Below are 57,671 nucleotides of genomic sequence, written 5' to 3'. Positions count from 1 at the left end.
TCTGCCAAGAACGGCATCGACGTATTCCGTATTTTCGACAGCCTGAACAGCCTGGACAATATGTATGAAACGGTGCAGGCCGTCCGGGAAACGGGCAAGATTGCCGAAGTCGCCCTCTGCTATACCGGCGATATCCTCGATCCGTCCCGTCCGAAATATAATCTCGATTACTATGTCCGCATGGCAAAAGAACTGCAGAATGCCGGTGCCAATATCATCGCTATCAAGGATATGGCAGGGCTTCTTAAGCCGGAAGCGGCATATCAGCTCGTTTCGGCCCTCAAAGATGCCGTCGATCTGCCTATCCATCTCCATACCCACGATGGTTCGGGCAATGCCGTGACGACCCTCTGCCGGGCTGCCGATGCCGGTGTCGATATCGTCGATGCTGCTTATTCTGCCTTTGCCGGCGGTACGAGCCAGCCGAGCATGAACACCTTCTACTATGCTATGAGCGGCAAAGACCGTCAGCCGGACCTCAACGTCGATGCCATGGAAGAAATGTCCCGCTACTGGGCAACGGTTCGTCCATACTACAAAGGCGTCGATAAAGCCGAACCGTATCCCAATACGGAAACCTATTATTGTGAAATGCCTGGCGGCCAGTTCTCCAACCTCCGTCAGCAGGCGAAAGCCGTCGGTCTCGGCGACCGCTGGAACGACATCAAGAAGATGTATCACGATGTCAACCTCATGTTTGGCGATATCGTCAAGGTTACGCCGTCGTCCAAAGTCGTCGGTGATATGACCCTGTATATGGTACAGAACGACCTGACGGAAAAAGATATTTATGAAAAGGGCGATACCCTCGATTTCCCCCAGTCTGTCGTAGAATTCTTCGAAGGCCGTCTTGGCTTCCCGTACCAGGGCTTCCCGGAAAAACTCCAGAAGATCATCCTGAAAGGTAAGAAGCCGCTGACACAGCGTCCGGGCAAGATGCTTGAACCGGCTGATTTCGAAGCCATCCGCAAGAAACTGGAAGATGCCGGTTACAGTCATACCGATGAAGATATCAACGCTTACTGCCAGTATCCGAAGGTATTTACCGATTACAATGACCGCTATAAGAAATATGGCGATGTCAGTGTCCTCGATACACCGACGTTCTTCTTCGGCATGAAGCAGAATGAAGAAATAACGGTAGAACTGGAAGAAGGCGTAGACCTGGTCATCAAGCTGATCAATATCAGCGATCCCGATGACAGCGGTATGCGTACCATCACGTTTATGTTCAACGGAGCAGAACGTGAAATCCAGGTACAGGACAAGAATGTGGACCAGACCAGCGTTACCAGCAAGAAGGCTGATCCCGACAAGATCGGCGACATCGGTGCTACCCTTTCCGGTTCCGTCGTCAACGTCCTCGTCACCAAGGGCCAGAAAGTCAAGAAAGGCGATCCGCTGGTCGTAACGGAAGCCATGAAGATGGAAACGACCATTACCTCGCCGATTGATGGTACAGTCGGAGAAATCTACGCCGTCAAAGGCAAACCGATCATCAGTGGTGACTGCCTCCTGGAAGTACTGGAAGGCTGATCCCGATAGAAGTTATATACAAATCCGTGGCATGAACCAGCTGTCATGCCACGGATTTTTCTTTTTGCGTTCAGCCGCACCGGTCCCTTACAAACTGCCATCTTCAAACTCAAAAAGGAGCTGTCTTTATGCGACAGCTCCTTTTGGCATACAGGACTTGAATCTGTTTTTTAGTGATTGTACCGGGTGCGTTTGCGGCGCACAGTCCAGCTGATGGCCAGCAGGATGAAGCCGGCAGCGAAGAATACGTATTTCATGCCGATGAAGGTAGCGATGGCACCGCCCAGGATAGGACCGGTCATGGCGCCAATCTGCTGGGCCGAGAATAACAGGCCGAAGACCCGCCCTTTGGTGCGAGCGTCGGTGTGTTCTGCCAGGATGGCGTTGATGGAAGGGAATATGCCGGAAAAGAACAGGCCTACGGCAAACTGACTGGCAGCAAACCCATAGAGTGTCGTCGGCAGGGCCTGAAGGAAGAAGAAGACACCGGCCAGAATCAGGGCATAGCGCATGGATCTGAAGAAGCCGTGATGCTGTCCGAAGCGGCCCCAGAGCGGAGCCGTAATGGCGCTGGCAAATCCTCCGAGAGAAAAGACGAGGCCTGAGACGAAGACCAGATTATCCATGTCCTGGGCCATTTGAGAAATATACGTCGTAAGGATGGGCTGGACGATAAGGATGACGACCTGTACCAGGGCAGAGCAGACCAGCATATGAAAGATGATAGGGACTTTCCAGAGACTCCTGGTTTCTGCCGGTATATCTTCTTCATCAGGCTGTGCCTGTCTGGCCGGTACCCGGCTGAGGTCCGGTTCTTTAATGAAAAAGACGAGGACGATAAAGTTCAGGAAAAGAGCGCCTGAAGCGAGGAAGAAGGACATGCGCATGCCAAACAATTCTGCCAGGACGCCGCCAAATAACGGGCCGATGATGCCGCCTGCCGTCAGGGCGCCCTGCATGATGCCCAGGCAGATACCCAGTTTCTGGGGCGGTGCATAAATGGTCATGATGGCCAGTTCCATGGGCCAAAGGCCGGCAGCAAATCCCTGGAACATGCGCATGAACGTCAGCTGCAGCGGCGTCGTGACGATGCCTCCGAGAAAATAACTGACAGACAGGAGCAGGCTGGCACGGATAGCCATGAGCCGCTTGCCTTTGCGGTCGGCCATTTTCCCCCAGATGGGAGCCATGATAGCACTGACCAGAAAGGTGGAAGAAAAAACAATCCCCGACCAGATATTGACCGAGGCAGCGGAAACACCCAGCTCATGGGTGAGATACATAGGCAGAAAAGGGATGAGCATGGTATAGCTTGAAGACATAAATACGACGTTGCACGTCAGAATAGCAAGACAGACTTTCCAGTTCACATGACCGCCCCTTTCACGTAATGGTAAGACAAGTAAGAACCGGAGCCATGACGCAGGAAAGAAGCGTCACGGCTCCGGCGTATAGTTCTAATATCTTACTATTATAATACGGCAGTTTTGTAATTTCAACATTATCCGTTGAAAATTCATACCTATACTTCTATAATAGAAACAGTGTCATCATGAAAAGAAAAGAGGATAGGACCATGTTTTTGTATATGATCAAGCGCATATGCGGCGCCATCGTTGTCCTGTGGGCAGTCATTACCATTACCTTCGGGCTCATGCATGCCATTCCTGGTGGTCCGTTTACGGAGGAAAAGAAACTGCCGCCGGCCGTCCTTGCCAATATAGAGGAACGGTATCATCTCAACGACCCGCTGCTGACGCAGTATGGCGATTATCTGAAACACGCGGCGGTACTGGATCTGGGGCCGTCTTTTAAATACCCCGGGCAGACGGTCAATGAAATCATAGCGGAAAGCATGCCCGTATCGGCCCAGCTGGGGCTGATCAGTCTCGTACTGGCCCTGGGGACCGGTGTGACAGCGGGCCTTTTGGCGGCGTGGCGCAAGAATACATGGATGGACTATGCCCTGATGCTCGGCGCGACCCTTGGCGTCTCGGTGCCGAGCTTTATCCTGGCAGCCGTCCTCATCCAGCTCTTTGCCTTTACCTGGCCGGTCCTGCCGGCGGCCATGTGGAAGGGACCGGCGTATGCCGTCCTGCCGGCGCTGGCCCTGGCCGCCCATCCTACGGCATTCATCATGCGCCTGACCCGGTCCAGTGTCCTCGATGCCCTGTCCCAGGATTATATCAAGACGGCCCGGTCCCGCGGCGTCAGTACGTGGCGCCTTCTCGTGCATCATGCCCTCCGCAACGCCCTGCTGCCGGTGGTCAGTTATATCGGTCCGCTGGCGGCGGCACTGCTTACGGGGAGTTTCATCGTCGAATCGATTTTTGCCATTCCCGGGCTGGGACGTCATTTCGTGACCAGCATCTATAACCGTGACTATACGGTCATACTGGGCATTACCATATTTTACAGCTTTCTCATTATTTTTATGAATCTTATCATCGATCTCATCTATCCGCTGCTGGATCCCCGTATCCGGCTGCAGAACCACAAGGAGGGATGACTATGACGCCAGATGATTTTGCGCCCCTTCAGGACAGGGATAAAGAAGTTCTGTACGTGCCGCCCCAGAAACTGCGGGAGCGGGGATGGCAGCAGATGAAACATAATAAACTGGCCCTCTGGGGGCTGGGCATCGTCATTGTCATGACTTTGCTGGCCCTGTTCGGACCACTCCTTGCGCCGTATTCATACGCCGACCAGGACCTTTCCATGGCCAACGCCTGGCCCGGGCCGGAACACTGGTTCGGGACCGATTCCCTGGGCCGGGATCTCTTTGTCCGCGTCCTCTACGGGGCCCGCATTTCCCTTTCCATCGGCCTCGTGGCCAGCCTGATCAATGTCTTCATCGGTGTGCTCTACGGCGGGTTTGCCGCTCTTTCCGGCGGCAGGACTGACCGGATCATGATGCACATCGTCGATGTCCTCTATTCGATTCCCATGCTGCTGTACGTCATCCTCCTCATGGTCGTCTTTAAGCCGGGACTGATCAATATTTATCTGGCCCTGGGCATTGCCTACTGGCTCAATATGGCCCGTATCGTCCGTGGTCAGATCCTGAGCCTCAGGCAGCAGGATTACGTCATGGCGGCCCGGTCCTGCGGGGCTTCTACGTGGCAGATCCTGCGCCGCCATATGATCCCCAACTGCGTGGGGCCCATCATCGTGACGCTGACCTTGTCCATTCCCGATGCGATTTTTACGGAAGCGTTCCTGAGTTTCATCGGACTCGGCGTCTCGGCGCCTATGGCCAGCTGGGGCGTCCTGGCCTCGGAAGGCATCAACAGCATGCGTTCCTTTCCGTTCCAGCTCCTGTTTCCGGCGATTGCCTTATGCCTGACTATGCTGGGGTTTATGTTTCTCGGCGACGGTCTGCGCGATGCTCTGGATCCGCAAAATGAAAAGGAGGGCGGACGATGAACGACCATCTTCTTTCTATAGACAACCTGTCCATTTCCTTCCGTACCTACCGGGGCATACTGGAAGCGACCCACAAGGTATCGCTTTTTGTCGATGCCGGCGAAACCGTCGGTATTGTCGGCGAATCGGGCTGCGGGAAATCCGTTACGGCCCATGCGGTCATGAAGCTGCTGCCCCGCGACAGTGCCATCTATTCGTCGGGCCGCATCTCCTGGGACGGCCGGGATATTATTTCCCTGGACGAAGGAGAAATGAACCGCCTCCGCGGCCGCGATATGGCCATGATATTCCAGGACCCCATGACGGCTCTCAACCCGGTCCTGACCATCGGCAATCAGATAGAAGAGGGGCTTCGCTATCATGCTATGAGCCGGCAGGAAGCAGAGCAGAAGGCCCTTTCCTTATTGCAGGAGGTGGGAATTACCTCACCGGAACGGAGACTGCATCAATATCCCCACGAACTGTCAGGCGGGATGCGCCAGCGCTGTCTCATCGCCATGGCTCTTTCCTGTGAGCCGCGCCTCCTCTTTGCCGACGAACCGACGACGGCTCTCGACGTGACGACCGAAGCCCAGGTACTGCAGCTCCTGAGAACCTTGCAACAGAAGCACCAGATGGCTGTCGTCCTCATTTCCCACAACCTCGGCGTCATCGCCCAGATGTGCCGGCGCGTTTATGTCATGTATGCCGGTGTCGTCGTGGAAACGGGACGGGTAGAGGATATTTTTGATCATCCCGCCCATCCCTATACGAAAGGGCTGCTGGCTTCCCTGCCGGATCCGGCCCACAAAGACAAAGTCCTTACAGGCATTGCCGGTCAGGCGCCGGACTTATTCCATATGCCGAGGGGCTGCCGGTTTTACCCGCGCTGTTCTCATGCCATGCGCATATGCGCCCGTACGGTGCCACCGGCGTATGAACAGGAAACGGGACATACAGCGGCCTGCTGGTTGCTCTGTCCGGAACGGGAGGTGTGCCATGGCTCTCATTGATGTCCATCATCTGACAAAACAGTTTATCGTACGCACCGACTGGCTCGGCCGTCCCCGGACCGTACTGACTGCTGTCCATGACGTGTCCCTTACGATTCATTCCGGGGAGACCGTCGGCCTGGTCGGGGAATCGGGCTGCGGCAAATCGACCTTTGCCCGTACGGTCCTGGGCTTGTACAAAAAAACATCGGGCACGGTCCTGTTCAAGGGAAAGGATGTAGAAAACCCCGATACGGCAGATGCATTTCACCGCCAGGTGCAGATGATATTCCAGGACCCGTACGCCTCGCTGGATCCCCGCATGACCGTCGAAGATATCATAGGCGAACCGCTGCGCAACTATGGCATCTGTTCGTCTCCAAGCCAGCTGCGCCAGCGTGTAGCACAACTCCTCGACGAGGTGGATCTTACCCGGGAAGCGGCACAGCGCTATCCCCACGAATTTTCCGGCGGTCAGCGGCAGCGCGTCGGCATTGCACGGGCACTGGCACTGGAACCGGACTGCATATTCTGTGACGAACCGATTTCGGCTCTCGATGTGTCTGTCCAGGTTCAGATCGTCAATATGCTGCAGCGGCTGCAGAAAGAACGCAATCTGGCCTATCTGTTCATTGCCCATGATCTGGCCATGGTCCATCATCTCAGCAGGCGCATTGGCGTCATGTATCTGGGGCGGCTCGTCGAACTGGGCGATGGCGATGCCGTGTATCACAGGCCGCTCCATCCCTATACACAGGCCCTGATTGCCGCCGTACCTGTCCCGGACCCGCACTGCCGCCGCCAGGTATGCCTGTCCGGTGAAGTCCCGAGTCCTCTGGATCCCCCGGCGGGATGCGTATTCCATCCCCGCTGTCCCCTGGCCGACGAACGGTGCCGCAGCGAAGTGCCGGTCCTGCGCGACATGGGGGCGGGACGGATGGCAGCCTGCCATCATGCCGGGAAGGAGGCCTTGTGATGAAGAAGATATGGATACTCCTTATGTGTCTGCTGATGCTGGTCCTGTCCGGCTGCGGCACAGAAAAAAATGATACGGTCAGTTATGCTCTGGAAGCAGAACCGGCCAGTCTTGACCCGGCCATGACGACGGGCCTTGCCGAAGCCAATGTACAGGCTGAGCTGTTCGAGGGACTGACCCGGCTGGACAGGGATAATCAGCCTCAGCCGGCGCTGGCAGAACGCTGGGACATTTCACCCGATGGAAAGACTTACACCTTTCACCTGCGGCCGGGAATCACCTGGAGCGACGGTACGCCCATTACGGCCCATGATTTCGTCTATTCCTGGATGAGAGTCATAGATCCGGCTGTGGCATCTCCCAATGCCTACATGATGTTTATCATCGACGGGGCAGAAGCGTTCAGCAAGAAACAGGGGTCGGCAGAGGATGTAGGCATAAAGGCTCCTGACGACCGGACACTGCAGGTACGGCTGAAAAATCCGACAGCCTATTTCCTCAATCTGACATCATTTCATTGCTATTATCCCGTTCCCGAAGCCCTCGTCCGGGCCAAGCCCGATACATGGGCGGCCAACGCCGGCGGGTTTGTCGGCTGCGGTCCCTTTACGTTGGAAAAATGGATTCATTCCAGCGAAATTACCGTAAAGAAAAATCCGGCCTACTGGGATGCTGGTCATGTGCGGTCGGATTATCTCGATTTTCCCATCAGTGAATCCCAGTCTACGCGGCTGACCCTTGTCGAAAGCGGTCAGGCCAATATGATGGTAGAACCGCCACCGGCAGAACAGCAGCGTCTGGAATCGCTGGGATTATATCAGGTGGCACCCTATCTGGGGACATACTACTATGTCTTTAATACGCAGAAAGCTCCCTTTGATGACGTCCGGGTCCGCAAAGCCTTCGCTCTGGCCATGGAACGGGAAGGTCTGGTGAAGCATATCGTGCGGGGACGCAAAGAAGCGGCTTATGCCTGGGTGCCGCCGGGAATGAAGAATCCGGCTACGGGTCAGGATTTCCGCAAAGAGGGCGGAAACCTTCAGGAAGAAAATGCCGAACAAGCGCAACAGCTCCTGAAGGAAGCGGGATACGATGAATCCCATCAGCCGGAAGTGACCATTTTATTCAATACCAATGAAATGCACAAGGCTGTCGCCGAAGCCGTGCAGGCCATGTGGAAGAAAAACCTCGGTGTCCAGGCGGAACTGACCAATCAGGAAGCCAAAGTATATCTGGCCTCCCGGACCCAGGGAAATTATCAGGTAGCCCGGGCATCGTGGGTAGCCGACTATGCCGATCCCATGACATTCCTCGATGTATTCGCCGATGAAGACAATGACGCCCAGTATCATAATGAGGCCTATCTGGACCGGGTCCGTAAAGCGAAGGAAGAAAAAGATCCGGGTCTGCGTATGCAGTACATGCATCAGGCAGAGCAGATACTCTTCGACGATTGCGTACTCATACCGATTTATTATACGACACAGCCTTTTGTGGTACAGCCCTATGTCAAAGGCTATCATTGGAGTCCTCTGGGACTGATCGATTTGAAAGAAGCGTATATTGAAAAATAAAAAGTCAGAAAGGACTGGTTCGTTTGCAGCAGTATACATTAGGCCGGGCCTTGCAGGCTGGCGATACACTGGGAATCGTCGCCCCGTCGGCACCACTCGATGAAACACGTTTTCAGGCGGGACTGTCTTTCCTCCATTCTCTGGGCCTCCGGACACGGTGCGGCCGTTCGGTGCAGGAACGCTGGGGATACCTGGCCGGGACCGACGACGTGCGGGCACAGGATATCAACGAATTTTTTGCAGATCCCGCCATAGACGGGATTCTCTGCATGCGTGGCGGCTATGGGGCGGCCCGGCTGCTGCCGCTCCTTGATTTCGATGACATTGCCCGCCATCCCAAGCTGTTTATCGGATTCAGCGATATTACGGCCCTCCACACGGCCCTCCGCCAACGGTCCCATCTGGCGACCATCCACGGGGCTATGCTCACCGGACTCGGCGGAAAAGCGACACGCTATACGTATGAACAGTTTGCAGAAGGACTCGCCAATCCCGCTATGGCCGGTCCGGTCCGGATGCCACGGGGACACCATCTGGAAACTCTCGTCGAAGGAGAGGTGCAGGGCATCCTTGCCGGCGGCAATATGATGCTCATTTCATCGCTCATAGGGACGCCGTATGAACTGGATGGACAGGGACAGATTCTGTTCCTGGAAGAAATCGGTGAAGAAGCCTATTCCATCGACCGCATGCTCTGCCAGTTTGAACAGTCCGGACTCATCGACCGCATAGCCGGTCTTGCCTTTGGTGAATTCACCCGCTGTCACCCTGTAAAACCGGCAGAAGGCGAATGGACCGTACGGGAAGTCATCGGACAATACGTCCGGCGCTGGGGTAAACCGGCCATCTGGGGCCTGCCCTATGGACACGACCGCCATAACGGCTGGCTGCCCCTGGGAATGCCGGCTCATCTCATAGCCGGCAAAGAAGCTGCCAGCCTGGTACTGGGGTAAGGACGGATCAGCAGAATAGTTCCAAAGAAAGAAGGACAGGATATGGATGGAAAGACGATGAAAGCGGTCAGTGACCGTAAAGTTGATGAAATAGAGTCGTGTATCTGGGGGATAGCAGAGTATCTGCACAGTCATCCTGAGCTGGGGACCCACGAAGTCCTGGCATCGGCTTATTTGCGCCGTGTGCTGGAAGAAGCGGGCTTTACGGTGAACGATTGCGTACCCGAAGCTTTTCCGACGGCTTTCGAGGCCGTCTGTGGCAGCGGTCCCGTCCATATCGGGTTCCTTGCCGAATATGATGCCCTGCCCGGTATCGGACACGGCTGCGGTCACAATCTGATTGCTGCCATGAGTGTGGGAGCGGCCATTGCCTTTGCGGCCGCAGCGGCCAGTGAGGCGACGATTCATGTCTATGGCTGTCCCGCTGAAGAAACGGCGGCCAGCAAGGCATATATGAGTGCCCATCATGTATTTGACAATCTTACGGCGGCGCTCATCATCCATCCCGGGGAAGATAAGACGACCCTGGGCGGAACGTCGTATGCGACTCATCCGCTGGAATTCACCTTTATGGGAAAGCCGGCCCATGTAGCCGACCCGGCCTATCATGGCATCAATGCACTCGATGCCCTTGTCGATTTTTACGGCCAGCTGAAACAACTGGAACAGACATTTACGGAACGCCATATCATCGGGGCTATCATTACCGAAGGCGGTACGGCGCCCAATATTATTCCTGACCGGGCGGTGATGCGGGCGACTATCCGGGCCTTGAAGACGGAGTATCTGGAACAGACCATGCTGCCTCAGATCAAGGCTTTGGCACAGCGTGTTTCCGATGCTCATGGAACGAAGCTCACTATGCGTCACTATGAACCGCTGCTCATGGATATGGTCAATGATCCCCGCCTCGATGTCGATTTTGCCGATGCTTTCAGTGAGCTCGGGGAAGAATTTGATATTAAAGACGACGACTTTGCCGAAGGCTCTACAGATGTAGGTAACGTGAGCTATATCACCCGGGTCAGCCAGCCCAGTCTCTGTATCGGCTACGATATATCGGCCCATACGCCGGAATTTGCCGCCGCTGCCGGGAGCCGCTATGCCAGAATACAGGCTCTTGTCGGGGCCAAGGCTATGGCCCGTGTAGCTATCGATGTGCTGCATGAAAAACCGGTGCGGGAAAATCCGGCAGATGAACGGGAAGCGGCATGGCGGCAGGCTTTCGGCGGATAGAATGACTATAGTCCCAGGGACATGCATAGAAGAAGAATAGGAGAAAACTAAAAAACGGCAGCAACATGGCTTTGAAAGTCCATGTTGCTGCCGTTTTTTGTCAGGGAAATATATTTCCTTATAGCAGGATATATTTTAGTACAAAGATAACAGCCAGAATGTACATGAGAGGACTGATTTTCTTTTGTCCCCCTGTCAGGACGTTGACGACGACATAGGAAATGACGCCGAAGGAAATGCCTTCGGAAATGCTGTAACAGAAGGGCATGGCGATGATGGTAATGTAGGCAGGAATGGATTCGGAAAAATCATTGAAATCAATTCCGGCTACGGAGGTGAGCATGAGGAAGCCGACGATGACCAGGGCCGGAGCCGTTGCAAAGGCCGGGATAGCCATGAAAATCGGCGAGAGGAACAACGAAAGCAGGAAGAGGACGGCAACCGTCATGGCGGTCAGGCCTGTACGTCCGCCTTCACTGACGCCGGTAGCACTTTCGACGAAGGTCGTCGTCGTACTCGTGCCGAGGACGGCGCCGATAGTGGTAGCACAGGCATCGGCCATGAGGGCCCCTTTGATGCGGGGCAGCTTGCCATTGGCATCGAGCATATTGGCTTTGGACGATACCCCGATGAGTGTACCCAGCGTATCAAAGATATCGACAAAGAGGAAAGCAAACATGACGACCAGGAAATCGAGACTGAATATATTGCTGAAATCGAGCTGTCCCAGAATCGGCGTCAGGCTGGCCGGGGCAAACGATGCGGCACCGGCAGAGAGGTTGGGGATGACACTGAACATTTTCAGTTCCGGATTCGGCACGTAGAGCCCGGTCAGTTCGCAGATGACGGCCAGAATCCATGTGCCCAGAATGCCCCAGAGGATATTGCCGCGCACCTTTTTGACCATCAGGATGCCTGTAAAGAGAATCCCAATCATAGCGATGAGGACCGTAATGCCGACGGTGTGGAATGTACCCGTTGCCATAGACTGCTTAAAGGAAAAAAGAGAAATCTTGGTAGCCGGATTGGCGACGATGATCTGGGCGTTCAAAAGCCCGATAAGGGCGATGAACAGGCCGATGCCGGCGGAGACGGCTTTTTTCAGCGTCATAGGAATGGCATTGAAGATGGCTTCGCGGACGTTCGTAAGGGATAAGATGATGAAAATAATGCCTTCAATAAAGACAGCGGCCAGTGCCATTTGCCAGGAATAGCCCATCTGGAGGACAACCGTAAAGGCAAAAAAGGCATTGAGGCCCATGCCGGGAGCCAGCGCGAAGGGGTAATTGGCAAAGGCTGCCATAAAGACTGTACCCAGACAGGAGGCCAGAGCAGTTGCCGTGAGGACGGCCCCTTTATCCATGCCGGTGACACTTAAAATTGCCGGATTGACGGCCAGGATATAAGCCATGGTCATAAAGGTCGTGATACCGGCCAGCATTTCTGTCCGGGCTGTCGTGCCATTGGCCGACAGGTGGAATATCCGGTCCAGAAAACCAGTTTCCGTTTGCATAGTATGTCTCCTTTCAATACAAACATAATGAATATAAAACACATACTTTATTATAAATTGATTGCCGTAAATGAGCAACAAAAAACTGATAAATATACGATGAAAGGTGGATAAAACCCGGCCCTGAAAAAAAGAGACTGCCCGTACAGACAGTCTCTTTGCTCTATTCTTTTATGGCTTCATTCAGACGGACCCCGTTGAGAAAAGGAAGGGTCGGTTTTTCTTTGGGATCAACCGGTTCGCGGATGTTTTCAAATGTCGTAGTGAGCATCAGCTTCAGGCGGTTGGTCTGATTGACCGAGCTGGCACTGGGATCGTAGTCGATGGCGACTATATTCGTTTCCGGGAATGCCGCTTTCAGCGTCTTGATCATGCCCTTGCCGGTCACGTGGTTGGGCAGGCAGGCCCAGGGCTGGAGGCAGACGATATCTTTGGCTCCCCGTTTGATCAGATCGATCATATCACCGGTCAGGAACCAGCCTTCGCCGGCTTCATGGCCGAGAGACAGGAATTTCTTTGCGTCTTCGGCAATGTCATAAATCGACGTAATGGGGTCAAAATGGCGGCTCCGGGCTACAGCTTCTCTGTAGGGCTTGCGGTACCATTCCAGCAGCTTTACAAAGGATTTGCTCTTGAAGTTGTTCCACCAGCTGCCGGAGAGATGGCTGTAGCGGAACTGGTCATCGAGGAGACCGTAGAAGAAGAAATCAGCCAGTCCGGAGACGATGATTTCACCGCCTTCTTCTTCGATCATGCGCACGATATGATTGTTGGCGATAGGATGGAACTTGACGTAAATTTCACCGACAAGGCCGATACGGGGTTTCTTTTCGTCACTCATATCGATGTTATCGAATTCCTGGACCATGGCGCGGATGTTCTTCACGAAGGTGGAACGGTCGGCCTTCTTCAGGTCGGCCATGCATTTATCCTGCCACTTCTTGAACAGTGCTTCCGCCGTGCCCTTTACCTTTTCATAAGGGCGGGTCCGGTACAGGACCTGCTGCAGGGTATCACCGTAAATCATGCCCATGACCAGGCGGTGCCAGAATCCGATATGGGGCTGGAAGCCCGGTTGTTTGTTCAGCCCTTTGAGATTGAGGGACAGGATGGGGACGTCACCGAGATTGGCATCGGCTAGTGCCTTGCGTATCATGCCTATGTAGTTGGTGGCACGGCAGCAGCCCCCGGTCTGGGATATCATGACAGACGTATGTTTCAGGTCGTATTTGCCTGATTTGAGCGCCGTAATAATCTGGCCAAGGGACATGATGGCCGGATAGCAGGCATCGTTATGGATATAAGCCAGACCGGTGTCGATTGCCTTCTGTCCCTGGTGATGAATCATTTCTACCCGGTATCCTTCATAGTCAAAGGCCGGTTTGAATAAGGGGAAATGAATCGGCGTCATAGACGGTGCGAGGATGACATCCTTTTCCTTGTCTTCTTTGGTAAAGATGGCCTTTTCATAGGTATACGGTTCCGGTTTGTCCGAAACGGGTTTGCGGTGATTCATGACGAACAGGAGGGACCGGAGACGGATGCGGATAGCGCCCAGATTGGATCCCTCATCGATTTTCAGCAGCGTATGGATCTTGTGACCATGGGCCAGGATTTCCTGTACCTGGTCGGCGACGATGGCATCGAGGCCGCAGCCGAAGGAATTCAGTTCTACCAGTTCCAGGTTGGCATGTTGTTCGATATATTGAGCTGCCCGGTAGAGGCGGGAATGATAGGACCACTGGTCTACGACGCGCAGGTGTCCCGGGAACTGGCCCAGAGGAGCTACGCCGTCTTCGGTCAGGACGGCGAGGCCCAGGCTGTTGATAAGTTCGGGGATGCCGTGATTGATTTCCGGATCGACGTGATAGGGACGGCCGCAGAGGACGATAGCCCGTTCGCCTTTTTTGGCGAGCATGTCCAGCGTAGCTTTGGTCATGGCATAATACTGCTGCTTGTAGGCTTCTTCTTCCTTCCAGGCCGCAGCGCAGGCTTCTTTGATTTCTCCTTTTTCCAGCCCCCAGACGCGGAGTTCATCCTGCAGGCGCGGGACGATGCGCTTCGGGTCGTGGAGTGGCAGGAAGGGGCAGAGATACCGCGTATTGGTATCGCTCAGCCGTTCGGCCATGTTATTGCGGATGACTTCCGGGTAGCTCATGACCATGGGGCAGTTGAATGTATTGTCTTTACTGCCTTCTTTGGGTCCGTTCTGGATGCAGGGGTAAAAGATGCGATCGACGCCTTTTTCCAGCAGGTTTTCGATATGGCCGTGAACGAGCTTGGCCGGATAGCATGCCGAATCGGACGGAATCGTTTCCATGGCCTTTTCAAAGAGCTTTTTGGAAGACGGATCGGACAGGACGACGCGGTATCCCAGATGGGTAAAGAAAGTGAACCAGAAGGGATAATCTTCGTACATATTGAGCACGCGGGGAATGCCTACGGTACCGCGGGGAGCCTTTTCCGCTTCCAGCGGCTTATAATGATTGAACAGGCGATTGTACTTCACTTTGTACATATTCGGCAGAGGCTTGCGCTTTTTAGCCGATGATCCGGCGGCACCCCGTTCACAGCGGTTCCCTGTAATGAAAGACCGGCCGTCATTGAAGGTATTGACCGTGAGAAGACAATTATTGGTGCACAATCCGCAATGGCGGATCGATGTCGTCACTTTGAGGCCATCGAGGGCTTCCCGGCTGAGCAGGGCTGATGGTGCATGATCCTCGTGATAGGCATCTTTGCAGATCAGGCCCATGCCGAAGGCGCCCATGAGGCCGGCAATGGCCGGACGGATGACGTGACGGCCCAGCAGTTTTTCGAACGCGCGCAGTACGGCGTCATTATAGAACGTACCGCCCTGGACTACGATGTGTCTGCCCAGTTTGGCTGGATCTTTTACTTTGATGACCTTATACAGGGCGTTCTTGATGACCGAGTAGGAGAGGCCTGCTGAGATATCAGCGAGGGTCGCCCCTTCCTTCTGGGCCTGTTTGACTTTGGAATTCATGAAGACCGTGCAGCGGGAACCCAGATCAATCGGGCTTTTAGCAAAGAGTGCCGCTTTGGCAAATTCTTCGATGGACAGATTCAGCGATTTGGCAAAGGTATCGAGGAAGGAGCCGCAGCCCGATGAGCAGGCTTCATTGAGCAGGATATCTTCGATGTGACCGTCTTTGAGGCGGCTGCACTTCATGTCCTGTCCGCCGATATCGAGGATGAAATCGACGTCGGGGCAGAAATGGGCGGCTGCTTTATAATGGGCTATGGTTTCGACTTCGCCCAGGTCGATATGGAGGGCTTCCTTCAACAGGAATTCGCCATATCCTGTAATGCCTGATTTGGCAATGAAGGCGCCGTCCGGCAGGAGCCGGTAGATTTCTGCAACGATTTTCTGGGCCGCCTTCAGGGGACTGCCTTCGTTGTTCTGATAATGGGAGTAGAGAATTTTGTTGTCTTCACTCAGAAGGACTGCCTTGATAGTCGTACTCCCGGCATCGAGACCGAGATAGCAGGGCCCACGGTATGCAGACAGGTCTGCCCTGGGGACGGTATGCTCGCTATGGCGGTGGTTGAATTCGTCGAATTCTTCCTGGGAAGCAAAGAGCGGTTCGACCCGGTCCGATTGTGCCAACGATGATTCATCGATGTTTTTCAGCTGCCGCATGAGATGCATGAACGAAAGGGGCTTTTCCTTGAAACTGCCAAGAGCAGCCCCGATAGCGACGTACACCTGGGCATTTTCCGGCGCGACGACCTGATCATCGCGCAGGTGCAGTGTCCGGGCAAACTGCTTGCGAAGCTGGGGCAGGAAGGTAAGAGGCCCGCCCAGGAAGCAGACCGTTCCGCGGATGGGACGGCCGCAGGCAAGACCGGTGATGGTCTGCAGGACGATGGATTGGAACACGGAAGCCGCTACATTTTCTTTGCTGGCCCCGTCATTCAGGAGGGCCTGTACGTCTGTTTTGGCGAATACACCGCAGCGGGCTGCAATAGGATACAGCGTATCTGACTTTTCCGCCAGCGCGTTGAGGCCGCTGGCATCGGTGTGCAGGAGCGTTGCCATCTGGTCGATGAAAGCACCTGTTCCGCCGGCGCAGTTGCCATTCATGCGGTGTTCGTTACCGCCAGTAAGATATGTGATTTTGGCATCTTCCCCGCCCAGTTCGATGATGACGTCTGACTGGGGATGATACGTGCGGACGGCTTTTGTGCCGGCGATGACTTCCTGGATAAAGGTAATGCCAAGATAGTCTGCCAGGGCAATACCGCCTGAACCGGTAATGGCCATGGTGATCTGCCGGTCGCCAAAAATTTCATAAGCGTTTTCAAGCAGGTCCCAGACTTTTTGCCGGATATCCGTATAATGGCGGACGTAGCAGGCGTGGAGGCAGTGCTTCAATTCATCGAGTACGGCAATTTTTACGGTTGTAGAACCAATATCGATGCCGATATGTAATAAATTTTTCATAGATAAACCTCACACAATTAGTCTGTAGTAACTATATCTGGAAATTTATATAGATAGAGTCTACATTATATTTTACCATATTATAAAAAAAGAGGAAGCGTTCAAATGAAATATCGTAAAATTTTTGAAAAAAGATTCCTAATAAATAATTATTAGCTGATAAATTTGCCATGTGCACAGAGAAAATACAAAAAAATGTAAAAAATGTATTGACAGAACGTCAGGGAAATGATAAAATTATCTACGTTATCGGCACTCAATACTGAATACGCCGGTAGCACTACAAAATATGGCGGGTATGGTGAAGCGGTTAACACGGCGGATTGTGGCTCCGTTACGCTAGGGTTCGAATCCCTATACTCGCCCCATAGGGGTATAGCCAAGTGGTAAGGCACCGGACTTTGACTCCGCTATGCGCTGGTTCGAATCCAGCTGCCCCTGCCAGCCATGATCCACTAGCTCAGTTGGCAGAGCACCTGACTTTTAATCAGGGTGTCCCGAGTTCGAATCTCGGGTGGATCACCAGAGAGGAACTGTTGCGATTGTGACAGTTCTTTTTTTATGCCCGGAATCTGAAGGAGGCTGCCCGTCCGTTCCGGTTACCCGGCGTAAGATATACAAATAGCCTGCTGCGTCATGGTAGATACCATAATGCAGCAGGCCGTTTTGTACTGGCTGTATTCTTAAATGAAAAGCAGGAAGAATACGAATGTGTCGATGATAAATACGGGGATCAGGATGGAGTTGGACCAGGCCATGTAGCCAAAGAAGCTGGGCATCTTGATGTTGTTTTCTTCGGCGATTGCCTTGACCATGAAGTTCGGAGCATTCCCGATATACGTATTGGCACCCATGAATACGGCACCGGCCGAGATAGCTTCCAGCATGATCTGGCTGACCGTACCGACCGACGTCTGGATACCCGTTGCAGCACCGAGAGCACCGGCTGTCTGCAGGAAGACGAGGTACGTCGGAGTGTTATCCAGGAACGACGAGAGGAAGCCTGTAGCCCAGAACATCTGCCAGGGCTGGTTGATACCCAGTTCGGCACCGTGGGTCTTGAGCAGCATGAGGGCCGGAATCATGGTGATGAAGATACCGATGAATAATACGGCGACTTCGATGATGGGGCCGTTGGTGAATTCGTTGAGTTCGCGGGTATGTTCTTTCGTCGTTTTCAGGGACAGGAATGCCGCAATGAGGATAATGATGACTTCTGCCAGCGTTGCATAGGGGAATACGATTTCATCGTAAATATGGATACCGGCGCCGTGGGCAAAGGCCGGGATCAGTTCGGGAAGCAGGCCGTTGGCCAGTACGCCGACGATAATCATGGCGATGAAAATCAGGTTATGGGCCCCTTCGATGCTGATCGGTTCTTTATGACCATCTTTCTGCATGTCCATAGGGGACCGGCCGGCAGCGATTTCCTTTTTGTAATAATGATGGTCGATGAGGCAGAATACCGTGAAAAGAAGAATCATGTTAAACGCCAGGATGGGTAGCAGGTGGAACGTCCAGGTAAAGGGAACGCCACGCTGGAAGCCCATGAACAGCGGCGGATCGCCGAGCGGTGTGAGACAGCCGCCCATATTGGCGACGAGGAAAATGAAGAAGACCATCATGTGGACTTTCTTCTGGCGCCATGCATTGGCCCGGATGAGAGGACGGATCATCAGCATAGCAGCACCGGTCGTACCAATCCAGCTGGCAAGGACTGTGCCGATAAACAGTAGCAGGGCATTGATCTTGGTCGTGCCGGCCAGGGTGCCTCTGATGACGATGCCGCCAGCGGCGACGAAAAGGCCATAGAGGAGAACGATGAATGGGATGTAGTCCAGCAGTACCGATTCGAGGAGGCGGAATGCGCCTTCACCGGCACCATAGGCTGCGGAGAAGGGGATGAGGAATATGAGCGACCAGCCGAGGGACACCCACTTCATATTCTTTTCCCACCATTCACCCTTGAAAAGAGGGATGATAGCAATAGACAGGAGCATGCCGACGAAGGGGATGATGCTCCAAACAGGCAGCGAAGTATTGACTAATTCATGAGCTGCCTCGTTAGCGAATACCGGTGGTGCGCTGAGTGTGAGCAGAGCCAGTGAGCCAGACAGTATCCTGCACAGTTTGTTCATGTAGATCACCTTTCTTATTAAAATTTTTAATAAACATAATTCTATTATAGCATAAATCAATGTCTCGTGGCTATGCATAAATAGCTATGAAAAGTGTACATCCCAGACTATACCTGGAAATAAAAATATATAATGGTATAAAAGAGAGCGTCCGGGAAGAATACAGATTTTTTTTAAAATTTTCGCTGGTTTTTGCAGGAATTTGATAGATAATAGCGAATACATATAATAAGAAAGGTCAGTACGATGGTGAGACGAGGAGGGATCTATATGAAAGCTTACAAAAATATCATTGTCCCAACCGATGGTTCTGTGAACTCCAAACGCGCATTAGAACACGCTGTAGTTCTTGCTTCTTCTTTGGGTGCGTCCATTACGTTGGTGTACGTGGCCAATATCGTATCCGTAATTTCTAATTTTGACCAGATTCCCAATGCCAGCGGCTATGTGACGGAACAGGTGGCCCTTGATATGGAAGAAGAGGGCAAGGGGGTCCTTGACGATTTTGCCAAGGAAGTGCCTGAAGGCATTGAAGTGAAAACGGTCTTTGAAGTCGGTTCGCCCGGACCGGCTGTCTTATCGGTTGCCAAAAAGTATAAAGCCGATCTGATTGTCATGGGAAGCCGTGGACTGGGACCGTTGAAAGGGCTGTTTATGGGATCGGTCAGCAGTTATGTCGTAACTCATTCCGGATGCCCTGTCCTGATTGTCAAATAAACGCCGGACGCGGTGCTGCTACGCAGAGAAAAGGTCCGGACGATTTCTTGTACCGGTGGCCTGGTAAAAAGCGGAAGAAGAGACTTTGTTCTGTAAAATGTGAACAGAGTCTCTTTTTTTATAGGGAATTCGTATTTTTTGTGATATACTGTTATAGATAATAAGCGGATGATGCGCTTATGATAGATACGTACTCTGCCTGGGAGGCACATACAAATGGAACACATAGAAATGAAATGGCTGGAACAGCAGATCCGGGAATGGGAATCGAAAGGATGGGTTTCCCATGAAGGAGCTGTCCAGATACGTCATATATTGGAAATGAAGACCGGGGGGATTCCCCTGCCGCTGCTGATTATTGTGATGGCACTGGGCCTTGCTATTGCCGGCATGGCACTGATATGGGGGCTGTCCGGCTTCTGGTATCAGACTGGATTTGCTTTTCGTATCGGACTGGCGGCAGGACTGTTACTTTTTTCACAAATCGCCGTCGGCGCCGGGATGCTCCGCAGCCAGCAGGGGACGTGGGCCGGTGAAGCCATTGCTGTCACCCATATCCTGATACTGGGTGTTGCCCTGGCCATAGCCCTGCAGACCTACTACGTGGGCTGGGATACATCGTCGTATCTTGCCGGGTGGGCTCTGCTGTCTCTGCCGGTTATCTATCTGCTCCGGTCCGCCGGGGCAGTGATACTCTATGCTCTGGGGGTACTATTCTGGGCTGCCAGCGGTGGCCCGGTCAATGCGCCCGGCGGAGCCGCCTTTATGTGGATCCTGCTCGTCCTGCTGGTGCCGTTTTATGGCCTTCTGCAGAGCCATAACGATGAAATCCGCCTGTCCGTGTATTCCTGGACTCTTACGATTACGGTATTTGCGGCATTCGGGCTGGCTGCCCTTGATGCGGAATATATCCCGTTCCTCCTGCTGGCTACCCTGGCGGCAGCTATCATGCTGACGGGATATTCCATCGATATCCGTAAAGCCTGGGGCGTCCCGTTCCGTTGGTTTGGCCGCGGGGCGGCTGCCGGCTCTCTGCTCATTTCATCGCTGCCGGCATCGTGGTACGGTATTGCCCGTATCCAGGGATTTCACTGGACGACCATTACCGTTACGGTTATCTTATTCTTATCTATTATGGCTTTGCTGCTGAAAGGTGTCAAAAAACGCTTCTGGGGTCCTGTTTTGTATGCCGGAATTCCGGTCATCATTGCGGCGGAAACCATGCTGGTACGCAGCGGCCTTTATTCCTCTGTGCCGCTCATCGTTTCTTCTATCTACCTGATCTTCATCGGATTTTATGAAATGGTGCAGGGAATCCAGAGCGGTCATACGAAGCATACGAAATTTGGAGTCTGTGTACTGTTGTGTCTGGTGGCGGCTTTCTTCTGGGGCGGCAGCGTTTCCCCGCTGGTACCGGTCGTGGCCATTGTCATCCTGGCACTGGTTCTGGTACAGATACGCCGTACATCGGACAGCCGTCGTGATGCGGCCGAACGGGCACGGCACCGGACGGACTTGCGCCATAATGTAACGACGGTACGTGCAAACCGCAAAACCCGCAGCCGCCGTAAGAAACAGCAGACTCCGGTCAGAGTGACTGAAGATCCCGCTGTTCCGGCTGAAGAGACAGCAGATACGCCTGATACGGCAGGTACGGCCGATGCCGGGGAAGATATGCCGGAATGGATGAAAGCTATTCACATGCCGGAACTGAAAGAAGAACAGAAATCACCGGCTCCGCCAGCTGATACGGTAAAACCGCGGGAACCGGAATTATCCCGGTTTACGCCGCCCGTATTTCATAATCCCGATGATATTCCCCTGCCCCAGGCAGCGCCGGCAAGAGAAAAAACACAGACACCTGCTGCACCGGCACGGCCTCACGGCTCGCCGTGGGGCAATGCAGCTCCCAGACCGGAAAGAGAAAAACACTTTACTCATTCTCCCTGGTCATCAGAAGGAGGCGATAGGAAATGAAATTACCAGATATGACTCTTTCTTCTGACAGCCGGGTGAAATGGTTCGTCCTCATCTTGGTTTCCCTTATCCAGCTGGCTGTACTGGGGTATATTGGCTGGCGCTGGCACAATATTACTGTCGATGGCATTCCTTATCAGTGGCAGTGTGTACCCCGGCTGGAGGTATCCAGCTTCGGGACGGACTATATCCGCGTCGTCTTTCCCCAGGATACGGCTCCCTGGATGGACGTAGCGGAACCGGAAGAACATCAGACCATATATGTGCATATTGCCCGCGATGACAAAGGCATGATGGAAATCAAAGGCGCGTCTGCTTCCAAACCGCTCATCGGAGGCGATTATATGGAAGCCAGAGTCGTTTCCTATCATGATGGCAATGTACAGTTCCAGGTTGGTTTCAACCGCTATCGCATAGCCCCTGATAAGGCGGACGGCATCTATGACATCACATCTGGCGACAGCGTCATAGCCAGCATACGCATGAAAAAGGGACTGGGTGTGATTGAAGGCATTTATGTCAATGGGATTCCGCTGGAAGCATCCAGCAATGGCGCGGCCATGGAGGCAGCCCGGTCAGCCCGGCAGGGTGACGGAGGAAGCCGGACTTCCGGCCGGTCCCGTATCATAGAATCCGGGATGGTACCTCCCAAGGAAGAGTAATGCACATAGAAAGAGAGGGCTTTATGAAAACCTATCTAAAACTGGGATTAACCGTACTGCTCATAGCTGCCTTCTGTCTGCTCTCCGGCTTCCGGGCCCAGACGATCATCCACGATGATGGCAGTGAAACGCAGGATGTGCTGAAAGTTTCAGAGTCGGCGGCGGGGCAGAAGAAGCTCCGGGCCGATGCCGATGAATTTCAGAAACGCAATTACACGATTATGGATTATGACAATGACAATGGCAAAGGATTCCGGGCCATGAAGACCATTACCAAAGACGGTGCCAACCGCAGCTCCGTAGACCGCATTATCCATAAGACCCATGATGGACTGTTTTGTTCGACCTATTATATTGATTACGATTTTACAGCCGATAGTATCAAGGAATTGCGCCTGGGCATGCCCATTGAAGAAAATGGGGCAGATCTGGAGTATATCGTTTCTTTCCCATCGGGGACCAACGTGAAAAGCAACGCGTCCAAAGCCGATGACCAGGGTAGTACCTATATGTGGAGCCTGAATAATTCTTCACCGGCGAAAATCAGCCTCCAGGCGACGGTATGGCATAAACTGGCTATTTATGTTGCACTCTTTGCGATTGCAGCTATTCTGCTTTTTGTTATTATCATGGAAATGCGCCGCCGGAATACCATCAGCTGGAAACGGGCTGCCCACATGCGCCGTATTGAAATCCTGGCCCTGATGCTTCCCCTGATTATATTCGGGTATATGGGGTATGAATATTATACGGGTACACATATTACGGCCGATGCCCTGGCGAAAGTGTCCCAGCAGAAGCAGGAAGAACTGCTGGAAAACAGGGAAGAAGATAAGAAACTTCATGACGCCGACGCCAAGAAACAGCGCAGTGATGAACTGTCTATGAGTAAAATCCGCAGCAAGACACTGGAACTTTCCAGCGCTCTCCGCGATCTGAACCGGAATTACCAGTCCGGGCGCATCAGCCGCAGTGGGGCCCGTTCGGAAGCCGCCAGCGTCGCATCGCAGGTACAGGAACTGCTCGACAGCAGCAAAGGCCTGTCCCAGGCAGACCGGGATGAACTGCTGCACCTGATTGAAGAAGCGCAATCCCTGGCCAGCGAACAGGCATCGTCCAGTCAGGAAGAAGTCCGTTCCGCCGTTTCGGATGAACAGCGGCGGGCCGATGCCATTACATCCGATACGACGACCCAGACGGCCGAACCGGACAGCCGTGAAGCCGATACCGTCCGGGGAGACAGTGCTTCGGCCAAAACAGACCGTACGGCTGACAATAACAAGAGCAAACCGGCAGAAAAAGCCAAATCCGACAGGTAAGTTGATAGATTTTCCGTATTGATATTTATTCCTGCCTGTAAACATGATATGATACAGGTAGATGGAAATACTCTTTATATTTTAAAGGAGGTAACTATAGTTATGCAGATTACAGAAGAAATCAAAAATGGCATCTATTGGATGGGATGCAATGATTTCCGGACCGAATTATTTGAACGGATTTTCCCGATTCCGGAAGGAGTTACGTACAACTCCTATTTCATTGATGACGAAAAGACCTGCGTCATCGATGCCATGGACAAAGGCTGCCGTGATGAATTCCTGGAAGATGTTGAATATCTGCTTCATGGCCGCAAACTCGATTATTTTGTCCTGCAGCACATGGAACCGGATCATGCCAGCTCGGCAGTAGCACTGCTGGAAAAATATCCTGATGCCAAAATTGTCGGCCAGCCCCAGACGTTCAAACTGTTTGAACAATTTTTCCGCACACCCATGCCGGACCGTTATGTGGCTGTCAAGGAAGGCGATCAGCTGGCTCTCGGCAAACATACCCTGCAGTTCGTCAAAGCTCCGATGGTTCACTGGCCGGAAGTCATCATGAGCTATGACCTGACCGATCATGTCCTGTTCAGTGCCGATGCCTTTGGCATGTTTGGTACTCTTGGCAATGTGTATGCTGATCAGGTTGATTTTGAAGAAAATTATCTCGATTCCGCCCGCCGGTATTATGTGAATATAGTCGGCAAATTTGGCCCCCAGGTCGTCAATGTCCTCAAAAAGGCATCGGGGCTCCCTATCGATTTTATCTGCCCGCTCCACGGTGTCGTATTCCGTACGCCGGCTACCATTAAATACATTATTGAAAAATATCTCCACTGGGCAAAATATGTACCGGAAAAGAAAGGCGTCGTCATTGCTTTTTCGTCCATTTACGGCAATACGGAACGGGTCGCCTGCGCACTGGCCCATAAGCTGAGCCAGCGGGGAATCCAGGATGTACGCCTCTACGATGTCGCGAAGATCCATTCTTCATACATTACGGCGAAAGCCTGGGAATACAGCCATCTCGTACTGGCTGCACCGACATATAACCTCAATCTGTTCCTGCCTATGGAAAATTTCCTCCATGACCTGAAGACACTCATGTTCCAGAAGCGTACCATAGGCGTCATTGCCTGCCACAGCTGGGCATCGGCTGCTTATAAGACGATGGTGGATTATGTGGAAAACCAGTTCAAATGCTGCGAACTGCTGGAACCGGCTATGGATATCAAATCGTCCATGAAGGATGATCAGGAATGCGAACTCGATGATCTGGCAGACAAGCTCGTCGAAAGCATCAACGAATATCCGGATCCGAAAACAATGATTTAACAGACAACATGAAAACGGGACTGTCTCAGGACAGGCCCGTTTTTTTCATAGGTGTACAGGAAAAATATGTGATATAATAGAAAAAGCACAGGAGGTGAGTTCTATGATTATTCGCGATAATACAGCCAAAAGCGGTGATCCCCATGAACAGGAAAAAGCCCGCAGCAATGGCGAGGAACTGAAGATTGACCTGGGCCGGGACCTGACAGAAGATGAACAAAAGATTTTCGAAAAACTGCGGGAAGGCCTGCACATGTAATAGAACCGGCAGAGAGGGTGTCTCAACAGACAGCCTCTTTTTTTATCTGCCGGGAAGAACGTATGTTTGAAAGACCGCGGCGGATGTGCTATGATAGGGGAAGAAAAGGGGGAATCTGTATGGACTGGGACAGGATACAGGAAAAATTACACATTCTGAGTGATGCAGCAAAATATGACGTTTCCTGCTCGTCCAGCGGCAGCCGCAGAGCTAATCAGAAAGGTGGTATCGGTAATGCCGCCTGTGCCGGCATCTGTCATACCTGGTCCAGTGACGGCCGGTGTGTATCCCTGCTGAAAATCCTCATGACGAATTATTGCATCTATGACTGTGCCTATTGTGTCAACCGCTGCAGCCGCGAGACGAAGCGGGCTATCCTTGCTCCGGAGGAAATCGCAGACATTACGATACAGTTTTACCGGCGCAATTATATAGAAGGACTGTTTCTGAGCTCCGGGGTATACGGCAGTCCTGATACGACGACAGAGCTCCTGATCCGTACGGCACGGCTGCTCCGGGAGGTATATCATTTCAACGGATATATTCATATGAAGGGTATACCGGGTACCGATGAAAGCCTTATCCGGGAACTGGGGCAGTATGTGGACCGGCTCAGCGTCAATATCGAACTGCCGTCATCGGCAGGGCTGCGGCTCCTGGCACCGCAAAAGACGAAGCAGAGTATTCTCCTTCCCATGCGTACGGTCCATACGGGCATTATGGAACGGCAGGAAGAACGGAAAAAGAGCCGTAAAGTACCGTCGTTTGTCCCGGCCGGGCAGACGACACAGCTCATTATCGGAGCGACACCGGACAGCGACCGTACTATTTTACGGCTCAGTGAATCTTTGTATCATCATGTGCGGCTGAAACGGGTCTATTACTCGGCCTACGTGCCCATGCTTCATGGGCCGGGGCTGCCCGAACTGGTGAAGCCGCCGCTTCTGCGGGAACACCGCCTGTATCAGGCAGACTGGCTGCTGCGTTTTTATCAGTTTACGGCTGATGAAATATTGAGCGACGATATGCCTGATTTTGATCTTCATCTCGATCCCAAAGCCTGCTGGGCCCTGCGCCATCCCGACGTATTCCCCGTGGAGATCAACCGCGCTTCCTATCACATGCTGCTCCGTGTACCCGGCATCGGCGTGCAGTCGGCGCGGCGCATCTGTGCTGCCCGGCGGCAGGCCTGGCTTTCCTATGACAGCCTGCGCCGCCTGGGAATTGTCCTCAAACGGGCAAAGTATTTCATTACCTGCCGGGGCCGGTACTACGGCGGCCGGACAAGTCAGGCGGCAATCCGGCAGCGGCTGTTGCAGGAGGCCGGGAGTTCTCCCTACGAGGAAGTCGATTTATTTTCGGGAGGCAATACATGAATTACGAATACGACGGCACGTTTTTCGGATTTTTATCGGCCGTATTTGACGCCTGGCATGATGGAATAGAAAAAGCAGAGAGTATCCGCACGGAAGGATCTTTATCGTTATTTGACGAACCGCGGTCTGTATGCACCGATCCCGGCAAGGCCCGGCGGATCCTGGAAGCACTCCGGCAGCAGTGCGGCGGCCGGGCCTGTCATTTCCTGTACTATGCGTTTATGGCAGAACTCCCTGACAGGGAAGATCCACTTCTCTTATACCTGCGTCTGGCCTTCCGCTATAAAAACAAATTTCTCCATCATCTGAGCGATGAACCCATCTGGACTGTACGGCAGATGGCCCGCAAGACGGGCAATGAGCGTCATAAACTGCTGGGACTGCTCCGGTTCCGGGAACTGTCAGACGGCATGCTCTATGCCCGCCTGGCTCCTTCCTGTGCCGTCGTGCCCCTCATGGCACCGCATTTTGTATCCCGCTTTCCTGAGGAACGGTGGGTTATCCATGACGTACGACGGCATATGGGCGTCTTGTATGAATCACACTGTCTGTCCCTGATTGAAATCCCGCAGACGATGCAGGAACTGTCCCTTTCCCGGGACGAACAAGGGTTCAACCAGCTCTGGCAGACGTATTATCAAACCATTTCCATAAAAGAGCGGCGCAATGATACGGTACGGCGCAGCTTCATGCCGGAAAAATACTGGCCCTGGCTCATAGAGGATGCGAAACATTCGTGATTGGTTATTTCCTTTTTTCCCTGCTTGTTATATAATAGTAACATTGAAATAAAAAAAGAAAGGTTGGAATTCCGTGAAACCCGTTGTCGTAAGCGTTACGAGCATCCAGCGCAATGAACAAGGTCAGGAGCTGAAAATGGAGCTCGTATCGGAGGGTAAATATTATAGGAAAAAAGATACCCAGTATATCATATATGCCGAAAGCGAAATCACAGGTCTTGAAGGAGTAACTACCATCATCAAGGTCCTGGATAATGGCAATGTCGTACTGGTACGGACAGGGAAGATGCAGCAGCGTCAGGAATACTGGCCGGGCAGGGAAACCCATTCGTGGTACGATACGCCCCTGGGAAGGCTGCCGGTCACGCTGAAGACTTATGTGTGCCGGTCTGATCTGTCAGAGGGTACGGGACATATCGAACTGGGCTATGATGTGACAATCGATGGTTTTGCGTCCAATTATAATCAGCTGTCTATTGATGTGCAGGAGGATCATACGTAATGGAAATGAAAGAGTTAGTAAAGCAAGGCATACAGGAAGCTCTGGACAGAGCGGTCAGGGCGGGCACGCTGCCTCAGGGAGAATACCCCGAAGTCGTGCTCGAAGTACCTCCCCAGAAGAAGTTTGGCGATTTTGCGACAAATATTGCTATGCAGTCGGCGCGCATCGCCCATAAATCCCCACAGCTGATTGCCCGCGCTATTGTGGAACAGATGGATTATTCCTGGCTGAACAAGGCGGAAATCGCCGGTGCCGGCTTTATCAATTTCTTTTTGAATCATACAGTGATTTATGATACGCTCCGCCAGATCCTGTCTGCAGGTGAACAGTACGGACAGGCAAAGCTGCGGGATGACGATACGGTACAGGTCGAATACGTCAGTGCCAATCCGACAGGGCCGCTTCATGTCGGCCATGGCCGTGGCGCCGCTTATGGCAGCGCTCTCGTCAATCTGCTGCGCAAGGCTGGTTATAATGTACAGGCTGAATATTATATCAATGATGCCGGAAACCAGATGGACAATCTGGCTGCTTCCGTCAATGCCCGCTATCTGGAACTGCTGGGATACCCTTCGGAAATCCCAGAAAACGGGTATCATGGCCATGACATCATTGAAACGGCACAGGCCATTATTGACCAGGACGGGGATGCGTATTTATCCATGGCAGAACCGGAACGGCTGGCCTATTTTAAAGACCGGGCCTATGCGGAAAAACTGAAGGCACTGCGTCAGGATCTGGCTGCGTTCAATGTCCACTATGACAACTGGTTCAGCGAACGGACCCTTCATCCCGATGCCATCCGTGCGGCTTGTGATGAATTAAAAAAACGGGGCAAAGCTTACGAAAAAGACGGTGCCCTCTGGCTGAAATCGACGGATTACGGCGATGACAAAGACCGGGTTATCATCCGCGATAACGGAGTACCGACGTATCTGGCTGCGGATATTGCCTATCATAAGAATAAATATGAACGGGGCTTCAGGAAAATGATCAACATCTGGGGCGCCGATCATCATGGATACGTAGCCCGTGTCAAAGCGTCTATGGCGGCTCTCGGGTATGACCCGTCCCAGCTGGAAGTGCTGCTGCTGCAGATGGTCAGCCTGTTCCGCGACGGCAAGCCCGTGAAGATGAGCAAACGAACCGGCCAGGCGATTACGCTGAACGAACTGATTGAAGAAGTCGGGACCGATGCGGCACGGTATTTCTTCATCATGCGGTCCCTGGATACGCAGCTGGATTTTGATCTGGATCTGGCAAAGTCCCACAGCAATGAAAATCCTGTCTACTATATCCAGTACGCCCATGCACGGATTTATAGCATTTATAAACAAATCGAAGAAGCCGGCGGCACGATTCCGGAAGACTGGTCGGATGTGGTCTGGGATACGCTGCAGGAACCGCAGGAACTGGAACTGATCAAGAAAATGGCGGCATTCCCCGAAGAAATCCAGATTGCCGCACGGGAACGGGCTCCGCACCGCATAGCCCATTTTGCTCATGAACTGGCCAGCCTGTTCCATAATTTTTATAATCACTGCCATGTCATCCAGTCCGACAAGGACCTGGAAAAAGCAAGACTGGCACTGGTTACGGCCGTCCGCATTACTATTGCCGGGTGTCTGGCTATTTTAGGGGTTTCTGCTCCTGAAAAAATGTAATATAATATACCTTATGATTTCCTGCCGCAGTCGCGGCATCTTACAGTACTTTATCAGTCTACGAGCAGTCATGCTCAGCAGGGAGGAATTATGGCTAAATACATATTTGTGACAGGCGGGGTTGTTTCATCACTCGGTAAAGGGATTACTGCGGCGGCACTGGGCCGTCTCCTGAAGAACCGTGGTTTCAAAGTTACGATTCAGAAGTTTGACCCCTATATCAATGTAGACCCCGGTACGATGAGCCCTTATCAGCACGGTGAAGTCTTTGTCACCGATGACGGCACAGAAACAGATTTGGATTTAGGTCATTACGAACGGTTCATTGATATCAATCTGGGTAAAAATTCCAATGTCACGACTGGCAAGATATACTGGTCTGTGCTGCAGAAAGAACGGCGCGGTGATTATCTGGGCCACACGGTACAGGTCATTCCCCACATTACCAATGAAATCAAAAACCGCGTATACCGTGTTGGCGACGATGACAATGCCGATGTCGTCATTACCGAAATCGGCGGTACCGTCGGTGATATCGAAAGCCTGCCGTTCCTGGAAGCCATCCGGCAGATAAAGAAAGAAGTAGGCCGCAACGATGTGCTTTATATTCACGTCACACTGGTTCCTTATATCGGGGCTGCCGGCGAATTGAAGACAAAACCGACGCAGCATAGTGTAAAAGAATTGCGGGGCATCGGTATCCAGCCGGATATCATCGTCTGCCGTACGGAACGGCCGCTGTCTGATGAAATGAAAGATAAACTGGCTCTGTTCTGTGATATTGATAAGGATGCCGTTATCGAAAATAAGACCCTGGACAGCATCTATGAAGTACCGCTGCTCCTTTCCGAAGAAGGGCTGGACCGTATTGTACTGGAAAAACTGGCTCTGCCTGATAAACCATGCGATATGGAAGACTGGAAAAAGATGGTTCATGCCATCTACCATACGGAACATGATCTCACCATCGCTCTCGTAGGTAAATATGTAGCACTTCACGATGCGTACCTGAGCGTAGCAGAAGCATTGAGCCATGCCGGTTATGCTTACAAGACAAAAGTACATATCAAGTGGATTGATTCGGAAACGCTGGAACCGGCTGATGTCAATCTCGACGAAGTATTTAAGGATGTAGACGGAATTGTCGTACCTGGCGGATTCGGCAACCGTGGTGTAGAAGGCAAGATTAAAACGGTCCAGTATGCACGGGAACATAAGATTCCTTACCTGGGACTATGCCTGGGCATGCAGTGTGCTGTCATGGAATTTGCCCGCAACGTCGTAGGCCTTAAAGGAGCTACGAGTTCGGAATTCCAGGAAGACGCCGAATTCCCGGTCATCGACCTCATGCCGGATCAGGTGGATATTTCCAACAAGGGCGGCACGATGCGTCTGGGCTTATACCCCTGCAAGCTGGCAGAAGGGACGAAAGCACGGGAAGTCTATGGGCAGGATCTCATTTACGAACGGCACCGTCATCGCTGGGAATTCAATAACAAGTACCGCACAGAACTCACGAAGGCCGGACTGGTCATTTCGGGGACATCTCCTGACGACCGGCTGGTTGAAATCGTAGAACTCCCGGATCATCCGTATTTTGTCGGCTGCCAGTTCCATCCGGAATTTAAATCCCGTCCGACAAAGGCCCATCCGTTATTCAAAGGGCTGATTTCGACGGCACTGGATTTAAAAAATAAATAAACCGTCTTGTACTGTACTGCTCCGTTTTATCCGGCGGGGCAGTATTTTTTTATGAAAACGCTTGTATTTTGCGAAAGAGTTTAGCGTTTAAGCTGGATTTATTGTTACTTCCTGATATAGTACTTTGTTCTAAAATTTCACAAACGACGTATGCATCAGTCAAAGGCCGGTATACATATAACAAATGTGTATTCATTAGTCATGGATATACGATGAATACAGGGGTTTGTCGTATATAAAATACGCATAATTCGTATGCAAAATAGGAAAAATATTTAAGGACAAAAGTCGATAATCATGCGGAACAGCACGCTGAAGACTCAAAATGGAGCCGGAGCTTGCTATAATTTTCACATTGAATAATACAGGAGATGATGATATAATGGTAGCGATTGAAAGTGGATGATTATGGCCACGACGGCCCTTCATCTGCTTTTAAAAAAGCGGTCACTTAGTGATTGCCGGATTTGTAAGCACCCCTTTGGGATACGATATAGTGCAGTCGGAATTCACCGGCGGCATCGCGGCTATCATGCCGTCTTGTAGAGGCGTCAAGTTATTCGACAGGTTTTTGACAGACAAGAGATATGCCAGGCCGGAAAACGTATCGCTTCTCTAAATTGGTTGCTTAATGTTTTTATTTTTCATTATATATTTAATGAGGTGATTTTTGATGTTGAAAACCTTTAAAAGAGGTGGGGTTCATCCTGACGATGGCAAAATCTATGCAAAAGATAAAGCCATAGAAACCCCAGCAATACCGGATCAAGTAGTCATCCCGATGAGCCAGCATTTTGGCGCTCCTTGCACTCCGACAGTCAAGGTTGGCGATCATGTCAAGAAAGGGCAGCTCATTGGTACGAGCGACGCTTTTCTCCATGCTGACATCCATGCTTCTATTTCCGGTGATGTTGTCAAGGTAGCTCCCATGCCACACAACATGATGGTCAAATGCATGGCTGTTGTCATCAAATCGGATGGTAAGGATGAATGGGCTGACGGCATTCCCCAGGAACGGGACTGGACGAAGCTCGAAAGCAAGGAAATCATCGAACTGATCAAAAAAGCAGGCGTCGTAGGCTGCGGTGGCGCTACATTCCCTGCTCATGTAAAATTCACACCGAACAAACCTGTCGATACTTTCATTGTCAATGGTGCCGAATGCGAACCGTATCTGACATGCGACTACCGCGCCATGGTAGAAGATGAATATGTCCAGAAACTGGTAACGGGCGTCCAGATCATCATGAAAGCACTGGGTGTACATCAGGGGTATATCGGAATTGAAGATAACAAACCTGAAGCTATCGCCAAACTGACGGAAGCCTTCAAAGACATTCCGGAAGTTACGGTTCAGCCTTGTGTCACAAAGTATCCACAGGGCGCTGAAAAAATGATGATTGAAGCCATGACGGGCCGCCAGGTAGAACCGGGCGGACTGCCCATGAATGTCGGATGCGTCGTGAGCAACGTCGGTACAGTCATTGCTGTTACCGATGCCGTATGCCATGGTATCCCGTTCATCTCCCGTCTGACGACGGTAACCGGCGACTGCATCAAAGAACCGAAAAACCTGAACCTCCGTATTGGTACGCTGTTCCAGGAAGTCATCGACTACTGCGGCGGCTTCTCCCAGACTCCGGACCGTGTAATCGGCGGTGGCCCGATGATGGGTCTTGCCCAGTACCAGCTCGATGTTCCTATTACCAAAGGTGCATCCGGTATTCTCGCATTATCGCCTGAAAAATGCCAGGTTGGCGAAGAATCTCCGTGCATCCGTTGCGGCCGCTGCGTAGAAGCATGTCCGATGGGTCTTATCCCGAGTCAGCTGAGCATCTTCTCTTCCTGCCAGGCATGGGATAAATGCATGGAATACGGCGTCATGAACTGCGTAGAATGCGGCAGCTGCGTCTATACCTGCCCGGCTAAACGCAATATTGTCCAGTATATCCGCAACGCCAAGGCACAATGCAAAGCTATGCAGAGAGCAGCACAGGCCAAAGCCGATGCGCAAAAGGCTAAGAAATAATTGGAAGAAGGGATATCATGAGTCCAGAAGCGAAAGGACAAACTATAGGAAAGGATGCTAAAGACATGCAGGAATTAAATCTTACTGTATCATCTTCACCGCATGTTCGCTGTAACGAAAGCATTCCTAAGATTATGTGGAATGTTGTAGCTGCTCTCGTACCGGCTGCTGCGTTCGGCGTTTACTATTTCGGTGCCAATGCACTTCTTAACATGGTCGTTGCAGTTGTTTCTGCAGTTATTTTTGAATTTTTATGGGAAAAAGCACTGCACAAGAAAGTCACCATCACCGATGGCAGTGCCGTTATCACCGGCCTCCTGCTGGCGATGTGCTGCCCGCCGAGCCTTCCCTGGTGGATGAGCATCGTCGGTTCTTTCCTGGCTATCGTCGTATGTAAACAGTCTATGGGCGGCCTTGGTTACAACCTCTTTAACCCGGCTCACGTCGGTCGTGCCGGCCTGATGGTTTCCTGGCCGATTGCCATGACGACATGGACCAACATGGATGGCAGCGCTGCTGTCAATGCCGTTGCCGGCCCTACACCGCTGAATGCCTTTAAACACGGCGGTCAGGATGCACTGTTCAACGCGTTCAATGCTACCGACTGGGGTACAGTGTATCAGCAGATGTTCTTTGGTATGCGCAGTGGTTCCGCTGGTGAAACCTGCACGGTCCTGCTGATCCTCGGCGGTCTCTACCTGATCTGGAGAGGCTATGTCAAATGGCAGGTCCCGGTTGTTATGATTGCGACTGTCGGCGTTCTTACGGCTATTATTTACAGCCCCAATGTTGCTGTATTTGAAATGATGGCCGGCGGCCTCATCATCGGCGCATTCTTCATGGCAACAGATATGGTCACGGCTCCGATTACGCTGAAAGGCCAGATCATCTTTGCACTGGGTGCCGGTCTTATTACCGTACTGATCCGTGTACTCGGCGGGTATCCGGAAGGCGTTTGCTATTCCATCCTGCTCATGAATACACTGACTCCGCTGATTGACCGTCTCGTCAAACCGACCGTCTTCGGTGAAGTAAAGGCAAAGGGGGCTAAATAAAATGGCAGACAATAACAAGAGCGGTATTTTCAAAATCGCTATGAATCTGGTTTGCACGTGCCTCGTTTCCGGCTGTATCATCGGTCTCGTATTCTTCATTACCGGCCCGACTGCTGCAGCGAAAGCAGAACAGATGAAACAGGATTCCATGAAAGCCCTGGTCGATGCAGACCAGTTCGTCCCGGTTCCTGGTGAAACGGATACGTTCATCGCTCAGAAGGGCGGACAGAAAGTAGCGTATATCATTCCGACGGCTCCGAAAGGATATGGCGGACCGATCAAAATGCTGACCGCCGTTTCCATGGATGGCACGGTTATCGATTACACGGTTCTCGAAGCCAATGAAACTCCGGGCCTCGGCGACAGAGGTGCTAAATCCCCGTTCAAAGACCAGTTCAAAGGCAAAAAAGCAGCAAATCTGGAAGTTACCAAAAATGCCTCTGAAAAAGATAAAATTCAGGCTATGACGGGTGCCACCATTTCTTCCCGGGCCTTTACAAAAGGCGTAAAAGAGGCTGTTGAAAAAGCAGCACAGTTAGGGGGTAAATGATAATGAATCTTTGGAAAGTATTTACTAGAGGCATTATTGAAGAAAACCCGTACTTCGTCCTGGCCTTGAGCCTGTGCCCGGGCCTCGCCGTTACAACCAGTGTCGTCAATGGTCTGACTATGGGTTGTACAGTATGGTTCGTTATTACCGCCAACAACACGGTAGTTTCGATTATCCACAAATTGATTAACAAAAAAGTCCGTATCCCTGTATACATCACCTGTATTGCTACCATCGTAACGTGCGTACAGTTGTTCCTGCAGGCCTATGCTCCGGACCTCTATAAAGCTCTGGGCGTATACCTCGACCTGGTCGTCGTATTTGCTATCATCCTCGCCCGTGCAGAATCGGTTGCTTCCAAGAATGGCGTCGTCGTTTCCTTCCTCGATGGCATGGGCATGGGCATCGGCTTTACGATTGCTATGTTCCTCATTTCCTTTATCCGTGAAATCCTCGGCAATGGTACATTCTTTGGCATGTCCGTATTCGGACAGTCTTATCAGCCTGCACTGATCATGGCCCTGCCGCCGGGAGCTTTCATGCTCATCGGTTTCATCATGGCCGGCTTCAAGATCTGGAACAAGCATGTTGAAAAACAGAGACAACTGAAAGGGGTTGAAGGATAATGGGCGCATATTTTACGCTGTTTATCGGAGCTGTTCTCATCAACAACTTCGTATTGACCAAGTTCCTGGGCCTGTGTATCTTCTTCGGCGTTTCCAAGAACTTAAATGCATCCGTCGGGATGGGCTTTGCCGTAACGTCCGTCATTACCCTGAGTACAATCCTGGCCTGGCTGCTTTATACGCAGGTCCTCGTTCCGCTTCATCTGGAATTCCTGCGTACGATTTCGTTCGTCATTCTGATTGCCAGTTTCGTACAGCTATTGGAAATTGTCATCAAGAAAGAATCTCCGACACTGTATAACATGTGGGGGATTTACCTGATGCTGATTGCAACGAACTGTATCGTTCTGTCCGTTCCTGTCATCAGCGTTACCAACAATTACAACTTCGTTGAAAACATCGTATTTGCCATTGGTGCCGGCCTTGGCTTTGCACTGGCTCTGATCCTCATGGCCAGCTGCCGTGAAAAACTGGATTATGCTGATGTACCGGAACCGCTCAAAGGTACACCGATTGCCTTCGTTGTAGCTGGTATGCTGTCCCTGGCATTCCTCGGCTTTTCCGGTATGATATAACGGAGAAAAGGAGATGTACTAGATCATGGATTATACATTAACCGCGATCATGGCTGTCGTCATTCTGACCTGCATTGGCCTCGTATTTGGCTTTGTCCTGGCTTCTGCAGATAAGAAGTTTGCCATGGAAGAAAATCCGCTCATCGGCGAAGTCAAAGAAGCACTGCCGCAAGGCCAGTGCGGTGCCTGTGGTTTTGCCGGTTGTGCGAAATATGCTGAAGCTGTCGTTCTCGATCCCGATGTTCCGCCTAATCTCTGCGTACCTGGCAAAGCAGCTGTCGCTGCCGTCGTTGCCAAACTGACAGGGAAAGTCGCCGAAGCAACGGAACCGAAATATGCCCATGTAAAATGCCGTGGCGGCAATGGCATTGCCAAACTCGCTTTTGAATACAAAGGCGTACACGACTGTGCTGCTGCCAAACTGGTACAGCAGGGCCCGAAATTCTGTAAATTTGGCTGCCTTGGATTTGGCAACTGCGTACGCAGCTGTCCCTTTGGTGCTATGACAATGGGTGAAAACGGCCTGCCTCATGTCAACAAAGACATCTGCACCGGCTGTGGCAAATGCGCCAGTGTCTGCCCGAATCACGTAATTGAACTGCTTCCTGTCAGTGCAAAAGTAAGCGTAAGCTGCAGCTCCAAAGATTTCGGCGCTCCGGCTATGAAGAACTGCAAAGCCCTCTGCCTGGGCTGCGGTTCCTGCATGCGCAACTGCTCGCACAAAGACGAAGAAGCCATCAAGATTATCGACCATCTCGCTGTCGTCAATCAGGATGTCTGCCACCATTGTGACAATGCAACCTGCCTGACCAAGTGCCCGACCGGCGCTATTGGCGAAATGATTAAAGGTGTCTACAAGAAAGAAGAAACGAAAGAAAACGTAGGTTAACATATGGATCTGAAACGCTATGCCCGTTATCTCAGCATGGCTGCGCTTTTGATCGTTATGAGCTGCTCCGGGTGTTCTTTACGCCCGGAGCAGTCTTATAATAAGAGTACCATAGCCATGGATACGACGATTCAGCTGCGGGCAGAAGGAAAAGAAGCAAAAGAGGCCGTCGAAGAAGGCCTCGGACGGGTACAGCAGCTCGATCATCTGGCCAGTGCCCAGAATCCGGACAGTGATGTAAGCCGCATCAATGCAGCGGCAGGTCATGACTATGTCCAGGTGGATCCCGCTGTCTATGAAATGATTGCTATCTCAAAAGAGTACTCGGAAAAGACACAGGGAGCCTGGGATATCAGTGTCGGTGTCATCACGAAGTTGTGGGATATTGGCAATGATGACCAGCATGTACCATCTGATGCAGAGATAGCTTCGGCCCTGGCTCTGGTAAATTATAAGGATATCCTGCTCAGGCCGGAAGATCATAGTATCATGCTGGCAAAAGAAGGAATGAGTCTGGATCTTGGTGGAATCGCCAAAGGGTTTGCTGTCGATGAAGTACGTAAAATCTACGAAGCCCACCACATTCAGAGCGGACTTATCAACATGGGGGCCAGCTCTATGTATGCTGTTGGCAGGACGAGTAAGGACAAGCCCTGGAAAATCGGCATCCGCCATCCCCGGAACGAATCTCCCGATACGTATCTGGGTATCGTTACCATTGAAAATCAGGCACTGGGAACATCAGGCGATTACGAACGGTACTTCATTCAGAATGGCATCCGCTATCATCATATTTTTGATCCGCGGACAGGCCGGCCGTCCCGTTCGGGAGTTATGAGTGATTCTGTCGTCATTGCCGGAAATGTTGATCACGCCGGCATGCTAAGCGACATGTTTACGACGATTATTTTTGTCCTGGGACCGGAAAAGGGAATGGAATTCCTTAAAAATCTCGATGGCGCAGAAGGCGAAATAACGGCGGAGGATGGCACGGTTTACATGACAGACGGGTTTAAGGACCATTTTTCCGATCTGAATAAAGATTTTCACCTGGCGCAGTGAGTTATGTATGATACTCATGCTCGCGTTATACGATTGATTATAAATGAATTCAATAAATTTTAAATTATATATTTACATTTCCTTTATAATGTAAGATAATATATGTATGCAGAAATCTTTTAATCTTGCATTAACTAACGTAAGGGGGATGTAACCTGAATGGATCATATTGATGAAAAAATCCTGACGATTTTAAAGAAGAATGGCAAGGCCTCGGCTACGGAAATCAGTAAGATTGTCGGCCTTTCGATACCTGCTGTTTCAGAACGGATCCGTAAGATGGAACACAATGGCATTATTGAAGGATACGGGGCTAAAATCAGCCGCCGCAAGACGGGCTATAACGTCACGGCCTTCATCATGGTCAACCTGGAACGGTCCGGGGATGTAGAAGAATTCCGCCAGAAGGTAGTCGAATTTAATCAGGTGCTGGAATGCCATCACGTCGTAGGCGCTTTTGATTACCTGTTGAAGGTACTGGTCAAGACACCGGATGACCTGGAACACTTCCTCATGGAAGAACTCAATGAAATCCCGACTGTCGCCTCATCACAGACATTTATGTGCCTTTCCACTTTAAAAGAAGAGTGGAATGTAGATGTACAGTAAAAAAAAAGAAACTGTCGTACGAAATTTGCTTCGTATGACAGTTTCTTTTTATGTATCAGGAGGTGTTTAATCATCTAATATGTTTCCATCAAGGGAAATAGTGACTACCCGCCAGGGGATGAACTTTCCGCTTTGCTGTAACGCTTTTTTTGCCGCCATTTCCAGTCCGCCGCAGCAGGGGACTTCCATGCGGACAATCGTTACTTCTTTGATATCATTGCTGCGGATGATTTCTGTCAGTTTTTCCGAATAGTCTATATCGTCCAGTTTGGGACAGCCAATGAGAGTAATGTGATTCTTAATGAAATCTTCATGGAAGCGTCCGTACGCATAGGCCGTGCAATCAGCAGCAATAAGGAGGCGGGCATCATTAAAATACGGTGCGTGGGCTGGTACCAGTTTGATTTGTACCGGCCATTGGCGGAGCCGGGAAAGAGAAGGCTGTACGGATGGTACTGCATCATCGGTTCCTGCCAGTACCTGGCTTTTCTGACCGGGACAGCCGGTGTGTTCCTGATGCAGGGTTTGCATGCGGCTGCCGGGACATCCTATCCCGGTACTGCCGGAATTTTTGTGTTCAGCTACGGCCTGTGCATCGTAAGGGGCGGCTTCCCGTTCTTCGAATGTAATGGCATCGGTCGGGCAATGCGGCAGACAGTCGCCCAGACCGTCACAGTAATCGTCGCGGATCAGCGTAGCTTTGCCACTTATCATGGCAATAGCTCCTTCATGGCAGGCCCGGGCGCAGGCACCGCATCCATTGCATTTACTCTGATCGATATGAATGATTTTACGTTTCATCGGGATTTCCTCCAAAAGACATCTGCTTTTATCATATATTTTTGTATATGCCACTTTATGTTTACATTGTTAGTATAGTACAATAAGAAGGAAAAATCTGTTGTTATTCTAACAATGAGGTGCAATATGGATCAAAAGATAAGAGTATTAAAAAATTCAGCCTTGTTCCGGGGGCTTGATGAAACGGAAATTGAAGGCCTCCTGCAAAGCCTGGGCGGTCGTGTGCGTTCCTATGACAAAGGGAATTTTGTTATTTATGCCGGTGATGAAGTGCATTCCCTGGGTATCGTCCTTTACGGCAGTGTTCATATCATGCAGGAAGATTATTGGGGAAATCGTAATATCCTGGCCTCCGTTCCGGCAGGGGGCATGTTCGCCGAAGCATTTGCCAGCCTTCCCGGTTCCTGCTCTGCTGTCGATGTCATGGTCGTAGAAAAGAGTGAAATCCTGTTCATTGATCTCCGCCATGTTCTGGGCGGCCGTACGACGCTGACAGAAAGTCAGAAAACGCTGGCGGCTAATCTCCTGGCTGTTCTTGCCGGAAAAAATCTAGTGCTGACAGAAAAGATACGTTATATGTCGCAGCGTTCTACGCGGCAGAAACTGATGGCTTATTTATCCCATGAAGCAAGAAAAAGGGGAAAAGATACATTTTCTATTGAATTTAACCGGCAGCAGCTGGCCGATTTTCTATCTGTAGACCGTTCAGCCATGTCGGCCGAATTAGGCAGGATGAAACGGGATGGGCTCATCGATTACAATAAAGAGTCGTTTACACTGCTCCATGGATGATTCTGGATGTCATGAATTGTGATTACGTAAAATTTTTGTAAAAAAGTGTCTGGATGTTCCGCCCATATCGTGTATAATAAAAGTGTCATTATAGTGTACTTTATAATATATATGATGTCAGAATAATACAATCAGGGGTGATACGTATGAAACGGAAAACAGCGGCACTGACACTGGCACTGACCTGTCTGTTCAGTTCAGCCTTTGCAGCCGATTATTCTCATCTGGTCATTATGCATACCAATGATACCCATGGCTATGACCAGCGGGCTGATGGCGTCAATGGCATGGCAACCGTTGCGGCACTCAAAAAGGATTTCGAGGCACAGGGGAAACAGGTAGTGCTTCTCGATGCCGGTGATGCTATCCAGGACAATAACCTGGTCAATCTGAGCAAGGGGAAAACAGCCATTGATTTTATGAATGCCACGGGGTACGATGCCATGACCCTGGGCAATCACGAATTTGACTATGGGGCAGATGTGACACAACAGCGCATCAAACAGGCTCACTTTCCCGTTATGTCGGCCAATATTATGGTAGATGCCACGGGGAAACCATTTACACCGAAGACTCACGCTATTATCCGGAAAGGAAATCTGAATATTGGCGTATTTGGCCTGACGACGCCTTCGACGGTAACGACTTCCAATCCGAAGAGCACGCGGGGACTGACGTTCCTGGCCAGAGATAATATGTATACGGCAGCTCAGAAAGAAGTCAATGCCTTGAAGAATGAGAACTGTGATCTGGTCATAGCCCTGGGACATCTGGGCAGTGCACCCGATGCAGCCGGTGACCGCTCGGATGATGTACTCAATCACGTTAAGGGGATTGACATTTTTATAGATGGTCACGATCATGTCGTAAAGAACCGCACCATAAACGGCGCTCTCCTGGCCGAAACGGGGGCGCATATGGCCAACATCGGCGTGATTCAGAACGTCGATGGGACATGGAAAGAAGACCTGTATCCCTATGGACGCTATAATAAAGAAGATCCCAAAGTAAAAGCGATGGTAGACAAGGCACAGGCCCGTATTAACAGGCGATTAGCCAGTGTGGTCGGCACGACAGCTGCGACGCTGGATGGTACCCGTGCCCCTGGTGTGCGGACAGAAGAAACCAATTTAGGCGATTTCCTGGCAGATGCTTTCCTGTGGCAGGTGCGTCAGGCAACGGTGTTAACCCATACCCGCGTTGATGGCGCGATTATGAACGGTGGCAGTATCCGGGCTTCTATCAATAAAGGAAAAATCACAGAAAACGATTTGCTGCTCGTCATGCCCTATCATAACTATCTGCAGTACGTGACCATGAAAGGATCGACGCTGCTGGAAATCCTGGAAGCCGCAACGTGTACGACGCCTCAGGCCATTGGCGCGTTCCCGCAGGTAGCGGGCATTGAGTATACAGTCGATACACGCATACCCTATGCCAAAGGGACCGTATATCCTCATTCCACCTATTACAGTCCGGCAAAACCGGGAAGCCGCGTGACGATTACAAAAGTGGGTGGCAGATCGTTTAATCCCGATGACACGTACTGCATCGTCGTTCCGGACTATCTGACATCGGGCGGTGATACCTATTCGGCACTGACCGACCCTGACAAGGTAACTGTCGGTGATGTCGATTATCTCGATGTAGATGCTGTCCGCAATTATATTAAGGAAGCCCTGGGAGGAACCGTTGGCGATACCTATGCCAGACCACAGGGCCGCATTACGATCCGGTAACCGGGAACGAAAGAAGGATATATGATGGAAGAAAAAGAAATTCCCCAGCCCCATACCCAGCTGACCAAAGACATTGATACGGATTCCGCCATAATCATGGGCGATCCGGCACGGGTAGATACGATTGCCAAGTTGATGGACCATGTCATTCCCTGGGCGTATAACCGGGAGTATAAATCCATTGTGGGCACATACAAAGGGAAAAAGATACTGGCCATGTCTACGGGAATCGGAGCACCTTCAGCGGGGATTGCCGTAGAAGAAATGCACAATGTCGGCATAAAGCGGGCAATCCGTGTCGGCTCTGCCGGGGCCATGCAGCACCACATTCCCTTAGGACAGCTGGTGATTGCCGAAGGCGTTGTCCGCGATGACGGACTGTCCCGCAAGTATGTACCGGAAATATATCCGGCCGTGCCTTCCTACCGGCTCCTGGCACTGGCTCATAAATACGCTCCCCGGGCCTCTTATGGCATCATCCGCTCCCATGACGGATTTTATATGGATGACAATGCCAGGACCGAGGCCTTCTGGTCAGAAAAAGGCATCGTAGCCGATGATATGGAATCGGGCATCCTCATGGTCATCGGCCGGCTGCGCCATATGGAGACGTTGTCAATCCTGAATAACGTCGTCCTCTATCAGGGCGACCTGGCAGAAGGCGTCAATGAATTAGTGAACAGCGCGGATCTCGTGGCAAAGGGAGAACAGGATTCGCTCGTGACGGCACTTCAGATTCTTTCCGATCCGGAAGGAGAAGCATAACATGGAAACAACACAGCATAATTGGGTTTATAACCAGCTCTTTACTAACTGGAAACGGTTTGAAGTTACCTATGTCACGATACTGCTTTTATTACAGGTTGTCGTCTATGCCATCGCGCCGGATACGATTATTGGCATGATTTCCGGTGTTGCCGGGGTCCTTTGTCTGGTATACGGTATGAAAGGCCGTAAAATATCGTTTATGTTCGGCTTTGTCCAGTGCATCGCTATGACGTACATTGCCTGGATCAGCCATGCGTACGGATCCTTTGCCATGGATATCGTCTATGTCATTTCCCAGCCCGTTGGATGGTATATGTGGGGACGTCAGGAAACGACTCATTCCTTCCAGCCGGGGACGCGGAAAAAAGTATTCCTGGCAGCATTCATTGCCTGGGCTGCCGGCTGGTTCGTCCTGGCACAGGTAGGCGGCCAGCTTCCGTATTTTGATTCGATTAATTTTGTCGTCAGTTTTATCGCCCAGATTCTCTATGTTCTGAAATATAATGAAAACTGGTCTCTCTGGATTTTTGTCGATATTGCCAACTTTATTTACTGGACTATTTTATCAGTACAGATGGTGCTGGGAACCAATACGATCGGTTCACTGGGGGCAAACTTGTCCCAGGTGGCCTTGCAGGCAGCACTGCTTTTCAACGCTGTCTACGCGCAGAAAGTGTGGTCCAGTGGTGAGGCTGATAACGAAGGCGGAGCTGCCTGATTCGGGTACATTATGCAGCAGGAAACTTTTATGTGAAATACACAAACAGGAGCTGTCGCATGACAGCTCCTGTTTGTGTATAAGATATCCTTTATTTCAGATGAGTCAGGATATGGCCCATTTTATTTTTCTTTGTTTCCAGATAGAATTCATCGAATTTCTGGGCCGGCATTTCAATGGGGACCCGTTCGACGATTTCGACGCCAAAACCTTCCAGACCGTAGATCTTGAGAGGATTGTTGGTAAGGAGGCGCAGTTCCCGGGCACCCAGGTCCTGGAGTATCTGGGCACCAATCCAGTATTCCCGGAGATCCGGGGCAAAGCCCAGTTTTTCATTGGCTTCTACCGTATCATACCCCTGTTCCTGCAGGGCGTATGCTTTGAGTTTGTTGATGAGGCCGATGCCCCGTCCTTCCTGGCGCATGTACAGGAGAATCCCCCGCCCTTCTTTATTGATCTGGGTCAGGGCGGCTGCCAGCTGTTCGCCGCAGTCGCAGCGGCAGGAACCGAAGACATCGCCGGTCAGGCATTCAGAATGAACACGGCAGAGGAGATTTTTGCCGTCGCCGATTTCTCCTTTGACGAGGGCGACATGGTGTTCCCCTGTCAGGTCATTGATATAGCCATAGATCTTGAATTCCCCGTATTTCGTGGGCATCTTTGCCGTAGCTTCCCGGACGACATGCTTGTCGTGACGGCGGCAATAGTTTTGCAGATCATGGATAGAAACGAAGGTCAGGTGATGCGTGCGGGCCAGTTCCCAAAGTGCCTTGGAATGCATGATTTCACCGCGTTCATCGAGGATTTCGCAGCACACACCGACTTGTTTCAGGCCGGCCAGCCGCAAGAGGTCCAATGTGGCTTCTGTATGACCGTTGCGCATGAGTACGCCGCCTTTTACGCCTGTCAGGGGGAATACATGGCCCGGACGGGTAAAATCGTCGGCGGAAATGGAGTCGGTGGCAGCTTTCTGGATGGTGCGGGCCCGGTCTTCTGCCGTGATGCCCGAATCGGTATCTTTATAGTCGATAGAAACGGTAAATGCCGTGTGGTTGTTGTTGGTGTTTTCTCCTACCATAGGGAATAGTCCCAGCTTATGGGCATATTCCTGGCTGACGGGCAGGCAGATGAGGCCTTTGCCGTGATTCATCATGAAATTGACATTTTCCGGAGTGCAGTACTGGGCAGCACAGATGAAATTGGCTTCATCTTCCCGTTCCGGGTCGTCGGCGACCATGACGATGCGGCCGGACTGCAGTTCCTGAATTGCTTCTTCAATCGTATTATATGTTTGTTCTTTTGTATCCATCAGTAACCTCCTGATATATAACTAAAAGCCCTGTTGCACCAGGTGCACAGGGCTTTATGACAATAAGAATACAGATACACTCTTATCTTATCTTCTCTCATCCAGACTTTACTGTCGGTTTTGGAATTTCACCAAATCGTACACGTTGTGTTCGCGGACTGTCACCGCCGGTCGGGGATTGCGCCCTGCCCTGAAGATTATTCTATTATACCTGTAAATGAAAGGGAAGTAAAGAGACACCTTTCAGGTATTCATTCCACGTCAAAGATTTTACCGGGATTGAGGATGTTATTCGGATCCAGTGCTTTTTTGACAGCCCGCATCATATCAAGCTCGTCGGGGTTGGTGAATTCTTCCATCAGGGCCTTGCGTTTGCTGCCAATGCCGTGTTCGCCGGACAGACGGCCTCCCAGCTGATAAATGAAACGGTACAGTTCCTGCTGGTTTTCCGAGACCTTTTCTTCCCACTGTTCATAGGTGAGATCTTCATTTTTTAAGATATTCAGATGGATGTTGCCATCGCCGGCGTGACTGGCGATGCGGGTGATAAGGCCATATTTACGGGCCAGTTCCAGAATACGGGCCAGAAGACGCGGTTCCTGATCGACAGGGACTACAACGTCTTCTTTGCAGACAATCAGGCTTTCGGCCCGTACGGCTTCGGCAAAGGCCTTGCGTGCCTGCCAGATCCGGGCCGGGTCGGCAACCAGTACAGAGGAGGCACCGCTGGCGGTACACAGTTCGTCGAGGACGACGGCTTTATCATCGAGGTCGTCTTCACTCGTACCTTCTACTTCCACAATCAGATAATTTCCCGTATCACTTCCCTGGAGTGTTTCGTGCAGGTACCGTTCTACGGATTTGATGGTGATATTATCCATGAACTCCACACAGGTAGGCGTTATGCCGGCCTTTATGATTTTATTGACGACGCCGATGGCTGCCGCCGTATCGTCGAATACGGCGAGCAGGTCCAGCTTGAACCGGGGCTTGGGAAGCAGTTTCAATGTGGCTTTGGTGATGATGCCCAGTGTTCCTTCCGAGCCGATAATCAGTTGATCCAGGCAGTATCCTGTCGATTGCTTCTGCAGGCGGGCACCGAGCTGTACAATCCGTCCCGTCGGATTTACGATTTCGATGGAATAGACCTGATGGCGGGTCGTACCATATTTGACGGCCCGGTTGCCCCCGGCATTGGTTGCAATATTTCCGCCGATAAAACAGGAGTCACCGCTGCAGGGATCGCCGGCATAAAATAATCCTTTTTCTTCTGCCGCTTTCTGCAGATCCGACGTGCGTACGCCCGGTTCAACGACCGCGTACAGTCCGTCTGTATTGATTTCCAGGATATGGTTCATTTTTTCCAGTGACAGGACGATGCCCCCGCAGACAGGGACAGCTCCGCAGGCCAGGCCTGTCCCGGCACCGCGCGGGACTACAGGGAAATGATATTCATTGGCCAGCTGCACGATGGCTGCTACCTGTTGGGCTGATTCAGCAAATACGACGGCTTCTGGCATATGGTGATAGGCCGGATCGGTTACTTCATCATGACTGTATGGCTGCATGGCATCGTTGTCGGTAAGAACATTTTTACTACCGGTAATCGCTGTCAGTCTAGCAAGTATTTCATCGTTTATCGGTGTATATGGCATAACGTAGCCTCCTTTTCTTTGCATACGTTTATTATAGAAAAAATTGTCCCGTTTTAAAAGAGATAATCCGGAAGAAGTGCTTCCCTTTCAGCCGCAGTATTACCGTATTTTCTCCTGAAATATCCGTAAAAAGGCTTTATCTTGCAGTCATTTCAAGGTATACTATAGGTTAAAAGGTTTTTAATCTGCAAAGGAGCTGAGACATGACTGTGAAACGTACAGGACGACCGCGCCCATCCGGACAGGGCAGGAGACGGAACGTCCGCCGCAGGCAGAAGGCGGGCTGGTCTTTATACAAACGGATTGTCGTGGCGATTTTGATTTTTGGCGGCCTGTTTCTCGGTTCCAAGATATATGAGCTATGGCAGATTCAGCAGGATATGACGATAACGGTCAATCAGGAACGGGAATTGACTGAAGAAAACCAGAAACTGCATGAAGAAAAAGACCGGCTGTCCTCGCCGGAAGAAATCATGCGGCAGGCGCGGGAGCAGTTCGGACTGGCTAAGCCCGGCGAAATTCCGTACCGCCGGTGACTGTCCGGAAAGGCATCAGGAAAGCAGAATTTCCGATTGAATTTTTTAATGTTTATTAGTATAATGTGTGTAAACGCTATTTGCGACGCGTATCCATAATTAAAGGAGGATGTCTTAACAGCATGGCAATCGAAGTAGGCAGTGTATTGGAAGGAACCGTTACAGGAATAACTAAGTTCGGTGCATTCGTCGAACTGCCGGATAAAAAAATTGGTCTCGTCCATATTTCCGAAGTAGCAAATGAATATGTAAAGGATGTTCATGATTTCCTGAAGGTTCAGGATAAGGTACATGTCAAAGTTTTATCCATTGATGAAAAAGGAAAAATCGGCCTGTCCATCAAACGGACACAGCCGGCTCCGGAAAAGAAAGAATTTCATCCCAAGCGGGAATTTCACCATCACAATAATGGGTTTGACATGAACCGCCGCGCTCCCCAGTCCCTGTCCTTTGAAGACCGGCTGAGCAGATTCTTGAAAGAAAGTGACGAACGGTTAATGGATCTGAAACGTAATACGGAATCGAAACGCGGTGGCCGCGGTGCCCGGCATGCCGATTAATTCCGTATCCACCAGGGTATGAAAGGAAAAGAGTATTCCGACAGGGAATGCTCTTTTTGTTTCTTCCTGTCATGGGAAAAGGAGCAGTTATGGAACAAGATGTATATGCCGTCGTTGATATCGGTTCCAATTCTCTCCGCTTCATGCGGGGAAAACGGGACCGGGACGGACAGTGGCATTTTTCAAAAAAAGAATTGGCTACGACCCGGCTGGGAAAAGACGTATCCCGGACGGGACATTTATCCAGAGAAGGAATAGAGGCGTCTCTGGAAGCGATGCAGCAGTGGAACGATATGTACCCGGATCTGTGTGTATGTGCCGTAGCGACGAGTGCCGTACGGGAAGCGTCGGACGGACAGGCTTTTCTGGCGGAAGTACGGGCCCGGTTTGGCTGGCACTGCCGCATCCTCAGCGGACTGGAAGAAGCATCGTTCAGTTACCGCGGGGCGGCAGGCGCTGCATTGCCCGGTATGATTGTGGCAGTCCTCGATATAGGAGGCGGCAGCAGTGAAATGGCGCTGGGAAAAGAGGGCAGAAGCCTCTGGTCTCATAGTTATCCCATGGGGGCCGTGCGGTTTTGTCATGATGTGACGACGGCATCGGCCTGTGATGCACTGGAAAGGCGCTGTCTCAATCAGTGGCTTTCCATACCGGCTGTTCCGGACCGGCTGCTGGGCGTAGGCGGAACGCTCACGTCACTGGCGGCCATGGAACTGGGGCTGGATCCCTACGATCCGGACCGGGTAGAAGGTACGGTCATTTCCCGGGCCTGTCTGTCGGACTGGATCGACCGGCTGGAACAGATGACTCCTGAGGAACGGCGTCATATAAAAGGACTGCAGCCGCGGCGAAGCGATATCATCCTTCCCGGTCTGCTCATTGCCCGGTCGTGCCTCAGCCATTATGGTATTCCGGAAATCCAGATCAGTGAAAAAGATCTCCTGGAAGGAATTTTTTACAGCCAGGCGTTCCAGGATGCAGCCTGGCGGAACCGATGAAGACCTGTGCCGGCCGTCTGCTGGATAAGGTGGCAGCCTTCTGCCGGCAGGAAAAGTTGATCCACCCCGGTGACCATTTGCTCATTGCCTGTTCAGGCGGACCAGATTCGCTGACACTGCTGGACATACTGGCATCGCTGCGTCATGCATGGAATCTTACCCTGACCGTTTGCTATGTCCATCACGGTATCCGCCCGTCGGCAGACGATGAAGTCGGGATAGTGCGGAAAGCCGCCGAAGAACGGGACTGCGGCTTTATGTGGGATTTCGCCGATGTGCCCCGTATCGCCGCCGGGACTCATCAGAGCCTGGAGACGGCCGGCAGGAATGAACGGTACCGCATCCTGCGTCAGTGCGCGGGCCGGTGTCATGCTTCAGCTATTGCCGTAGCCCATCAGCAGAACGATCAGGCGGAAACGGTACTTCAGCATCTGCTGCGCGGCAGCGGCCTCCGGGGACTGGGCGGGATACGGCCTAAGAACGGTGATATCATACGGCCTCTCCTGGCCTTGACACGGCGGGATATAGAAGATTATATTAAGGAACGGGGACTGGTTCCCTGCGAAGATGAAACCAACCAGAGCAGGGACTACGGACGGAACCGCATCCGGCTGGAACTGATACCGCAGCTGGAGGCATACAATCCGGCTGTCATAGCCGACTTGAACCGGCTGGCCGTGCTGGCCGGAGCCGATGAGGATTTTCTTGCCAGCCAGACAGAGCAGCTGGCCTCTTCCCTGGTGAAGGAAGACCAGGATGGCGTAAGTATCGGAAAAAGAGCCCTGCTGTCACAGCCACTGGCCTTGCAACGCCGGCTGATACGGTATTTGTTTTCCTGTGTGCGGCAGAGCTGTCATGATGTGCCATTCCATTTTACGGAGGCTGTCCGGCAGCTGGCTGCCAAGGGTGCCGGTCATTGTTTTGAGGGACTGGGTCTCTGTGTATATACGACAAAAGAACGTCTGTGTTTTACCCGTGCTGCCCGGGGGGAATTTAAGAAACGGCAGCGTCATTGATTCGCATTCAGGAGGAAAATCATGCATAATGATGTAAAAGAAATTTTATTTACAGAAGAACAAATCAAGGCCCGCGTACGCGAACTGGGCGCACAGATAACGAAAGATTATGAAGGGAAAACAATACTCCTTTGTGGCATTTTAAAGGGCGCCGTCACGTTCTTTACCGATCTGGCACGCTGTATCGATGGCCCTGTCGAATTCGATTTCATGGTTTGCTCCAGTTATGGTGCTTCGACGACGTCTTCGGGGTTCGTCAAGATCCGTAAAGATCTGGACAGTGATGTCAAAGGCCGTGATATCCTGATTATCGAAGATATCATCGATACAGGCGTTACGCTCAGCAAGTTGAAGCCCCTCCTCCTGGAACGGGGTGCTGGTTCTGTCAGGATTGCGACGCTTCTTAGCAAGCCATCGCGCCGCAAAGTAGATATCCCTGTCGATTACAACGGGTTTGAAATCCCCGACGCGTTCGTCGTCGGATATGGCCTGGACTATAACAGCCGTTACCGCAATCTGCCATATATTGGCGTATTGAAAGAAGAAGTGTACAGTCATTAAAAAATGTTGTTGCTTTCCTTAAAGTGTGATAATATAAGAATATATTTGGTTACTTCTCTCTCCTTACGGCAGGGATGAACCTGTATATTCATAAAAACGTGCGCGAAAGGAGCAGTATTTTGAGTAAATTTGTACGGAATGTAAGCCTTTACTTACTTATTATTATCGTTGCCGTCTCCATCATAGATGCTTTTACGACTAATAAGTCAGACAAGTCCGAAATCACGTATACGAATTTCATGAATCAGGTCCAGCAGAAGAAAGTAGACGCTGTACAGATCACGGATGATCATGCCATCGTCGGCCAGCTGAAAGATGGTACGTCTTTTACATCCTATGCACCGACTGATTCGGCCTTGCTGCCGGCACTTCGTGATGCCGATGTCAATATCATTGCCAAACCGCCTGAACAGCCTTCGTGGTGGATGAGCATGCTCAGCAATGTGCTGCCTATCCTGATCCTGATCGGTGTATGGTTCTTTATCATGCAGCAGACCCAGGGCGGCGGCGGCCGGGTCATGAATTTCGGGAAAAGCCATGCCAAAATGCATGGGGAAGGAAAAATCAAGGTTTCGTTCAAGGATGTTGCCGGTGAAGATGAAGCCAAGGAAGAATTGTCAGAAATCGTAGAATTCCTGCGCAATCCCAGCAAATATAACAATATCGGAGCTAAAATCCCGAAAGGCGTCCTTCTGTTTGGCCCTCCGGGGACAGGTAAGACATTGCTTGCCCGGGCTGTGGCCGGGGAAGCAGGCGTACCGTTTTTCAGTATCAGTGGCTCGGACTTTGTCGAAATGTTCGTCGGTGTCGGTGCGTCCCGTGTGCGTGATTTGTTTTCCCAGGCTAAAAAAAATGCTCCCTGCATCGTGTTCATTGATGAAATCGATGCCGTAGGCCGCCAGCGTGGCGCCGGTCTTGGCGGGGGACATGATGAACGGGAACAGACACTGAACCAGCTGCTGGTCGAAATGGATGGGTTCGGCGCCAATGAAGGGATTATCACCATTGCGGCGACGAACCGTCCGGATATCCTCGACCCGGCCCTGCTCCGTCCGGGCCGGTTTGACCGTCAGATTACCGTAGACCGTCCGGACCTCAGAGGACGGATTGCCATCCTGAAAGTACATGCCAAAGGAAAACCGTTGGGCAAAGACGTCGATCTGGAAACGATTGCCAAGAAAACGCCGGGATTCACCGGTGCCGATTTGGGCAACCTGCTCAATGAAGCGGCTCTCCTGGCTGCCCGTCAGGATAAAAAAGTCATTAATATGCCGGAACTGGAAGAAGCCAGTGAAAAAGTATGCTTCGGTCCGGAACGGCGCAGTCATGTCATCAGCGAAAAAGAAAAACGCCTTACAGCTGTACATGAATCGGGACATGCTCTGATTGCGTACCTGCTGCCTGATGCCGATCCGGTTCATAAGGTTACGATCATTCCCCGTGGCCGGGCTGGCGGATATACGATGATGCTTCCGGAAGAAGACCGGTCCTATGAAACGAAGTCGTACTATCTGGCTCAGATCCGCGTCGCCCTGGGCGGCCGTGCAGCGGAACAGATTGTGTTTAATGAAATCAGCAGCGGTGCATCTGGCGACCTCCAGAGCGTTACCCGTATTGTCCGGCAGATGATTACCCGCCTGGGAATGAGCAGTAAACTCGGCCCCATGGTATTCGGGGAACAGCAGGAACAGGTCTTCCTGGGTAAGAATCTCGGACATGAACGCAATTACGGTGAACGCGTAGCGGAACTGATCGACAAGGAAATGCATGATATTGTCTCTGAAGCCTATGCCGATACACTCCGGATCCTGCGGGAACATCTCGATGCCCTGAAGAGCATGGCAAATGCGCTGATGGAAGTCGAAACCATCAATAGTGTCCAGGTGAAGAATCTCGTCGAATATGGTACGCTTGATGCACCTCAGACGGAAGCAGATACGGCAGAGTCAGAGAAGGAACAGGGAACAGGAAGTGAAACGCAGGCATCTGGTACGGATAAACCGGTAAACCTGCCAGGCTCCGGGACGGAAGACAAGACGACAGAACCATCTTCCGGAACAGCTGAAGTCAGTCCCTGGGGAAATACACTGAATAAAAAAGATGAATAAGTCAGATAAAACTGCAGCTTTGGCTGCAGTTTTATTTTTAGAGTCAATAATGCAGTTTGTTTATTGACATATCTAAAAGTTTTATCAATTACGCAAATTTATAGTATTGACAGCAAAAACTATTATGCTACAATTGCAGTAGGAAATAAAACAGTGTTATATTCCCGCTGTATTGGACAGTGGAAAGGAGGAACGAATTTGAGACAGGATATCTTGGATTATTTACTGGAACATAAAGGCGAATTTGTATCGGGACAAAAAATTTCCGATATGTTCGGTATATCGCGTACGGCTGTCTGGAAGCATATCCGCGTCCTGAAACAGCGTGGATATGTCATCGAATCGTTTACGAAAAAAGGATACTGCCTGAAAGAAGCACCGGAACTGCTGCACCCTGATGCTGTCACGCATGCCTTGCCGACCAAAGTTATTGGCCAGAATCTGATTTATTATGAAAAAACAGATTCAACCAACACACTGGCTAAAAAGCTAGCCAATGAAGGAGCCAAAGAAGGTACCGTCGTGGTGGCAGAAGAACAGAGCGGCGGCCGGGGCCGGCTGAATCGTTCCTTTTTATCGCCTTTTGCCCAGGGGTTATGGTTTTCCCTTATCCTGCGTCCCCCTTTCCTGCCTATGGAAGTATCGAAGATGACCCTTCTCGCTGCCGTGGCTATTACCCATGCCCTGCGCCAGCAGGGGCTGGAATGCGGAATCAAGTGGCCTAACGATATACTGGTACATGATAAAAAAATCGTCGGTATCCTGACAGAGCTCAATGCTTCTATGGAAAAAATCAATTATTTGATCATGGGCATCGGGATTAATACGGGAATTACAAAGAAAATGCTGCCCCGGGACCTGAAAAAAACAGTCACGAGTTTTGCCATGGAAAATGTGCCTGTAAACAGGACACAGCTGTTACGGGATATTTTCTGTGACCTGGAACACTACTATTTTGAAGCGGAAAAGGAAGGGTTCTCTCCCATACTGGAAGAATGGAAGAAACTGTCCTGCATGCTGGGCAAAGACGTGGAAGTTGCCATGCCGGACCGTACGTTTTCCGGTACGGCCGTTGACCTGGATGAAAGCGGAAATCTGCTGGTGCGGACCGATTCGGGAATTGAACGGGTACTGGCAGGGGATGTCCGGGTCCGTCCCATTCAGTCGTAAACGCAAGTTTTCACAATTTTTATAGCACCCGCTCTGTCTTTTTATGGTAAACTCTGTTATCATATAGGAAGTGTGATACAGTGACAGAGGCGGTTGTGTCATCTGCCGTCTGTTGTATCGAATCGAATACAGAGGTGGATAAAACCATGTTATTAGTAATTGATGTAGGAAATACCAATATTGTACTCGGGATTTTTGATGGCAAGACCCTGTTGGATCATTGGCGGATTTCGACGGACCGTCTGCGGACGACCGATGAATACGGTGTACTCGTCCGGAATCTGTTTTATTTAAATCATGCCAATTCGGAAGAAATCGATGCAATCATCATTTCTTCTGTCGTGCCATCGGTTATGCCAACGCTGGAACGGATGTGCCAGCGTTATTTTGGCATTGCCCCGCTTATCATCGGCCCTGGTATCCGGACTGGCATGGATATAAAATACGACAATCCCCGCGAAGTGGGGGCAGACCGTATCGTCAATGCTGTCGCTGCATACGAATTATACGGAGGCCCTGTCATTATCATTGATTTTGGCACGGCGACAACGTTCTGCGCCGTCGATAAGAAAGGGGACTATCTGGGCGGATCCATTTGTCCAGGCATCGGTATTTCGACGGATGCTCTCGTACAGCGCACTGCCCTGCTGCCCCGTATTGAAGTGCGGCGTACGGACCGGGTTATCTGCCGCAATACGGTAGAAAGTATGCAGGCAGGTGTATATTATGGATTCGTGGGCCAGGTAGATGGCATTGTATCACGGATGCGCCGGGAACTGGGAACCAATGCCCGCGTCGTTGCCACGGGCGGACTGGCTGTCATCATCGCTCCGGCGACGAAATCCATCGATCTGGTCGAACCGATGCTTACTCTGGAAGGATTGAGAATTATTTATGAACGCAACCGCTAAGCCGTTTCATATCGGTACCGTGCGGCTTTCTGCGCCTCTGATACTGGCTCCTATGGCCGGAGTCTGTGATTTACCGTACCGCGTCATTGCTCACCGCTATGGCGCGGCTTTGGTTTGTACGGAAATGGTCAGTGACAAGGGGCTGCTTTATAACAATGTACATACCCGGGAGATGCTGCGCATAGCACCGGAAGAACATCCTGTATCCATGCAGATTTTTGGAGCGGACCCGTACACGATGGCAAAGGCAGCAGCTTCTGTTGAAGAAGCCGGTGCCGATATCGTCGATATCAATATGGGATGCCCTGTGAAAAAAGTCGTGACGAATGGCGAAGGGTCGGCCCTTATGAGGGACCTGCCCCGGGCCGAAGCAATCATCCGCGCCGTCGTCCGGGCCGTATCCATTCCCGTTACGGTCAAGATGCGTACGGGATGGAATGAAACCGAGTTCACGGCTCCGGAACTGGCAAAACGGGCTGAAGCGGCAGGCGCGGCGGCTGTTACGGTACACGGCAGGACGAGAGAGCAGTTTTACAGCGGAAAGGCGGATCTTGCCAAAATTGCCGCTGTCGTCCGGGCTGTCTCTATCCCCGTCATTGGCAACGGTGATATTACCGATGGACCGTCGGCGGCGCAGATGTTTGCTAAAACGGGATGTCAGGCTATCATGGTAGGAAGGGGAGCGCAGGGGAACCCTTGGATTTTCCCTCAGATACAGGCGTATCTGGATACGGGGACGATACTCCCGCCGCCATCCCCGGCACAACGATACCGGCAGATGCTGGAGCACTTCCAATCTCTGAGAGCCTATAAGGGCGATTATACGGCGCTGCGGGAAATGCGTTCCCACGCAGCCTGGTATACGAAGGGCCTGTACGGGTCGGCTGCCGTACGGGAACGACTGAACAGGGCGGAAAGTACCGATGCGTTTGAATCCCTGATCCGGACGCTTCTGGAACGGGAAGAACATTGACACCAGACGCGTATATGCATATAATTAAAGTTACGGTAAAAATAACAGATAGACAGGAATCTTTTTTGTGTATCTGTTTGTAAATTAAGTATCCAATACAAAGGAGTAATAACATGGCTAACGAAACGCTGATTACCCAGGAAGGTCTGCAGAAATTAAAAGATGAATTAAATGAATTAAAATCTGTCCGCCGTATCAAGGTATCGAAACGTATCCAGGAAGCTATCGCACTGGGCGATTTGAGCGAAAACTCGGAATATGATGATGCTAAAAACGAACAGGCCCTGGTAGAAGGGCATATTGCTGAATTGGAAGCAAAAATCCGGACAGCAAAAATTATTGAAGAAACGGATGACAGCAGCGCTAAAGTTCGCCTGGGCTCCAAGGTTATCCTGGAAGATGTAGAAACAGGAGACCGCTTTGATTATACCGTAGTCGGTACAGCCGAAGCAGATCCTTTCAATAATAGAATTTCCAATGAATCCCCGGTAGGTTCGGCTATTCTGGGACAGCGGATCAGTGCATCCAATCCGGCTGTTGTTACCGTCAAAGCGCCGGCAGGTGAATTAAAATATCGGATTTTACCACCCGATGCGGAATAAACAACTTAGGAGGAACCAATAATTATGGCTGATACGAAACAGAATACAGCACCTGTGGAAGAAGAAAAGTTAAATGACCAGATGAAGGTCCGCCGTGAAAAAATGCAGCAGTTTATCGATGCAGGCATTTATCCCTTCGGACAGAAATATAACTGGGATCATCATGCCCAGGATGTGAAAGACCAGGCAGAACAGCTGGAAAAAGATCAGACCTTTGTCAGTGTTGCCGGACGCCTGATGGCGATCCGCCGCCATGGCAAGACCGCTTTCTGCGTGCTTCGCGACATTACCGGTGAAATCCAGCTCTATTTCCGCAAAGACGTTCTGGGAGAACAATCATATGATTTGTTCAAATTGCTGGACATCGGGGACATTGTCGGTGTAGAAGGCCCTGTCTTTACGACTCATACAGGGGAAACGACGATCCGTGTCGAAAAATGGACACTCCTTTCCAAATCCCTGCGGCCGCTGCCGGAAAAATTCCATGGCCTGACCGATAAAGAAACGCGGTACCGTCAGCGCTATCTGGACCTGATTGTCAATCCGGAAGTCAAGGACACATTCATCAAACGGTCCAAAATTATAAAGGGAATCCGCAAGTATCTCGACGACCGTCATTTCCTGGAAGTCGAAACGCCGATGCTGCATACCATTGCCGGCGGTGCGGCAGCCCGTCCGTTCAAGACGCATCATAACGCGCTCGATATGGATATTTACCTGCGCATTGCTCCGGAACTGCACCTGAAACGGCTCCTCGTCGGCGGCCTGGAACGGGTATATGAAATGAACCGCTGCTTCCGCAATGAAGGAATCGATACCCGTCACAATCCGGAATTCACGACTGTCGAACTGTATCAGGCCTATGGTGACCTGGAAGATGTCATCTTCATTACGGAAGATATGGTTTCCAAACTGGCACAGATGCTCTATGGTACGATGAAACTGACGTATATTGATAAAGAAATCGATCTGACTCCTCCCTGGGACCGTATGACCATGATTGAAGCCGTCAAGAAATACAGTGGTGCTGATTTTGAAGGAGTTACAGATATCGAAACGGCCCGTAAGATGGCCGATGAACATCACGTCGAATACGGCCAGTATGATGGTGTCGGCAAAATTATCAACGCCTTCTTCGAAGCATTTGTAGAAGAAAACCTGATTCAGCCGACAATTATTACCGGTCATCCGCTGGAAATTTCTCCTCTGACAAAACAGGACCGCGAAAACCCGCTCCTGACATACCGCTTTGAAGGGTTTATTTATGGCCGGGAACTGGCAAATGGCTTTTCTGAATTGAATGATCCTATTGACCAGCGGAACCGCTTCATCGAACAGATGAAGGAACGGGAACGGGGCGATGATGAAGCTCATCAGATGGATGAAGATTACTGCCGGGCTCTGGAATATGGTCTGCCGCCGACAGGTGGTCTGGGTATCGGGATTGACCGTCTCGTCATGTTCCTGACGAACAGTCCTTCTATCCGCGATGTCCTCTTGTTCCCCCTGAGCCGTCCGGAACAGAAATAATTCTGAAAACACCCTTTGAACTTATATCGAAGGGTGTTTTTACTATCTCCCGTTTTGAAAGGAGGGAGCATGATGAAATACTCGTTGCGTGTCCTGACGGCCGTTCTGTGTCTGGGACTGGCCGTATCATCACCAGCCCTGGCAGATGTGCCGGTACGGGAAGTATCCCTGTCAGGAGAGGCCCCCTTATTCGTTCCTGATGCAGCGTCGGTACAGCAGGCAGAACCGCTGAAAAACAAAGAACAGAGCCAGAAGAAACAGACAGACCGCAGAGAGCAGCCTTCAGGCCGGATATCAGACCAGCAGGGGACGGCCGGGGAGTCTGATGGGAACCATGATATACTGGTAGTGGATGAGGTTACACAGAACCGGCCCCTCAGTGAAGCCGATTTTACCTTTAACGGCCTCCATGCCGGCGATTCTCTGCAAAAAGTGAAACGTATTTTTGGCAGCCCTACAAAGTATGCCCAGAGTGCCCATTAT

50 protein-coding genes, 3 tRNA genes and 1 riboswitch (2 of these 54 only partly in view) are annotated in these 57,671 nt (G+C 51.3%); of the genes, 46 read left to right on the top strand and 7 right to left on the bottom strand.

The features are described from left to right. On the top strand, positions 1 to 1,536 hold the end of the coding sequence (locus DW949_RS01065) for a pyruvate carboxylase (protein WP_118021430.1). 1,902 nt of this gene lie to the left of the window's left edge; only the last 1,536 of its 3,438 coding nucleotides appear in the window; the start codon falls outside the window, past its left edge; the stop codon is at positions 1,534 to 1,536. A gap of 170 nt (positions 1,537 to 1,706) precedes the next feature. Here DW949_RS01065 and DW949_RS01060 read toward each other — a convergent pair whose 3' ends face one another. Continuing rightward, positions 1,707 to 2,906 (bottom strand): MFS transporter, encoded by a 1,200-nt coding sequence (locus DW949_RS01060; protein ID WP_118021429.1) that lies wholly within the window; start codon positions 2,904 to 2,906, stop codon positions 1,707 to 1,709. A gap of 206 nt (positions 2,907 to 3,112) precedes the next feature. Here DW949_RS01060 and DW949_RS01055 point away from each other — a divergent pair, with 206 nt between their 5' ends. The 7 genes from DW949_RS01055 to DW949_RS01025 are packed head-to-tail and all read left to right on the top strand — an operon-like array spanning position 3,113 to position 10,672. After that, a complete protein-coding gene (locus tag DW949_RS01055) occupies positions 3,113 to 4,045 on the top strand; it encodes an ABC transporter permease (RefSeq protein WP_118021428.1) in 933 nt (310 codons plus the stop codon). A 2-nt stretch (positions 4,046 to 4,047) separates the two neighbouring features. Then, positions 4,048 to 4,962, top strand: a complete 915-nt coding sequence (locus tag DW949_RS01050) for an ABC transporter permease (RefSeq protein WP_118021427.1) — start codon at positions 4,048 to 4,050, stop codon at positions 4,960 to 4,962. Then, positions 4,959 to 5,954 (top strand): ABC transporter ATP-binding protein, encoded by a 996-nt coding sequence (locus tag DW949_RS01045; RefSeq protein WP_118021426.1) that lies wholly within the window; start codon positions 4,959 to 4,961, stop codon positions 5,952 to 5,954. The genes DW949_RS01050 and DW949_RS01045 overlap by 4 nt, the downstream gene beginning before the upstream one ends. Further along, positions 5,941 to 6,909: an ABC transporter ATP-binding protein gene (locus DW949_RS01040; protein WP_118021425.1), complete on the top strand. Its 969-nt coding sequence runs from the start codon at positions 5,941 to 5,943 to the stop codon at positions 6,907 to 6,909. Before DW949_RS01045 ends, DW949_RS01040 begins: the two co-directional genes overlap by 14 nt. Next, a complete protein-coding gene (locus tag DW949_RS01035; protein WP_118021424.1) occupies positions 6,909 to 8,483 on the top strand; it encodes a peptide ABC transporter substrate-binding protein in 1,575 nt (524 codons plus the stop codon). Before DW949_RS01040 ends, DW949_RS01035 begins: the two co-directional genes overlap by 1 nt. A 23-nt stretch (positions 8,484 to 8,506) precedes the next feature. Beyond that, positions 8,507 to 9,436, top strand: a complete 930-nt coding sequence (locus tag DW949_RS01030; protein ID WP_233539446.1) for an LD-carboxypeptidase — start codon at positions 8,507 to 8,509, stop codon at positions 9,434 to 9,436. A gap of 42 nt (positions 9,437 to 9,478) precedes the next feature. Continuing rightward, positions 9,479 to 10,672: an amidohydrolase gene (locus DW949_RS01025; protein ID WP_118021423.1), complete on the top strand. Its 1,194-nt coding sequence runs from the start codon at positions 9,479 to 9,481 to the stop codon at positions 10,670 to 10,672. Between the two features lie 118 nt (positions 10,673 to 10,790). Here the strand turns inward: DW949_RS01025 and DW949_RS01020 are convergent, their stop codons facing one another. Next, on the bottom strand, positions 10,791 to 12,185 hold the full coding sequence (locus DW949_RS01020) for an NCS2 family permease (protein ID WP_118021422.1): 1,395 nt from the start codon (positions 12,183 to 12,185) through the stop codon (positions 10,791 to 10,793). Between the two features lie 163 nt (positions 12,186 to 12,348). Next, complete coding sequence (locus DW949_RS01015; protein ID WP_118021421.1) at positions 12,349 to 16,653, bottom strand: 2-hydroxyacyl-CoA dehydratase; 4,305 nt, start codon at positions 16,651 to 16,653, stop codon at positions 12,349 to 12,351. 292 nt (positions 16,654 to 16,945) lie between these two features. On the opposite strand from DW949_RS01015, the gene DW949_RS01010 reads away from it, so the two are divergent. From DW949_RS01010 to DW949_RS01000, 3 genes are all read left to right on the top strand, one after another. Next, positions 16,946 to 17,021 (top strand) — tRNA-His (locus DW949_RS01010). Between the two features lies 1 nt (position 17,022). Beyond that, positions 17,023 to 17,097, top strand: a tRNA-Gln gene (locus DW949_RS01005). A 5-nt stretch (positions 17,098 to 17,102) separates the two neighbouring features. Beyond that, positions 17,103 to 17,178: transfer RNA gene (locus DW949_RS01000), tRNA-Lys, on the top strand. A 158-nt stretch (positions 17,179 to 17,336) separates the two neighbouring features. On the opposite strand, the gene DW949_RS00995 is transcribed toward DW949_RS01000, so the two are convergent. Beyond that, entirely contained in the window at positions 17,337 to 18,791 is a 1,455-nt protein-coding gene (locus DW949_RS00995) for a sodium:proton antiporter (RefSeq protein ID WP_118021420.1), read from the bottom strand. Between the two features lie 270 nt (positions 18,792 to 19,061). Between DW949_RS00995 and DW949_RS00990 the strand changes: the two genes are divergently transcribed. From DW949_RS00990 to DW949_RS00905, 19 genes are all read left to right on the top strand, one after another. Then, positions 19,062 to 19,508, top strand: coding sequence for a universal stress protein (locus DW949_RS00990; RefSeq protein WP_118021419.1), 447 nt, complete (start codon positions 19,062 to 19,064; stop codon positions 19,506 to 19,508). Positions 19,509 to 19,724: 216 nt separating this feature from the next. Next, positions 19,725 to 21,485 (top strand): DUF2157 domain-containing protein, encoded by a 1,761-nt coding sequence (locus DW949_RS00985; RefSeq protein ID WP_118021418.1) that lies wholly within the window; start codon positions 19,725 to 19,727, stop codon positions 21,483 to 21,485. Further along, positions 21,482 to 22,147 carry a hypothetical protein gene (locus tag DW949_RS00980; protein ID WP_118021417.1) on the top strand — a complete coding sequence of 222 codons (666 nt, stop codon included), beginning with the start codon at positions 21,482 to 21,484 and terminating at the stop codon, positions 22,145 to 22,147. Before DW949_RS00985 ends, DW949_RS00980 begins: the two co-directional genes overlap by 4 nt. A gap of 23 nt (positions 22,148 to 22,170) precedes the next feature. Beyond that, positions 22,171 to 23,466: a hypothetical protein gene (locus tag DW949_RS00975; RefSeq protein ID WP_233539445.1), complete on the top strand. Its 1,296-nt coding sequence runs from the start codon at positions 22,171 to 22,173 to the stop codon at positions 23,464 to 23,466. Between the two features lie 102 nt (positions 23,467 to 23,568). Continuing rightward, on the top strand, positions 23,569 to 24,804 hold the full coding sequence (locus DW949_RS00970; protein ID WP_118021415.1) for an FprA family A-type flavoprotein: 1,236 nt from the start codon (positions 23,569 to 23,571) through the stop codon (positions 24,802 to 24,804). A 103-nt stretch (positions 24,805 to 24,907) separates the two neighbouring features. Further along, positions 24,908 to 25,063, top strand: a complete 156-nt coding sequence (locus DW949_RS13705; RefSeq protein ID WP_199595668.1) for a hypothetical protein — start codon at positions 24,908 to 24,910, stop codon at positions 25,061 to 25,063. Positions 25,064 to 25,182: 119 nt separating this feature from the next. Further along, complete coding sequence (locus DW949_RS00965; protein WP_118021414.1) at positions 25,183 to 26,439, top strand: putative DNA modification/repair radical SAM protein; 1,257 nt, start codon at positions 25,183 to 25,185, stop codon at positions 26,437 to 26,439. Beyond that, complete coding sequence (locus tag DW949_RS00960) at positions 26,436 to 27,179, top strand: TIGR03915 family putative DNA repair protein (protein WP_118021413.1); 744 nt, start codon at positions 26,436 to 26,438, stop codon at positions 27,177 to 27,179. The genes DW949_RS00965 and DW949_RS00960 overlap by 4 nt, the downstream gene beginning before the upstream one ends. Before the next feature lie 73 nt (positions 27,180 to 27,252). Continuing rightward, positions 27,253 to 27,681: a DUF1934 domain-containing protein gene (locus tag DW949_RS00955; protein WP_118021412.1), complete on the top strand. Its 429-nt coding sequence runs from the start codon at positions 27,253 to 27,255 to the stop codon at positions 27,679 to 27,681. Continuing rightward, positions 27,681 to 29,345, top strand: coding sequence for an arginine--tRNA ligase (gene argS, locus DW949_RS00950; protein WP_118021411.1), 1,665 nt, complete (start codon positions 27,681 to 27,683; stop codon positions 29,343 to 29,345). The genes DW949_RS00955 and argS overlap by 1 nt, the downstream gene beginning before the upstream one ends. Positions 29,346 to 29,435: 90 nt before the next feature. Continuing rightward, positions 29,436 to 31,046: a CTP synthase gene (locus DW949_RS00945; protein ID WP_118021410.1), complete on the top strand. Its 1,611-nt coding sequence runs from the start codon at positions 29,436 to 29,438 to the stop codon at positions 31,044 to 31,046. 673 nt (positions 31,047 to 31,719) lie between these two features. After that, positions 31,720 to 33,075, top strand: coding sequence for an electron transport complex subunit RsxC (rsxC, locus tag DW949_RS00940; RefSeq protein WP_118021409.1), 1,356 nt, complete (start codon positions 31,720 to 31,722; stop codon positions 33,073 to 33,075). A gap of 17 nt (positions 33,076 to 33,092) precedes the next feature. Beyond that, positions 33,093 to 34,130 (top strand): RnfABCDGE type electron transport complex subunit D, encoded by a 1,038-nt coding sequence (locus DW949_RS00935; protein ID WP_118021408.1) that lies wholly within the window; start codon positions 33,093 to 33,095, stop codon positions 34,128 to 34,130. 1 nt (position 34,131) lies between these two features. Beyond that, positions 34,132 to 34,680: an RnfABCDGE type electron transport complex subunit G gene (locus tag DW949_RS00930; protein WP_118021407.1), complete on the top strand. Its 549-nt coding sequence runs from the start codon at positions 34,132 to 34,134 to the stop codon at positions 34,678 to 34,680. Positions 34,681 to 34,682: 2 nt separating this feature from the next. Continuing rightward, positions 34,683 to 35,306 carry an electron transport complex subunit RsxE gene (rsxE, locus tag DW949_RS00925; RefSeq protein ID WP_118021406.1) on the top strand — a complete coding sequence of 208 codons (624 nt, stop codon included), beginning with the start codon at positions 34,683 to 34,685 and terminating at the stop codon, positions 35,304 to 35,306. Then, positions 35,306 to 35,881 (top strand): electron transport complex protein RnfA, encoded by a 576-nt coding sequence (locus DW949_RS00920; protein ID WP_118021405.1) that lies wholly within the window; start codon positions 35,306 to 35,308, stop codon positions 35,879 to 35,881. The genes rsxE and DW949_RS00920 overlap by 1 nt, the downstream gene beginning before the upstream one ends. Before the next feature lie 25 nt (positions 35,882 to 35,906). Further along, the gene (gene rnfB, locus DW949_RS00915) at positions 35,907 to 36,770 is read left to right on the top strand and encodes an RnfABCDGE type electron transport complex subunit B (RefSeq protein ID WP_118021404.1); all 864 of its coding nucleotides are present in this window, start codon (positions 35,907 to 35,909) and stop codon (positions 36,768 to 36,770) included. Positions 36,771 to 36,887: 117 nt separating this feature from the next. Beyond that, the gene (locus DW949_RS00910; protein WP_118021634.1) at positions 36,888 to 37,832 is read left to right on the top strand and encodes an FAD:protein FMN transferase; all 945 of its coding nucleotides are present in this window, start codon (positions 36,888 to 36,890) and stop codon (positions 37,830 to 37,832) included. A gap of 159 nt (positions 37,833 to 37,991) precedes the next feature. Then, positions 37,992 to 38,441 (top strand): Lrp/AsnC family transcriptional regulator, encoded by a 450-nt coding sequence (locus tag DW949_RS00905; RefSeq protein ID WP_118021403.1) that lies wholly within the window; start codon positions 37,992 to 37,994, stop codon positions 38,439 to 38,441. A 66-nt stretch (positions 38,442 to 38,507) separates the two neighbouring features. Here DW949_RS00905 and DW949_RS00900 read toward each other — a convergent pair whose 3' ends face one another. Then, positions 38,508 to 39,242 carry an ATP-binding protein gene (locus DW949_RS00900; RefSeq protein ID WP_118021402.1) on the bottom strand — a complete coding sequence of 245 codons (735 nt, stop codon included), beginning with the start codon at positions 39,240 to 39,242 and terminating at the stop codon, positions 38,508 to 38,510. Positions 39,243 to 39,368: 126 nt separating this feature from the next. Here DW949_RS00900 and DW949_RS00895 point away from each other — a divergent pair, with 126 nt between their 5' ends. The 4 genes from DW949_RS00895 (at position 39,369) to pnuC (ending at position 43,259) form a co-directional block, all read left to right on the top strand. Next, a complete protein-coding gene (locus DW949_RS00895) occupies positions 39,369 to 40,034 on the top strand; it encodes a Crp/Fnr family transcriptional regulator (protein WP_118021401.1) in 666 nt (221 codons plus the stop codon). Between the two features lie 146 nt (positions 40,035 to 40,180). After that, on the top strand, positions 40,181 to 41,773 hold the full coding sequence (locus tag DW949_RS00890; protein ID WP_118021400.1) for a bifunctional UDP-sugar hydrolase/5'-nucleotidase: 1,593 nt from the start codon (positions 40,181 to 40,183) through the stop codon (positions 41,771 to 41,773). 21 nt (positions 41,774 to 41,794) lie between these two features. Beyond that, positions 41,795 to 42,538 carry a nucleoside phosphorylase gene (locus tag DW949_RS00885; protein WP_118021399.1) on the top strand — a complete coding sequence of 248 codons (744 nt, stop codon included), beginning with the start codon at positions 41,795 to 41,797 and terminating at the stop codon, positions 42,536 to 42,538. A gap of 1 nt (position 42,539) precedes the next feature. Then, a complete protein-coding gene (gene pnuC / locus DW949_RS00880; protein WP_118021398.1) occupies positions 42,540 to 43,259 on the top strand; it encodes a nicotinamide riboside transporter PnuC in 720 nt (239 codons plus the stop codon). Positions 43,260 to 43,350: 91 nt separating this feature from the next. Here pnuC and DW949_RS00875 read toward each other — a convergent pair whose 3' ends face one another. After that, positions 43,351 to 44,568, bottom strand: a complete 1,218-nt coding sequence (locus tag DW949_RS00875) for a bifunctional 3,4-dihydroxy-2-butanone-4-phosphate synthase/GTP cyclohydrolase II (RefSeq protein ID WP_118021397.1) — start codon at positions 44,566 to 44,568, stop codon at positions 43,351 to 43,353. 85 nt (positions 44,569 to 44,653) lie between these two features. Next, positions 44,654 to 44,770, bottom strand: a riboswitch (FMN riboswitch). A 49-nt stretch (positions 44,771 to 44,819) separates the two neighbouring features. Next, positions 44,820 to 46,223 (bottom strand): FAD-binding oxidoreductase, encoded by a 1,404-nt coding sequence (locus DW949_RS00870; RefSeq protein WP_118021396.1) that lies wholly within the window; start codon positions 46,221 to 46,223, stop codon positions 44,820 to 44,822. Positions 46,224 to 46,426: 203 nt separating this feature from the next. Between DW949_RS00870 and DW949_RS00865 the strand changes: the two genes are divergently transcribed. From DW949_RS00865 to DW949_RS00810, 12 genes are all read left to right on the top strand, one after another. After that, a complete protein-coding gene (locus tag DW949_RS00865; RefSeq protein ID WP_118021395.1) occupies positions 46,427 to 46,759 on the top strand; it encodes a septum formation initiator family protein in 333 nt (110 codons plus the stop codon). Between the two features lie 122 nt (positions 46,760 to 46,881). After that, positions 46,882 to 47,319, top strand: a complete 438-nt coding sequence (locus DW949_RS00860; protein ID WP_118021394.1) for a S1 domain-containing RNA-binding protein — start codon at positions 46,882 to 46,884, stop codon at positions 47,317 to 47,319. An 89-nt stretch (positions 47,320 to 47,408) separates the two neighbouring features. Then, positions 47,409 to 48,317 carry a Ppx/GppA family phosphatase gene (locus tag DW949_RS00855; protein ID WP_118021633.1) on the top strand — a complete coding sequence of 303 codons (909 nt, stop codon included), beginning with the start codon at positions 47,409 to 47,411 and terminating at the stop codon, positions 48,315 to 48,317. Next, positions 48,314 to 49,333, top strand: coding sequence for a tRNA lysidine(34) synthetase TilS (gene tilS, locus DW949_RS00850; RefSeq protein ID WP_118021393.1), 1,020 nt, complete (start codon positions 48,314 to 48,316; stop codon positions 49,331 to 49,333). The genes DW949_RS00855 and tilS overlap by 4 nt, the downstream gene beginning before the upstream one ends. A 21-nt stretch (positions 49,334 to 49,354) precedes the next feature. Then, positions 49,355 to 49,894, top strand: a complete 540-nt coding sequence (hpt, locus tag DW949_RS00845) for a hypoxanthine phosphoribosyltransferase (protein ID WP_118021392.1) — start codon at positions 49,355 to 49,357, stop codon at positions 49,892 to 49,894. 119 nt (positions 49,895 to 50,013) lie between these two features. Further along, positions 50,014 to 52,002, top strand: a complete 1,989-nt coding sequence (ftsH, locus tag DW949_RS00840) for an ATP-dependent zinc metalloprotease FtsH (protein ID WP_118021391.1) — start codon at positions 50,014 to 50,016, stop codon at positions 52,000 to 52,002. Between the two features lie 198 nt (positions 52,003 to 52,200). Then, positions 52,201 to 53,172, top strand: coding sequence for a biotin--[acetyl-CoA-carboxylase] ligase (locus DW949_RS00835; protein WP_118021390.1), 972 nt, complete (start codon positions 52,201 to 52,203; stop codon positions 53,170 to 53,172). Positions 53,173 to 53,318: 146 nt separating this feature from the next. Next, complete coding sequence (locus tag DW949_RS00830; protein WP_118021389.1) at positions 53,319 to 54,083, top strand: type III pantothenate kinase; 765 nt, start codon at positions 53,319 to 53,321, stop codon at positions 54,081 to 54,083. Next, on the top strand, positions 54,067 to 55,056 hold the full coding sequence (dusB, locus tag DW949_RS00825; protein WP_118021388.1) for a tRNA dihydrouridine synthase DusB: 990 nt from the start codon (positions 54,067 to 54,069) through the stop codon (positions 55,054 to 55,056). The genes DW949_RS00830 and dusB overlap by 17 nt, the downstream gene beginning before the upstream one ends. 113 nt (positions 55,057 to 55,169) lie before the next feature. Beyond that, entirely contained in the window at positions 55,170 to 55,658 is a 489-nt protein-coding gene (greA, locus tag DW949_RS00820; RefSeq protein WP_118021387.1) for a transcription elongation factor GreA, read from the top strand. 24 nt (positions 55,659 to 55,682) lie between these two features. Next, the gene (lysS, locus tag DW949_RS00815; RefSeq protein WP_118021386.1) at positions 55,683 to 57,188 is read left to right on the top strand and encodes a lysine--tRNA ligase; all 1,506 of its coding nucleotides are present in this window, start codon (positions 55,683 to 55,685) and stop codon (positions 57,186 to 57,188) included. A gap of 69 nt (positions 57,189 to 57,257) precedes the next feature. Continuing rightward, positions 57,258 to 57,671, top strand: the 5' portion of a protein-coding gene (locus DW949_RS00810; protein WP_147349036.1) for a hypothetical protein. 825 nt of this gene lie beyond the right edge of the window; only the first 414 of its 1,239 coding nucleotides appear in the window; its start codon is at positions 57,258 to 57,260; its stop codon lies off the right edge, out of view.

Origin of the sequence: Megasphaera sp. AM44-1BH (assembly GCF_003467125.1) — a bacterium.
GTDB lineage: Bacteria > Bacillota > Negativicutes > Veillonellales > Megasphaeraceae > Megasphaera.
The sequence above is the reverse complement of the archived record's forward strand: the minus strand, read 5'-3'. Positions and strand labels throughout refer to the sequence as shown.

Excerpts from the sequence above, each read along its gene's own strand:
- DW949_RS01055 (WP_118021428.1), top strand. The coding sequence starts at position 3,113 with ATGTTTTTGTATATGATCAAGCGCATATGCGGCGCCATCGTTGTCCTG.
- DW949_RS01050 (WP_118021427.1), top strand. The coding sequence starts at position 4,048 with ATGACGCCAGATGATTTTGCGCCCCTTCAGGACAGGGATAAAGAAGTT.
- DW949_RS01045 (WP_118021426.1), top strand. The coding sequence starts at position 4,959 with ATGAACGACCATCTTCTTTCTATAGACAACCTGTCCATTTCCTTCCGT.
- DW949_RS01040 (WP_118021425.1), top strand. The coding sequence starts at position 5,941 with ATGGCTCTCATTGATGTCCATCATCTGACAAAACAGTTTATCGTACGC.
- DW949_RS01035 (WP_118021424.1), top strand. The coding sequence starts at position 6,909 with ATGAAGAAGATATGGATACTCCTTATGTGTCTGCTGATGCTGGTCCTG.
- DW949_RS01025 (WP_118021423.1), top strand. The coding sequence starts at position 9,479 with ATGGATGGAAAGACGATGAAAGCGGTCAGTGACCGTAAAGTTGATGAA.
- DW949_RS01020 (WP_118021422.1), bottom strand. The coding sequence starts at position 12,185 with ATGCAAACGGAAACTGGTTTTCTGGACCGGATATTCCACCTGTCGGCC.
- DW949_RS01015 (WP_118021421.1), bottom strand. The coding sequence starts at position 16,653 with ATGAAAAATTTATTACATATCGGCATCGATATTGGTTCTACAACCGTA.
- DW949_RS00995 (WP_118021420.1), bottom strand. The coding sequence starts at position 18,791 with ATGAACAAACTGTGCAGGATACTGTCTGGCTCACTGGCTCTGCTCACA.
- DW949_RS00990 (WP_118021419.1), top strand. The coding sequence starts at position 19,062 with ATGAAAGCTTACAAAAATATCATTGTCCCAACCGATGGTTCTGTGAAC.
- DW949_RS00985 (WP_118021418.1), top strand. The coding sequence starts at position 19,725 with ATGGAACACATAGAAATGAAATGGCTGGAACAGCAGATCCGGGAATGG.
- DW949_RS00980 (WP_118021417.1), top strand. The coding sequence starts at position 21,482 with ATGAAATTACCAGATATGACTCTTTCTTCTGACAGCCGGGTGAAATGG.
- DW949_RS00975 (WP_233539445.1), top strand. The coding sequence starts at position 22,171 with ATGAAAACCTATCTAAAACTGGGATTAACCGTACTGCTCATAGCTGCC.
- DW949_RS00970 (WP_118021415.1), top strand. The coding sequence starts at position 23,569 with ATGCAGATTACAGAAGAAATCAAAAATGGCATCTATTGGATGGGATGC.
- DW949_RS13705 (WP_199595668.1), top strand. The coding sequence starts at position 24,908 with ATGATTATTCGCGATAATACAGCCAAAAGCGGTGATCCCCATGAACAG.
- DW949_RS00965 (WP_118021414.1), top strand. The coding sequence starts at position 25,183 with ATGGACTGGGACAGGATACAGGAAAAATTACACATTCTGAGTGATGCA.
- DW949_RS00960 (WP_118021413.1), top strand. The coding sequence starts at position 26,436 with ATGAATTACGAATACGACGGCACGTTTTTCGGATTTTTATCGGCCGTA.
- argS (WP_118021411.1), top strand. The coding sequence starts at position 27,681 with ATGGAAATGAAAGAGTTAGTAAAGCAAGGCATACAGGAAGCTCTGGAC.
- DW949_RS00945 (WP_118021410.1), top strand. The coding sequence starts at position 29,436 with ATGGCTAAATACATATTTGTGACAGGCGGGGTTGTTTCATCACTCGGT.
- rsxC (WP_118021409.1), top strand. The coding sequence starts at position 31,720 with ATGTTGAAAACCTTTAAAAGAGGTGGGGTTCATCCTGACGATGGCAAA.
- DW949_RS00935 (WP_118021408.1), top strand. The coding sequence starts at position 33,093 with ATGAGTCCAGAAGCGAAAGGACAAACTATAGGAAAGGATGCTAAAGAC.
- DW949_RS00930 (WP_118021407.1), top strand. The coding sequence starts at position 34,132 with ATGGCAGACAATAACAAGAGCGGTATTTTCAAAATCGCTATGAATCTG.
- rsxE (WP_118021406.1), top strand. The coding sequence starts at position 34,683 with ATGAATCTTTGGAAAGTATTTACTAGAGGCATTATTGAAGAAAACCCG.
- DW949_RS00920 (WP_118021405.1), top strand. The coding sequence starts at position 35,306 with ATGGGCGCATATTTTACGCTGTTTATCGGAGCTGTTCTCATCAACAAC.
- rnfB (WP_118021404.1), top strand. The coding sequence starts at position 35,907 with ATGGATTATACATTAACCGCGATCATGGCTGTCGTCATTCTGACCTGC.
- DW949_RS00910 (WP_118021634.1), top strand. The coding sequence starts at position 36,888 with ATGGATACGACGATTCAGCTGCGGGCAGAAGGAAAAGAAGCAAAAGAG.
- DW949_RS00905 (WP_118021403.1), top strand. The coding sequence starts at position 37,992 with ATGGATCATATTGATGAAAAAATCCTGACGATTTTAAAGAAGAATGGC.
- DW949_RS00900 (WP_118021402.1), bottom strand. The coding sequence starts at position 39,242 with ATGAAACGTAAAATCATTCATATCGATCAGAGTAAATGCAATGGATGC.
- DW949_RS00895 (WP_118021401.1), top strand. The coding sequence starts at position 39,369 with ATGGATCAAAAGATAAGAGTATTAAAAAATTCAGCCTTGTTCCGGGGG.
- DW949_RS00890 (WP_118021400.1), top strand. The coding sequence starts at position 40,181 with ATGAAACGGAAAACAGCGGCACTGACACTGGCACTGACCTGTCTGTTC.
- DW949_RS00885 (WP_118021399.1), top strand. The coding sequence starts at position 41,795 with ATGATGGAAGAAAAAGAAATTCCCCAGCCCCATACCCAGCTGACCAAA.
- pnuC (WP_118021398.1), top strand. The coding sequence starts at position 42,540 with ATGGAAACAACACAGCATAATTGGGTTTATAACCAGCTCTTTACTAAC.
- DW949_RS00875 (WP_118021397.1), bottom strand. The coding sequence starts at position 44,568 with ATGGATACAAAAGAACAAACATATAATACGATTGAAGAAGCAATTCAG.
- DW949_RS00870 (WP_118021396.1), bottom strand. The coding sequence starts at position 46,223 with ATGCCATATACACCGATAAACGATGAAATACTTGCTAGACTGACAGCG.
- DW949_RS00865 (WP_118021395.1), top strand. The coding sequence starts at position 46,427 with ATGACTGTGAAACGTACAGGACGACCGCGCCCATCCGGACAGGGCAGG.
- DW949_RS00860 (WP_118021394.1), top strand. The coding sequence starts at position 46,882 with ATGGCAATCGAAGTAGGCAGTGTATTGGAAGGAACCGTTACAGGAATA.
- DW949_RS00855 (WP_118021633.1), top strand. The coding sequence starts at position 47,409 with ATGGAACAAGATGTATATGCCGTCGTTGATATCGGTTCCAATTCTCTC.
- tilS (WP_118021393.1), top strand. The coding sequence starts at position 48,314 with ATGAAGACCTGTGCCGGCCGTCTGCTGGATAAGGTGGCAGCCTTCTGC.
- hpt (WP_118021392.1), top strand. The coding sequence starts at position 49,355 with ATGCATAATGATGTAAAAGAAATTTTATTTACAGAAGAACAAATCAAG.
- DW949_RS00830 (WP_118021389.1), top strand. The coding sequence starts at position 53,319 with ATGTTATTAGTAATTGATGTAGGAAATACCAATATTGTACTCGGGATT.
- dusB (WP_118021388.1), top strand. The coding sequence starts at position 54,067 with ATGAACGCAACCGCTAAGCCGTTTCATATCGGTACCGTGCGGCTTTCT.
- greA (WP_118021387.1), top strand. The coding sequence starts at position 55,170 with ATGGCTAACGAAACGCTGATTACCCAGGAAGGTCTGCAGAAATTAAAA.
- lysS (WP_118021386.1), top strand. The coding sequence starts at position 55,683 with ATGGCTGATACGAAACAGAATACAGCACCTGTGGAAGAAGAAAAGTTA.